The sequence below is a fragment of the Paracoccus sp. NSM genome, assembly GCF_052379855.1.
Lineage (GTDB): Bacteria > Pseudomonadota > Alphaproteobacteria > Rhodobacterales > Rhodobacteraceae > Paracoccus.
The window spans coordinates 227242-283023 of record NZ_JBQTCG010000004.1 but is presented as its reverse complement, the minus strand read 5'-3'; the positions used below and the strand labels follow the sequence as shown (position 1 = coordinate 283023).

Sequence of the window (55782 nt, the reverse complement as noted above, 5' to 3'; positions counted from 1 at the left end):
GGGTTGCGGGCAACATCTCGATCGCCAAGCTGTTTCTGGCGGGGATCGTGCCGGGGCTGATGATGGGCCTGATGCTGATGGCGATCTGGACCCTGCTGATGCGCGGCGAAGAGCTTGAGGTCATGCCCCGCGCCAGCGCCGCCGAACGCTGGAAGGCACTGCGCGAGGGGTTCTGGGCGCTGCTTCTGCCGGTCATCATCATCGGCGGCATCCGCTCGGGCGCCTTCACCCCGACCGAGGCCGCGGTGGTCGCGGCAGTCTATGCGATCCTGATCTCGACCATCGTCTATCGCGAGATGACCTTTGGCGGCTTCGTCGATGTGCTGATCCAGGCGGGCCGGTCCACGGCGATGGTGATGTTCCTCGTGGGCGCGGCGATGGTGGCGGCCTGGCTGATCACGGTCGCGCAGCTGCCCCAGCAACTGGCCGGGATGCTGGCGCCGCTGATCGACAATCCGCGCCTTCTGATGCTGGTCATCATGCTGCTGGTCCTTGCGGTCGGCATGGTCATGGACCTGTCGCCCACCGTGCTGATCCTTGTGCCGCTGCTGATGCCCGTGGTCCGCATGGCCGGCATCGACGAGGTGTATTTTGGGCTGATGTTCATCCTGAACTGCTCGATCGGGCTGATCACGCCACCGGTCGGCACGGTGCTGAACGTCGTCTGCGGCGTGGGCCGGGTGCCGGTCAGCCAAGCGGTGCGGGGCGTGGCGCCCTTCATCCTCGGCTACGTCGTGCTGCTGGGGCTGTTCATCCTGTTTCCGGAACTGATCACCGTGCCTGCCCGCATCATGGGCGGCTGAACGAACCTTGAGGGAGGAGAGACCGACATGAAGACCATTTTCCGCACCACCGCGCTTGTCGCGGCCCTGTCGCTGGCCGGAATGGCGGCCGAGGCGCAGACCGCCTTGCGGCTGGCCCATGCCGCGCCCGAAAGCGATCTGCAACAGAGCCTTGCGCTGTTCTTCAAAGAGCAGCTCGAGGAACGCAGCGGCGGCGAGATCACCGTGACCATCTTCCCGCAGGGCCAGCTTGGCAACGACGCGGCGATGGTGGACGGCACGCGGTCGGGCATCATCGACGTCGTGATGACCGGCCTGAACAACATGACCGGCCTCGTTCCCGAGGCGGGGGCTTTCGAACTGCCCTTCATGTTCCCGTCCCGCGCCGACGCCTATGCGGTTCTGGATGGCGAGATCGGCCAGGGCATCAGCGCCGAATTCACCGCCCACGGCCTGCAGATGCTGGGCTATCCCGAAAACGGCTACCGCAACATGACCAACAATCGCGGGCCGATCACGACGCCTGCGGATGTGGCGGGACTGCGGATGCGGGTCAACAACTCGAAGGCGCTCAGCGACATGTTCCAGCTGCTGGGCGCGACCCCGCAGCAACTGCCCGTGGCCGAGCTTTACACCGCGCTGGAAACCGGCGTCGTGGACGCGCAGGACCACCCGATCGGCATCGTGCAAAGCTTCAAATACGACGAGGTGCAGGATTACCTCTCGCTGACCCAGCACGCCTATTCGGCGCTGGCGCTGGCGATGAACCCCAACAAGTTCAACGGCCTGTCCGAGGAACAGCAGGCGCTGGTCATGGAAGTCGCGGCCGAGGCTGTCGCCATGCAGCGCGAACTGGCGCAAGAACGCGAGGAGGAGATGCTGGCCGATCTGGCCTCGAAGGGGATGCAGATCAACCGCGACGTCGATTCCGCCGCCTTTCAGGAGGTCGTCCGCCCGGTCTGGGACAATTTCATTGCCGAGAACGGCGATGCCATCGTCACCGCGATCACCAGCCGCTGAGCGGTTCGCGCCAATGTCAAAGGGGGCCTTTCGGCCCCCTTCCCCATGCCGCTCGGCCCGGCTCAGAACGTCAGCTGCACCTTGATGGCTTTGCTGCGATCCGAAGCCAGCGCAAAGGCGGCCGGCGCCTCGTCCAAGGGCAGGCTGTGCGTGATCAGCGGCGAGACATCGATCAGCCCCTGCCGCATCAGCGAAACGCCTGTGGCGAATTCCTCGTGAAAGCGGAAGCTGCCGCGCAGGTCCAGTTCCTTGGCGGTCAGCGCCATCATCGGGACCGTCATGTCACCGCCCAGCCCAAGCTGCATGACCACGCCGCGCGGGCGCATCGCGCCGATCCCCGCCGCCAGCGCGGGCGCCGCGCCCGAACATTCGTAGAGCACGTCGAAATGCCCCTTGTCGGCGGTATAGGGCAGCAGGGCCTCGGGGTCGCTGCTCAGGTTCAGCGTCAGGTCCGCACCCACCCGGCGCGCGGTCCGAAGGGTGAAGTCCGACAGGTCAGTCGCCACGATCTGCGCCGCGCCCGCCCGTCGCGCCGCCAGAACGGCCAGCAACCCGATCGGCCCGCAGCCCGTCACCAGAACCCGCGCGCCCAGCAGGTTCCCCGCCCGCCGCGTCGCGTGCAGCACCACTGCCAGCGGCTCGGCCATCGCGGCCTCACCGGCGTCAAGGCCCGTCGCATCGACGCATTGCGCCGCATCCGCGACCAGCAATTCGCGGAAAGCCCCTTGCACATGCGGATAGGGCATGGCCGATCCGTAGAAGCGCATGTTCATGCAATGGTTCGGCAATCCCTCGCGGCAGGGGCGGCAATTCCCGCAGGGCCGCGAGGGCGAGACGGCGACAAGCTGGCCCGGCGCGAAGCCCTCGACCCCCGGCCCAAGCGCCTGCACCCGCGCCGAGACCTCGTGCCCAAGGATCATCGGCTCGCGCAGTCGAACGCTGCCGAAACCACCGTGATTGGCGTAATGCAGGTCCGAACCGCAGATCCCGCCGCGCTCCAGTCGCAGTAAAAGCTGACCCGGCGCCGGAACCGGATCGGGGCGATCCTCGATCCGCAGGTCATGGGCGGCGTGGATGACAAGCGCGCGCATCACGACACCTCGGACAGAAGCGGGCGGCCCGCGAAATGAGCCTCCAGATTGTCGCGCAGAAGCTGGCCCATCGCGCGGCGCGTCTCGTGCGTGCCGCTGGCGTGATGGGGTTGCAGCACGACGTTCTTCAACGCAAGGAAGCGCGGGTTCAGCGCCGGCTCGCCCTCGAAGACGTCAAGAGCGGCCCCGGCGATGCGCCCGGCCTCCAGCGCGTCCAGCAGCGCCTCCTCGTCCAGATTGGCGGCGCGCGAGATGTTGACCAGCATCCCGTCGGGGCCAAGCGCCTCGATCACGCGGGCATCGACGATGTGGCGCGTCTGGAGCGTGGCGGCCAGCGCCATGACCAGCAGATCGCAGCCCTGGGCCAGTGCCACGGGGTCGGCGACGAAATCCCAGCCCTCGGGGGCGTCGGCTTTGGGCGCGCGGCTGGAATAGGCGATGGACATGCCGAACCCCGCCAGCCTGCGCCCCACGGCCATGCCGATCCGGCCAAGGCCCAGGATCCCTGCCCGCTTGCCCCATAGCCGCCGTTGCAGGGGATAGCCGCCGCGCGTCTGCCAGGAACCGTCGCGCACCCAGGCCTCGGCCCCGATCATGCCGCGTGCAAGGGCCAGCGCCATGCCGACGCCCAGATCGGCGACATCCTCGGTCAGCACGTCGGGCGTGTTCGTCACCCGGACGCCGCGCGCCCGCGCCGCGCCCAGATCGACGGCATCCGTGCCAACGCCATAGACGCTGATGATCTCAAGCCGGGGGCAGGCGGCGATCAGCGCCGCATCCGCACCCAGCTCGCCCCGCGTGGCGATGCCGCGCACATTGGGCGCATGGCGCGCCAGAAAGGCCACCCGGTCCTCTGCCTCGAACAACCGGTGCATGGTGAACATCCGGTCCAGCGGCTGTTGGTCCCATTCGGGATAGGGACCGATCTGAAGAATCTCGGGGCGGGTCATCTTTCCTCCGGCATGTCGGGCAGGGTGCTTGACAGTGTCTGGTAACGATAACATATTCACTTGGAGCTTAGCTTGTCCATCACCAAAGAAGCCCGAGGCCGCCATGACCCACCCGCTTTTCGATCTGACCGGGCGCCGGGCGCTGATCACGGGGTCGTCGCAGGGGATCGGGCTGGCCCTTGCGCGCGGTCTGGCCGAAGCAGGGGCCGGGATCGTCCTGAACGGACGCGACCCTGCGCGGCTGGCCGAGGCGACCGCAGGGATCGACGGCGCGCATCCCCTGCCCTTCGACGTGACCGATCACGACGCCGCCCGCCGCGCCATCGACGCATTCGAGGCCGAGCATGGCGCCATTGACATTCTGGTCAACAATGCCGGGATGCAGTTCCGCGCGCCGCTTGAGGATTTCCCCGCCGACGCCTTCCAGCGGCTGCTTCAGACCAATGTGGCCAGCGTGTTCAACGTGGGTCAGGCCGTCGCGCGTCACATGATCGCGCGCGGACGCGGGCGGATCATCAACATTGCCAGCGTCCAGACCGCGCTGGCCCGGCCTTCGATCGCGCCCTACACGGCGACCAAGGGCGCGGTCGGCAACCTGACCAAGGGCATGGCGACCGATTGGGCGCGCCACGGGCTGCAATGCAACGCCATCGCGCCGGGCTATTTCGACACGCCGCTGAACGCCGCGCTGGTGGCCGATGCCGATTTCTGCACCTGGCTGGAAAAGCGCACCCCCGCAGGTCGGTGGGGCCGCGTCGAGGAACTGGTCGGCGCCTGCGTCTTTCTGGCGTCGGACGCGGCCAGTTTCGTCAACGGCCACGTCCTTTATGTCGATGGCGGCATCACGGCCTCGCTATGAGCCTGCGCGTGGTGATCATGGGGGTCTCGGGGACGGGCAAGACCAGCCTGGGGACGGCCCTGTCTGACCGGTTGGGCATTCCCTATCTGGACGGCGACGACCTGCACCCCGAGGCCAATGTCGCCAAGATGGCGGCGGGCATTCCCTTGACCGATGACGACCGCTGGCCGTGGCTGGACCTTGTGGCGCAGACGCTGAACGCGCGCGCGCCGGTGATCCTGGGCTGCTCGGCGCTCAGGCGCGCCTATCGCGACCGTCTGAGGGCCGGGGCCGGGGGGCGGGTGCACTTCCTGCACTTGACCGGCCCGCAAGAGGTGATCGCGGCACGCATGCAGGCCCGGCAAGGGCATTACATGCCCCCCGCCTTGCTGGACAGCCAGTTCGCCACGCTTGAACCGCCCGGCCCGGACGAGGCCGTGGCGCTGGACATCACCCTGCCGCTGGCCGATCTGGTCGGGATCGCGGCGGCCGCACTTCAAGGACCGGACGCATGAGCCAGACCCCAATCGCTTTGATCGGCGCGGGCGCGATGGGCGGCGCGATCGGCGAGCGGCTGGTCGCGACCGGCACCGCACTGCGGGTCTTCGACCTGAACCCCGCCCGGCTGGAACCCTTGACCGAGCTTGGCGCGACAACCTGCGCCAGCGCCGCCGAGGCCGCGACGGGCGCGCGCGCCGTGATCCTGTCGCTCAACGCGCCCGCCATCGTCCGGGCGGCGGTGTTCGGGCCGGGCGGCGTGGCCGAGGGCGCGGCACCCGGCGCGCTGATCATCGACATGTCCTCGATCGACCCGCATGCCACCGAGGCGCTGGCCCGCGACGCGGCAGAGCGCGGGCTGCGTTGGGTGGACAGCCCGCTTTCGGGCGGCGCGCCCAAGGCGGCCATCGGGCAACTGACGCTGATGCAGGGCGGCAGCCCCGAGGACGTGACCGAGGCGCAGCAGGTTCTGGCCCGCGTCGCCTCGAACCAGACCCGGATGGGGGAGGCGGGCGCGGGGCAGACGACCAAGCTGATCAACCAGATCCTCTGCGGGCTGAACTTTCTGGCCGTGGCCGAGGCGACCGCCCTGGCCGAGGCCGCGGGCGTGGACGCCACCCGCATCCCGCAGGCCCTTGCGGGCGGGCGGGCCGACAGCGCGATCCTGCAGGAATACATGCCCCGTTTCGCCGCGCGCGATTATCGGCCCACGGGACGCATCGACAACATGGTCAAGGACCTGAACGGCGCGCAGGATCTGGCCCGCGCCAGCCACACGCCCATGCCCCTGACCGCGCTTTGCGCCGAGGTTCACCGCCTGCTGACCGCGCGCGGTCTGGGGGCCGAGGATCAGGCAGCGCTGATGGAATTCTTCCCCAACCCTCTGGCCAAGGAACCGACACGATGATCACCCGCTACGCCCTGTTCGAGGGCCGCGTCCATGATGGCCAGCAGGACGCCTTTCGTCAGGCCGTCCTGACCGAGGTCCTGCCGGAATGGAAAAGCTTTCCGGGTGCCCTGGCCGTCCGCGTCAGCTTTGCCGAGTTCCGCGACGAGGGCGCGCCTGAAATCCCGATGGTGCTGGCGATCAGCTATCCCGACCTTGCCACGGTCGAGGCCGCGCTGGCCAGCTCCGCCCGCAGCCGTGCCAAGGCCGCGACCGAGGCCGTTCTGGCGCGCTTCTTCACCGGGCGCATCCATCATCACGTCACCACGGCCCATGACCACCCTCTGACCGCTTGAAAAGCCGTTCCCGATCCTGTCCATAATCAGGGACCGACCTCAGGGGGACATCACGAATTGCCGCGCCGCGCGCCCACCATGATCGACATTGCCCGGCTGGCCGGGGTCTCGCCCATGACCGTCAGCCGGACCTTCAAGGCCGACGGCTCGGTCAGCGAGACGGCGCGGGCGGCGGTGCTGCGGGCGGCGGACGAGCTGGGCTATGTGTTCGACAGCACCGCCTCGGCGCTGCGGTCGCAACGCAGCGATTTCGTTGCGGTCACGATCCCCTCGATCAACAACGCGAACTTTGCCGATACCGTGCGGGGCCTTTCCGACGGGCTGCGCGCGCGTGGCTTGCAGATCCTGCTGGGTTACACCGATTACGACATCGCCGCCGAGGAACAGCTGATCGCCCAGCTTCTGCGTCGCCGCCCCGAGGCGATGGTCGTCACCGGCGGCACCCATACCGACCGCGCCCGCAACCTGCTGGAAAAGGCCGCCATCCCCGTGGTCGAGATCTGGGATCTGCCCGCCCGCCCCATCGGGCACGTGGTGGGCTTTTCCAACGCGGCGGCGGTGGGCGGGCTGGTCGATCACCTTGTCGCGCAGGGCCGCCAGCGGATCGCCTTCATCGGCGGCGACACGGCGCGCGACACGCGCGGCCTTGACCGGCGGCGCGGTTTCGTAGCCGCGATGCAGCGCCACGGGCTGGACGCGAGCCGGCTGGTCGATGCGGGCACGCCCCCCATCTCGATGGCCGAGGGCGCGGCGGCGATGGCGGATCTGCTGATGCGGATGCCCGACACGGACGGGGTCGTCTGCGTGTCGGACCTTTCGGCCTTCGGCGCGCTGACCGAATGCCAGCGGCGCGGCATCGCGGTGCCGGATCGCGTGGCCATCGCCGGTTTCGGCGAATACGAGATCGCGCCGATCTGTGTCCCCGCCCTGACCACGGTGAACCCCTTTCCGCTGCGGATCGGGCTGGAGGCCGCCGCGCTGATCCTGTCGGCGCTGGACGGCCGCCTGTCCGAACCAGCCACCGTGGCGATCACGCCGGCCCTTCTGCCGCGCGCCAGCACCGGCGCCTGACCGGCCGGAAAAAACGCCGCCCCCGTCGCGTGGTGTTTCGTGCGTAACACGAGCTTTCTTTCCTTTGGGGCAATCTTGGGTTGCAGGCGGAACAAACCGCCCTGCATGAAGCGCGGCCATCGCGCCGCCCCTGACAGGAGAGAACCCATGCCTCTGCAAAAGATCGGAAAGATGTCGCTGAAGAATTCGGGCGGCTTCGTGACGCGCATCCAGTTCAGCTATCTGGATGACGAGGGCAACAAGCAGCTCAGCCGCCAGGGCCACGACATCACGCTTGGCTTCACCGACACGCGCGACCCCGGCGATCTGGGCGTGCCGGACGGCGCGATGGTCTACATGCATGCCTTCGTCGTCTGGGGCACCGACAACGAGGCCAAGCGCGCCTTTCTCTATGAAAAGGGCAACACCTCGGTCGCCCATTACAACATCAGCGGCACCACGCTCAGCAACGATCTGGGCCTGACCGAGATTTCGTGACGCGCAAGGCCCCGACGGGCCGATGACAGGGAGAGGGCAACCATGACACTGCAATATCTGGAAACCAACGTGATCGGGGCCTACCTGATCGACGCATGGCAGAACCGGCTTCAGACCGAAAGCGACCCGGTGGCGGGGCGCTGGTTCCGGCAGGGCCCGGACAATTCGCCGGGCCTGTTCGGCGGGCTGAGCGACATCCTGATGACCGATCTGGTCTTCGAGCCGGGCCAGGCCAGCGTCAACCGCACCAAGGATCTGGCCTTGTCCACGACGCTGGACAACCGCGCCGGGCTGCTGAACGATTCACCGGCCACCAACACGCTGAGCTGGCAGGTGACGAACACCGTCGCCACGACAAGCAGCCATACCCACTCGGTCAAGTCCAGCCTTTCCGAGAAGATCGTGGCGAAGGGCACGATCAAGCTGATCGAAGTGGCATCCGAGACGACCCTGTCCTTTGAATACGCCTATTCCTGGACCGAGACGCAGGCCGTCACCCGGACCGAGGTCAAGACCTTCACCGCCAGCATTCCGCTGAAGGTGCCGCAGGGTCGGGCCTACAAGCTGCTGGTCCTGGCCGACCGCAGCGCGCTGACCTCGCCCTATTCGGCGAAGATCCGGCTGAAGGGCAAGAGCGAGGCGAATTTCGAGCATCCCGTGAACGGCAAGACACGCCATTCGGCGGATGCGGGCACGATCTGTTCCTGGATCAACGAATATGGCAGCGCCGGCGACGACGCGATGACCTTCGCGGCCGACCCGGACAATCCGGCCGAGGGGATCGCCTCGATCCGTGGGATGCTGCGGGTGGACCAGTCCATCGACTTCAACATCCTGGCCATCGACGTGACCTCGACGCTGGATGCCGACCCGGCCTCGACGCGGATCGTCCAGCGCCTGCTGAACGGAGAGAGCCTGCCCGCCGACCAGCTGGTGACGGCCAAGCCGATGGCGGCCTGATGCGGATGCCGGGCGGGACGGCCCCGCCCGGCACCTTGTCTTGCGGAAAAGGCCGCGGGCCCGCTTTTCATCTTCCGTTCATGTTCAGGTCAGGCAGGTTTCAGACCCGGCGCCCATTTTCCCTTCATTCCCGCAGAGAGGCTGCGGGCCGACAGAGGAGAACCACGATGACCCTTCGCATGATAACCCTTGGCGCCGCGATCCTGACCCTGCCCGGCGCGGCCATGGCCGTGACCGCCACCAAGATCGACGCCGCCATCACACAGGCCGAAGTCGAGGCCGCGCAGCAGGCCTGGGGCGACGCGCTGGTCCAGATTTCGGCCGATTTCGCCGAAGGCGGCATCGACCAGGCCCGCGCCACCGCCGAGGCCGTGCTGGACGCGGCCTACGGCTATGAGCTTGGCCCGGTCCTTTTCAAGCCGACCCTGGCCGAAGCGCCCCAGACCTTCCGCACCACGCGCGAAGGCGCGCTGGCCTATTTCGTGGGCCATGACGACAGCTTTGCCGAGGACACGGGCTTTGCGCTGAAGGGCTGGACCGAGGTCGAAATCGAGAACGCTGCGATCTTCATCAGCGGCGACACCGCGATGACGATGGGCCATGTCCATATCACCGGTCCCGACGGCGCGGTGACGACGGTGGACAAGACCTGGGGCTTCCAGCGTGACGAGGCGGGCGATCTGCGGATCGTGCTGCACCATTCCTCGCTGCCCTACAGCGCCGAGTGATCCTCGGCCGTCCCGCCTTCGGGCAGGGGCAGGCGATAGCCGAGGCCGCGCACCGCAAGGATGCCCAGCCTCGGGTCCAGCCCTGCCAGCTTGCGGCGCAGGCGGCTGACATAGACATCGACCACATTGGTCAGCGGGTCGCGATCGGCCTGCCAGACGCGCGCCAGGATACGCTCGCGGCTGACCGTCGCGCCCCGCGCCGCCAACAGCAATTCGATCAGCGCCAGTTCGCGCGCGGTCAGCGCGACCTCTTGCGCGCCAAGGCGCAGCGCCGGCAGGCGGCGGTCCAGCGTGACCGCCCCGATCCGCGGCAGCGCGCGGTCCAGCGGGCGGCCCGCCCGGCGCATCAGCGCCTCGATCCGGGCCAGCAATTCGTCGAAATCAAAGGGCTTGGGCAGGTAATCATCGGCGCCGCGCCTCAGCCCGTCGGTGCGTTCATGGCTTTCGCCAAGCGCGCTCAGCATCAGGATCGGCACGTCATGGCCGCGCTGCCGCAGCGCCTGGCACAGGGTCAGCCCGTCCATGCCCGGCAGCAGCACGTCCAGCACCACCACGCCCGACGCGCCGCGCGTGCGGCAATCGCGGGCAAAACCCTCGGCGGCGATCAGCCCGGTCTGCCCGCAGGCGCGGTGCTGGACGGCATATCCCTCGGCCTGAAGGCCACGCATCAGAAAGTCGGCAACCCGGGGGTCGTCCTCGATCAGCAGGATGTCCATGGCCTAACCTCCGATCTGCGGCGGGCGGGGCAGCGTCAGCACCGCTTCGACGCCCTGCGGAGCGTTCGCGTGCAGGACCAGCCGCCCGCCTTGCGCCTGCGCAAGATCCTGCGCGATGGCAAGCCCAAGACCAAGGCCGTCAGGCCGGTGCCGCCGCGCGGCGTCGCCCCGCCAGCCGCGCGTGAAAGCCCGCGCCAGGTCACCCGGCGCGATGCCGATGCCCCGGTCGCAGACATGCAGCGTCAGGGCGGCCGGTCCCTGCCGCACGGCCACGGTGACCTCGCCGCCCGGATGCGAGTAGCGCACCGCATTGTCCAGCAGCGCGGCTACGATCTGCTGCAACCGGTCGGGATCGGCCAGGACGGTGCATCCCTCGGGCAGAGGCTTCAGCGCGACCGTCACCTGTCGCGGCAGGCCCTGCCCGCGCGCGCCCTCGACCGCGCGGGACAGAAGCGGCGCGAGCCGCACGGGCTGCGGATCGACCGACAGGGGGCCGCGCGGGTCGCGCACGAAGGTCAACAGATCCTCGATCAGGCGGCCCATCTGGCGCGTCACCGCGACGATGCGCGTCAGCGCGGCGCGTGGGGACTCGGCGTCCGGCGCGCGCAGGGCCACCTGCGCCTCGCCCCGGATCACGGTGACGGGGGTGCGCAATTCATGGCCGATATCCGCGACAAGCTGCTGGCGCGCCTGTTCCGAGGCCGCAAGCTCGTCCAGCGCATGGCGCAGTTCGCCGGTCCGCGCCTCGACCGCCTCTTCCAGTTGGCCGCGAAAGCGCGCCTCGCGCTGGCGGTTCTGGGTGACCTCGGCGGCCATCACGTTCAGCTGGCGGCCAAGGCGGATGAATTCGCGGTCGCGGAAGCCGTCGAAGCGGTGGCTGAAATCGCCCCGCGCATAGGCGCCCAGACCCTCCTCGATGCGCCGCAGGGGACCGCGCAGGCGCGCGACCAGCCACAGGGCCAGCGCAAGGCTGCCGGCCACGCCGCTGCCCGCCGCGATCAGGAACAGCCGCCGCGCGCCCGCCAGGCCCTCATCCGCGCGCAGGCGGTCCATATCCAGCGCCGCGCGCTCGGCGGCCAGGCTCTGCGCCAGAAGTGCGGGCAGGTCCGCGTCGGCCATGTCGCCGAAGCGGCCGTCGAACTGGCGGTCGATGCGCTGGATCGCCACGCCCTTGGCCCTTGGGCGGGCCGGAAGCAGCGCCCCGGTCTCGGCATTCAGCCGGTCCAGTGCCACAGCCAGCAGGGCGCGGGTGCGGTCGCGGGCCGCGGCCTCGGCGGGGGGTTTGCCACGCAGGGCGTCGGCTGCGCGGGCCTCGAGGACCAGCGCGCTGTAATCGCGCAGATGCGCCTCGAGGCGGCCGATCAGCGCCTCGCGCGTCTCGGGCGGGGCGGGCTGGCCCAGGATGCGGCGATAGCTCCAGTTGCGCAGCTCGGTCTTGTCCTCGGCGAACATCAGCAGCGTGGCGTAGATGTCGCTGGCGATGCGCCCGCGCAGGACGCGATGCTCGGCCTCGCGCAGGATGTGCCAGCCCAGCACCGCCATCAGCAGGGCCAGCCCCGCCAGCGCGGCAAAGGCCATCTGCAGCCGAAACCCGTAACTGCCGCGTCGCCGGTTCCGGCCCGCCCTTCGCCCCATCATCGCCGCCTCTTGCACCCGACGCCATGTTCGCCCGAACCCGGCGCGGCGTCCATGCCGGGCGGACGCGGCGGGGGTCACGCCTGCGTCAGGCGGTATTCGGTCACGGACTGCCAGACCTCGCCGGGCCTGAGGATCGCGTCGGGAAAGCCCGGGCGGTTCGGGGCGTCAGGCCAGTGCTGCGCCTCGAGCGCGATGCCCGCATGGGGGCCGTAGCGACGCCCGCCAAGACCCGGGACGCCGTCGAGATGCGCCCCGTCATAGACCTGAAGCCCGCAGCAGGTGGTCCGCACCTCAAGGCTCAGCCCGCTGCGACCGGCCAGCCATGCGACGGGGCGCAGGGGCGTGGGTGCGGGCGACAGGCAGAAATTGTGATCCAGCGCCCCGACCTGTCCGACCGGCCGGTCGGCGCGGAAATCAAAGGGCGTGTCCGCCACAGGCAGGATACGGCCATCGGGGATCAATTCGGCATCGACGGGCAGGTAATGCTGCGCCGCGATCCGCAGCCTGTGGTCGCGGATATCACCCAGCCCGTCGAGGTCGAAATAGCCGTGATGGGTCAGGCTGCAAGGGGTGGCCTTGTCGGTCCGCGCCTCCAGCGTGATACGCAGCGTCCGGTCGGCCAGCGCGATCCGCGCGGTGATGTCCAGCTGACCCGGAAAGCCCATATGCCCATCAGGCAGCGTCAGCGACAGCGTGACCGAGGCTGGCTGCAGCGTCTCGATCCGCCAGACCATCGTGTCGGTGCCTTGGCTGCCGCCATGCAGCGTGTGGCGCCCGAGGAAATTGGCGTCCAGCGCGTGGCTCTGCCCGTCCAGCACCATGCGCGCCCCGCCGATGCGGTTGCCATAGCGGCCCACGATGGCGCCCAGATAGCGGCCGGGACCCAGATAGTCCTCGGGCGTCTCGCAGCCCAGAACCAGCGGATGCGCGACGCTGTCCAGCCGCAGATCCTGCACGATGGCGCCTAGCGTCAGAACCCGCGCGCGCAGGCCGCCCCCGGCCAAGGTGATGGCCTCGACCCTGCGCCCGTCGGGCAGGGTGCCGAAATCCGTGATCCGGTCGGTCGGGGGCGTCTGGGTCATGGGTCAGGGTCCGTTATCGCTTTGCGCGATCTGATGCCGGATGCGGGGCGTCCGCAAGCCCTTCTAGCCCTGCGGCGTGCTGGCCTTGCGCTGGCCCGCGCGTTCAAGCCCCAGACGGCGTTCGCGCCAGATGATCATGATCCCGGCCAGGATCACGATGGCCGCGCCCGCGATCACCGGCAGGCCCGGCACTTCGGCAAAGAACCACCAGCCGATGGCGACGGCCAGCAGCATCGAGACGTAATCGAACGGCGCGACGACCGAGGCATCGGCATGACGATAGGCCGAGGTCAGCAGGATCTGCCCCACCCCGCCCAGCAGCCCCGTCGTCACCAACAGCGCCAGCGTCGGCAGGTCGGGCAGCACCCAGCCGAAGGGCAGCGTCAGCAGGGACAGCCCCGACGCCGTGATCGAGAACCAGAAGACGATGGCCGAGGTGCGCTCGACCTGGACCAGCTTGCGCACGAAGATCATCGCCAGCGCCGTGCAGATCGCGCCGGTCAGCGCGACCATGGCCCCCAGCATTCGCACCGGATCGGCGTCACCCGCGCCCGCGCCCAACTGCGGCGACAACACGATCAGCACCCCGCAAAGCCCAAGCGCGACCATGCCAAGGCGAAAGGCCCGCACGTCCTCGCCCAGAAACATCCCCGCAAAGACCACGACCAGCAGCGGCGAGGCGTAGCCGATCGCCGTCGCCTCGGGCAGCGACAGAAGCGCCAGCGCCCAGAAGCCGAAGCCCATCGCCGCCGTGCCCGCAAGCCCGCGATAGACATGCCCCATGGGCCGCGCGCTGTATAGCCCGCCGCGCCATTCCCGCCGCCAGACCAGCCAGGCCAGGATCACCGGCACCGCAAAGATCGAGCGGAAAAAGACTTGCTGCCCCGGCGGCACGCCGATCTCGGGCGCCGAGGTCGTCTTGACCAGCGCCGCCATCACCGTGAAGACCGTGACAGAAGCGCATTTCAGCAGGATGCCCCGCAGCGGAGATGATGGGCCGGATGTCACGTCGCGCGTCCTTGGTTCGATGACGCGACCTAGCCAGAATTTGCAGATCGTGTAAATCCCTGCCCTGCCGCCCGTCCTGACAGGCCCCGTGCGCTTGCACTTGGCCGCAACATTGCCATATACCCCCATATGCGAACTGTTCGGTTCAGTTTGAAATCACAGCCGGGATTGTGGCAGGCCTTCCGCCGCGTGATCCCGTCTGCCGATTGTCGGGATGATCGCGATGTATTGCACCTGCTGCGGCCACGAGGCCGATCCGGATTGCGCGACCTGTGCCAATTGCGGGGCGCGCTACAGCCGCCAGCCCGCCGGAATGGCGGCGGGGCTGGCAATCATGCTGATCGGCCTGTCGCTGATCCAGTTGGGACAAACCGGCGCGGCGCTGGCCATCATCACGGCGGGGTTTGTGCTGTTCCTGCTGACCGCGCGGCGGCGCTGGCTGCCCTTTGGGCAAGGCTCGGCGATGCGGGGGCTGATGCGGCGCTTGGCCGGCTAGGGGCTTCTTGACCTCGGCCGGGGGCTGACCGATAGCTTCGCGGTGACGCGTGGCGGCAGAGGGCAGAGATAATGCGCGACCGGCCTTATCCCACCCTCTCCGAGGCTGTCCGTGTCTGGGCGCGGATCGGCCTGCTCAGCTTCGGCGGCCCGGCCGGGCAGATCGCGCTGATGCACCGCATCCTGGTCGAGGAAAACCGCTGGCTGGGCGAGAAGCGGTTTCTGCACGCGCTGAATTACTGCATGCTGCTGCCCGGACCCGAGGCGATGCAGCTGGCCGTCTATATCGGCTGGCTGATGCACCGGACCCTTGGCGGCGTGATCGCGGGGCTGCTGTTCGTGCTGCCCGGCCTGGTGTCGATCATGGCCCTGTCATGGGTCTATGCGATCTGGGGCGATGCGGGGCCGGTCGAGGCGTTGTTCTTTGGCCTCAAGGCCGCGGTGCTGGCCATCGTGATGCAGGCGGTGATCCGCATCGGCGGCCGGGCGCTGAAGAACGGCGCGATGATCGGGATTGCGGCTGCCTCTTTCGTGGCGATCTTCGTTCTGGGCATTCCCTTTCCGGCCATCATCCTGACGGCGGGTCTGATCGGCTTTCTGGGCGCAAGGGCCAGGCTGCCGGCCTTTCGGGGCGGCGGGGGGCAGGCCAAGGCCGGTGCGGCGCAGGTCGCGGATGCCGACACCTTGCTGGGCGAGGAAACGCCCGATCATGCCCGCGTCAACCTGCCCTGGGCCTTGCGCCTGTCGGCCGTGATCCTGGCGCTTTGGCTGGTGCCGGTGGGCGCCCTGTTCGTCCTGCTGGGACCGCAGGACGTGTTCTCGCGGATCGCGGGCTTCTTCAGCGTGATGGCGGTGGTGACCTTCGGCGGAGCCTATGCGGTGCTGGCCTATGTCGCGCAGGAGGCGGTCCGAAATTACGGATGGCTGATGCCCGGCGAGATGCTGGACGGGCTGGGCATGGCCGAAACGACGCCCGGCCCGCTGATCATGGTCACGCAATTCGTGGGCTTCATGGCCGCCTTGCGGGATGCGGGCGGGTTGCCTCCGCTGCTGGCAGGCACGCTTGGCGGGCTTCTGACGACCTGGGTGACCTTTGTGCCGTGCTTCCTGTGGATCTTTCTGGGCGCGCCCTTCATCGAAAGACTGCGTGACAACCGCGCCATCGCCTCGGCGCTGTCGGGAATCACGGCGGCGGTCGTGGGGGTGATCCTGAACCTCGCGCTGTGGTTCGGGCTGCATGTGATCTTCACCGAGGTCAGGCCGGCGCTGATCGCGCTGCCCGCGTTGAACGTGCCGGTCTGGTCGTCACTGGACCCTGTCGCTCTGGCGCTGGTCGCGGGCTCGACGGTGGCCGTTTTCGCGCTGCGCCTCGGGCCGGTCGCGGTGCTGGTCATGGCCGCGCTGGCCGGGCTGGCGATGCGCGCGGCGGGGCTGGCCTAGGTCGCGATCGCAAGGACGTCCGGTGACTGCGCGCCCGTCGCCCAGCAACAGCCCGCCGGGCGCGACGAAGTCATCGACAGCGCGGAGAGGCTGCCGGGTCGGGGGCGCTGCCCCCGTCGCCTGCGGCGACCCCCCCGGGATATTTGGCCAAGGCAAAGGCGGGGCTTTTGCTTGGGTGCGCTTGCATGGCATGGTGACGGCATGACGCGTCTTGTATCCCGGTCACTGCCCCGTCTGGCCCTGCTGCTGGTTCTGGTCGCGGGCCTGAGCCTCGTGGCCGGATCGGTCACGCGGCAGGCCGGTCTGGCGCGGCTGGACGAGGAATTGCAGGGCCGCGTCGCGCTGGCCGGGCACGCCATCGTCACCCAGATCGAGCGCTATCGTTACCTGCCCGCCATCATTGCCGAGGATGCCCGTATTCTGGATCTTCTGGCCGCGCCGGACGGGTCGGCAGAGGCGGCCAACGGCTATCTGCAGGTCGCGCGCGATCTATCGGGGGCGGACGAGCTTTATCTGCTGGATGCGCGCGGGGTGACGCTGGCCGCCAGCAACCACGCCGAGCCAAGCAGTTTCGTCGGTCATGATTATTCGTTCCGCCCCTATTTCGTGGATGCGATGCGGCATGGCGAGGGCCGCTATTACGCCGTCGGCGTGACGACGGGCGTGCCGGGCTATTTTCTGGCCTCGCGGGTGGGGGATGCGGATTCGCCGCTTGGCGTGGCCGTGGCCAAGGTGGACATGGCGGGGCTGGCCGCAGCCTGGGAGGGGGCCGGGCAGGATATCGGGCTGGCCGATGATCTGGGGGTCGTCTTCCTGTCGGGTCGCGCGGATTGGGCCTATCGCCCGCTGGACCCGCTGTCCGGGTCCGCGCTGGCCCGGATCGGCGCCGAGCGGCGCTATGACGGAGTGGACATCGCCGCCGCCGCGCCGCTGCGAGAGGCGATGGACGGGGGGCTGCATCTGGCCGAGGGCGTGCTGGAGGCCGATCGCTGGCGCATCATCGCCGGGCTGCCGGTGGCGCCGGTCAACGCTGAGGCGCGGCTGGTCGCGGCGGCGACCGCGCTGGCGGGGTTGCTGGCATCGGCGCTTGGGCTTGGGCTGTGGCAGCGGCGCCAGCTGATCCGGGTGCGGCTGAACCAGAATGCCGAGCTGGAGCGCCGCGTGGCCGAGCGGACCGAGGCCCTGGCCCGCGAGATCGACGAGCGCCGCCGCGCGCAGGAGGATCTGCGCCGCACCCATGAGAGCCTTGTCCATGCCGCGAAGCTGGCCGTGCTGGGGCGGATGTCATCGACCATCGTGCACGAGGTCAGCCAGCCCCTTTCGGCGCTGGACAGCACGCTGGCGGCGGCAGAGCTGCATCTGGCGGCCGGGCGGGGCGACAAGGCGGCGGCGAGCCTTGGCTCGGGGCGGGCGATGCTGGTGCGGATGCAGAAGATGGTTCGCAACCTGAAGCGGTTCGGCGCAAGGCAGCGCCCCGAGCCGCCCGAGGCCGTCGATCTGGCGCAGGTGGTCGTGGGCAGCGCCGAGGTTCTGGCGCCCCGGCTTCGCGAACTGGGCCAGAGCCTTGTGCTGGACCTGCCCGCCGGCCTGCCTGCGGTGCGCGGCCATGCGATCCGGTTCGAGCAGGCGGTGACGAACCTGATCCTGAACGCCGCCGAGGCCAATGCCGTCCAGGGCAGCGCCGAGCCGATCGGTGTCGCGCTGACCCTTGGGCAGGACGGGTTGCGCCTGGTGATCGAGGATCGCGGCCCGGGCATCGCGCCGGGCATGGAAAGCCGCATCCGCGAGCCCTTTTTCACCACGCGACTGTCGGGCGAAGGCCTGGGTCTGGGCCTGTCGATCACGCAGGGCATCCTGGATCAGGCAGAGGGGCGGCTGGGCTTTCGCCCCCGGCCGGGCGGCGGCACCGTGACCCAGGTCGAACTGCCCCTGTTCCGCCCCGAGCGGCTGGCGGGCTGATCTCATGCAGGGCGATCGCGGCAGGATCATCTTCATCGACGACGAGGCGGGCCTGTGCGAGGCCGCACGCGACTGGCTGGGGGCATCGGGCTTTGCCGTGCGGACCTTCACCGACCCGGTGGCCGCGCTGGCGGGCCTCGACCTGCCCGGCTGCGACTGCGTGGTGACCGATCTGCGGATGCCGGGCGTTGACGGGCAGCAGGTTCTGGATGCGCTCAGGCTGCGCGACCCCGATCTGCCGGTCGTGCTGCTGTCGGGCCATGCGGATGTGCCCGTCGCGGTGGCTGCCATGCGAACCGGCGCGCATGATTTCCTTGAGAAACCCTATCGCGCCGAGCATCTTGTCGAGGTTCTGGACAATGCCGTCGCCTTGCGCCGTGCGCGGCGTCAGGCGCGGGCGGGCGGGCCTGCGCTGTTGTCGGAACGGCTGGAAGCGCGGTTGCCGGGCAGCAGCGCGCAGGTCCGCCATCTGCGCCAGCGTGTGCGGGCGCTGGCCGATCTGCCGGTCGATCTGATGCTGTCGGGCGAGCCGGGGACGGGCCGCCTTGCGCTTGCGCGCTGTCTGCACGATCTGGGGCGGCGGGCGCGCAAGCCCTTTGTCGCGCTGGACGCCCATGCGCTGAGCGGTCCGGGGGCCGAGGCCGAGATCTTCGGGCTGGATCGCGGATCGGGCGGCGCCGCGCGGGCGGGGCGGATCGAACAGGCCAGCGGCGGGACGCTCTACATCGCCTCGGTCGAGGCGCTGCCGCTGGCATTTCAGGCGCGGCTGATGGCGGTGCTGCGCGAGGGCGAGGTGATGCGCGGCGGGGCCTTGACGCCGCGCCCGGTCGATCTGCGTCTGATCGCGGGGACCGGCCCGGACCCCGCGCGGGCCATGGCCGAGGGGCGGCTGCGCGCCGACCTGTTCCACCACCTGTCGGCGGCCGCGCTGACGCTGCCGCCCCTGCGGCACCGGCGCGAGGATCTGGCCGAATTGTTGGCCGCCTGCCTGCACGAGGCCGCGCGCAGGCTGGGCCTGCCCGCCCCGGAACTGCGCGCCACCGATCTGGACCGGCTGATGGCGCATGACTGGCCGGGCAACCTGCCGGAACTGCGCGCCGAGGCGCAGCGTCTGCTTCTGGCGCCCGAGCCTGCCCCCCTGCCCGACCCCGCCCCGCCCCTGCCCGAAAGGCTGGCCGCGATCGAGGCCGCGATGATCGCCTCGGCCCTGGCCGAAGCCGGGGGCGTGGCCGCACAGGCCGCCGAACGTCTGGGCCTGCCGCGCCGCACGCTGAACGAGAAGATCGCGCGCTACGGCCTGCGCGCGGAGTGATCGGGCGGTTTTTTGCCATGTGCCTTGCGGATCTGGCGGATAATCGCCCGGCCCTTGTTCAGAAGGACGTTCGTAACACAGAAAAAACAAAGGCTTGCCGAAATCCTGCCCATGTCACGCCGCCGTGACTTGCGCGTGGGTTCGCAGGGCATCGGCTGCTAGCCTTCCTGCCAGAACATCATGGGAGGATCGCATGTTCCATCGCATCGCTGCCGCCGTTCCGGCGGCCGCCCTGACGGGCATTCTGGCCACCGCGCCCCAGGCGCAGGCGCAGGACTTCATCAACGTGCTGACCGGGGGCACCTCGGGGGTCTATTATCCGCTTGGCGTGGCGCTGTCGGAAATCTATGCCGCAGGCATCGACGGGTCGCGCACGCAGGTCCAGGCCACCAAGGCCAGCGTCGAGAACCTGAACCTGCTGGCCCAGGGCCGGGGCGAGATCGCATTTGCCCTTGGCGACAGCGTCAAGATGGCCTGGGAAGGCAACGAGGAAGCGGGCTTCCCCCGCCCCCTGTCCGAACTGCGCGCCATCGCGGCGATCTATCCGAACTACATCCAGATCGTGGCCGACGCGGACTCGGGGGCGGTGACGCTGGACGACCTGCGCGGCAAGACGCTTTCGGTGGGTGCCCCGGCCTCGGGGACCGAACTGAACGCGCGGGCGATCTTTGCCGCAGCCGGGATGAGCTATGACGATCTGGGCCGGGTGGAATACCTGCCCTATGCGGAATCGGCAGAGCTGATCAAGAACCGGCAATTGCAGGCGACGCTGCAATCCTCGGGTCTGGGCGTGGCCTTCATCCAGGACCTGTCGGCCACCCACGACATCACCATCGTCGAGATCCCCGAAGAGGTCGTAACCGCCATCGGCGAGCCCTTCGTCCCCGCGACCATCCCGGCAGGCACCTATGCCGGGATCGATCAGGACATTCCGACCGCGGCGGTGGGCAACATGCTGATCACCCATGAGGGCGTCAGCGAGGAAACCGCCTATCAGATGACGAAGCTGATGTTCGACAACCTCGACCGGATGCGCAGCGCCCACGGCGCGGCGGCGGCGATCACCCCGGAAACCGCGCTGGACGGCCTGCCCATCCCGCTGCATCCGGGCGCCGAGCGGTATTACCGCGAAATCGGCCTCATCCAGTAAGCCGAGCGGCCCGCGCACCCCGCGCGGGCCGTCCCATCATCCGGAGAGCGCCATGAAAGATCCCATCCCCGCCGGCGGGCCCGCGCCCGCCGCCCAGCCCCGCCTTGACCCCCATGCCGAGGCCGAGGTCAGCGAGGGCCTGCCCCCCGGTTTCGGCACCGGCCTGCCCGGCCGCATCGCCTTCTGGCTGGCGGTCGTCTTTTCGCTGTTCCAGCTTTGGGCGGCGGCTTACGGCACCCTGCCCAGCCAGATCGTGCGGGCGATGCATGTGGGCTTTCTCTTGCTGCTGGGCTTCGTGCTGATCGGCAACCTTGTCGCAAAGACGCGGGCAGGGCAGGCGTTCTTCTGGGCGCTTGGCATCCTGGGCTTTCTGACCGGGATCTACCAATGGGTCGAATACGCGCCGCTGATCCGCCGGACCGGGTTCCTGAACCAGATGGATCTGGTGATGGGCACCATCCTGATCGTCCTGGTTTTCGAGGGCGCACGCCGCCTGATGGGCTGGCCTCTGGCCGTCATCGCGGGGATTTTCCTGGCCTATTGCTTCCTGGGCCAGCACCTGCCCGCGCCCTTCATCCATCGCGGCTATGGCTTCGACCAGATCGTCGAGCATTTCGCCTTTGGGACCGAAGGGATCTATGGCAGCCCGATCTATGTCAGCAGCGCCTATATCTTCATCTTCGTGGTCTTTGCGGCCTTTCTCGAACGGGCGGGGATGCTGAACCTGTTCAACGATTTCGCGCTTGGCATGGTCGGCCATGTGCGCGGCGGCCCGGCGCAGGTCGCCACGCTGTCCTCGGCGCTGATGGGGACGATCTCGGGCTCGGGGGTCGCGAATGTCGTGGCCTCGGGGCAGTTCACCATTCCGATGATGAAGAAATCGGGCTTCCGCCCCGCATTCGCCGGAGGCGTCGAGGCGACGGCCTCGATGGGCGGGCAGATCATGCCACCCGTCATGGGCGCCGTGGCCTTCATCATGGCCGAGACGCTGAACGTCCCCTACGCGCAGGTCGTCAAGGCCGCGATCATTCCGGCCATGCTGTATTTCGGCGTCGTCTTCTGGATGGTCTGGTTGCAAGCCGGGCGCGACGACCTGCGTGGCCTGCCGCGCGAGACGCTGCCGAACCCTTGGCACGCGGTACGCGATCAATGGCCGCTGGTCCTGCCGCTGGCGGCGCTGGTCTATCTGCTGTTCGCGGGATACACGCCGATCTTCGCGGGCACGATGGGGCTGGCGCTGGTGACGGTGCTGATCCTCGGCACGCCTCTGGCGGCGATGATCGGGCCTTTCGCCTTTCGGATGGTGTTCTGGGTCGCGCTTGGCCTCGCGGCGGCCAGCTTCATGCGCTACGGCGTGAACCTGCTGGCCATCGTGATCGCGGGCCTGATGGTCGCCTGCCTGCTGCTGAAAGGCGCAAGGCCCACGGTCGGCATCGTCCGCGACGCGCTGGCGCAGGGGGCACGCAATGCGCTGCCGGTGGGCATGGCATGCGCCATCGTCGGCATCGTGATCGGCACGCTGACGCTGACGGGCATCGCCTCGACCTTCATCGGCGCGATCATCGCCATCGGGCAGAACAACCTGTTCCTGTCGCTGCTGCTGACCATGCTGACCTGTCTGGTCCTGGGCATGGGCATCCCGACGATCCCGAACTACATCATCACCTCGTCCCTCGCCGGTCCGGCGCTGCAAGAGCTGGGCGTGCCGCTGCTGGTCAGCCACATGTTCGTCTTCTACTTCGGGATCATGGCCGACCTGACGCCGCCCGTGGCGCTGGCCTGCTTTGCCGCGGCGCCCATCGCGAAATCGACCGGGCTCAAGATCTCGATGCAGGCGATCCGGCTGGCGGCGGCGGGGTTCATCATCCCCTTCATGGCCGTCTATACGCCATCGCTGATGCTGCAGGACGGGGGCGCCATCGCCGAAGCCTATGGCTACCCGGTCGAGGTCGCCTTTGTCCTGTTGAAGACCGTGCTCGGGGTCGGCCTGTGGGGTGTCGCGGTGGTGGGCTACCTGCTGGACCGCACCACCCTGCCCGAACGGCTGCTGGCCCTTGCGGCGGGCGTCTCGCTGATCCTGGCGCTGCCGGGATCGGATGCGGCAGGCTTCGGGCTGGCGCTGGTCTTCGTGGCGGCCCATTGGCTGCGCGTCCGCCGCAAGCGGGTGCCCGCCTGATGCTGTGCCTTGCCGCCGGCGCCACGGTGCTGTCGCTGGCGGCGGGCGAATTCACGCTGGAATGGACGCATTCCGTCAGCCGGACCCTCTGGTGGGAACGCTGGACGGTCAGCGCCGAGGGGCTGGCGCCGGTCGAGGCGCGCGTGACCGGCGCAGGCGCCGGAATGGAGCCGCCCCCGGACGCGATCTGGCGCGACGGCGCCTGGCACTACACCCCCCGCATTGCACCGCAGCGCGAAATCTGGCTGGCCGATTCCGGCGCCACAGCGGGTTGGAGGCTCTGCGCGGCAGGGACATGCCACGTCCTGTCGGGAACGGGCCGGCCCCTGCGCCTGTGGGCAGCCACGGATGGCTGCGCCCCGCAGCGGCCGTCCCAGATCCGCTGACCCGATCAACACACGCATAAGCTGCAAGATCAGTCCCGATTCGCCGGAGGGCGGCGTTTCCGTCGCGTCAAGGCGACGCGCAACGGCTGACCTTCGGATGCTTTAATACCATCGAATTCGCGCTGAATATTCTTAGGTATATTCTTTGCGCATCCTTTAACTCATACATTTACCGATGAATGCATGCCGGCATCCGGATGCAGGAAATTCCTTAACCTTACGCTTTCTGGCGCCCCGCTCGGATCAGGTTATTTTCCTATTGTCGGGAAAATCTGACGGGCAAAGCGTAAAAAGCTGATTTCTGGAACACCGATTTCGGTGAAGGGAAACGCTTTTGCCTTTAACACCGGAGGCAAAAGATGGGCGCCCTCAATTCAAGTCATTTCGGCATGAATATCGTGCTGACCAATGACAGCGCAAAACCGGGCAGCCCCTTCTCCGGGAAGCTGTCCGAGGTGTCATTCTCGCATTTCCGCTATCCGGGCGGAGGCGTGACCGAGGATCAGACCTGGGCGAATGGCGGGTTGCAGCGGATGTTCGGCGATCCGATGCCCGAAGGCTCCGAGAACTACGTCATGACGTTGCGCGAGGCCCTGGCGCTGGCGGAAACGCACGACACAACGCTGACCATCGTCATTCCGACCTTTCAGTTCTACGACACGGACAGCCAGACATTTAAACACGGCGCATTCAACCGCTATCTGACCGAGCTTGAGAATGTGCTGACCGAAGGCGACCAACTGCGCGTCACCTCGCTTGAAATCGGGAATGAATACTGGGCGTCGATTTCGGCATCCGATTATGGAAAGATCGCCAACTTTCAGATCCCGCGCCTTGTTTCATTCAATGACCGGCTTGAATCTCATTTCGGTGCCGATTTCACCCGTCCCGATATCGGAATTCAGGCCGGGGCTGCCTGGCGGGCCAGTGGCTCGCGCGAATCGGAGGAAATCGCGGCCGAGATCTCGATGACGAATCGTGGCCATGTCGACGTGATCTACCAGCACGCCTATCCCAATCCTTACAAGGATCTGGACGGCGAACTGGAAAGCGCGATGGACCCCGCCAAGGTGTTCTCGACGCTGCCGGGCTTCCCGCGCGATCTGGAGATCTCGCTGTCGGAATTCAACATGGGCATCCATGCGGGGCCGCAGCCCTTCTATGGCGTCAACCAGGCGACGCTGTGGATCGAGGAACTGTCGCGCTATGTCGATGACGGCGTGGACCGGATCGACCATTGGGGCGGCACCTACAAGTGGCTGACCTCGAAGATGTACGATGCCAAGTTCCCGCCGGCCGAAAGCGACGGAGGCCTGATCACGGCCAAGGCGACGCCCTTCGGGCAGGTCTTCGACATCGCATCCAGCAGCCTGATCGGCATGCAGACCATGTCGGACAATGCCGCGACAGCCGATATGGGCCTCAGGGGGCGCTTTTCGGTGACGGGCTTCCAGTCCGACACGCAGCGCGTGGTGTTTCTGGGCAACCTGACCGAGGGCAGCAACCGCATCGACCTCGACGCCATCGCGCCGGGCAAGCATGTCAGCATCCGCCACCTGATCCCCGCGGATTCGCCCCATTCGGACTGGTATGACGAAAGCACTGTCCATCTGACCGATGAGACGCGCATCGTGGATGCGCGCGGCGACATGAAGGTCATCAGCGGCACCGATCTGCGCGGCACCTTCACGCTGCGCCCGAACGAGCTGGCCGTGGTGACGATCACCGATCGTGGCGAGGACCTGGTCCTCGAGGGCGCGCACAACGTCACCGACGACCGGACCGGCATGGTGAACGACCTGCTCAAGGGCGGGCTGGGCAACGACCTGCTGATGGGCCATGTCGGCAATGACACGCTGATGGGCGTGGCGGGGCGCAACGTGCTGGTGGCCGGGTCGGGCGATGACCTGCTGATCGGTGGACGCGGCAGCGACGTCTTCATCTCGAACCGCGGCAATGACGCGATCATCACCGGCAGCGGCGAGAGCCTTGTCCTGATCGACGGAAGCGGCCCCGACGTGGTGACGGTCGATGCCTCGAAGGGCAGCGCCGTGATCCTGACCGGCGGCGATCGCGACGTGATCCTCTCGGGCTTCAAGGAGGGCGACCTGCTGGGATTTGGCGGCGCCTTTGACCGCCCCGACGATCTGCGCGCGGCCAGCCTTGTCGAGGACGGCAACCTGATCATCACCGAGCCGGGCGGCCGCACAGTCACCCTGATGGAGGGCGCGGGCCTGATCGACCGCCTGCCCCAGATGAATTTCGACTTTCTGTCCAACGCCCAGGGCAAGGCGCTGGTCGCCTCGTTTGTTGATCCGCTGAACCTCAGCCAGCTGCCCGTCGCCCATCCCGGCCTCGAGGCGCTGCTGCCCGAAGGCGCCGACTGGCTGCCGCGTCTTGAAACGCTGCTGGACGCGCGCGCCCCGGTGATCACGCCCGAGCCCGGCGATCTGGGCGTGCTGCCCCCGCCCGTCGAGCAGGTCGAAGAGCCGACCGACGACGACGAGGAAGACCCCCAGCAAGAGGACGGTTCGGGCGGCGGCTGCTTCGTCGCGACCGCAGCCTTTGGCAACCGTCTGCACCCCGACGTGGTGGCCCTGCGCGCCTTCCGCGACCAGCATCTGTGCCGCTATCGCGCGGGCAGGGTGTTCATCCGGTTCTACTGGTGGATCGGCCCGAAACTGGCGCGCAAGGTTGCCCCCTCGCACTGGAGCGGCCGCGCCAGCCGCCGCGTCCTTTCCGCCCTGGTCCGCCGCCTGAATGCGGTCGGGCTGTGCGGGAACGGGACATGCTGAACAATTGGCGGGGGCGCCTATCCGTCCGGTTAGCCGCCCCGTACTCAAAGGTCAGGCCAACGGCGCAAAGGTCGCGATCACGTTGATATCAGGCCGTGTCTGGTAAACCATACGTTTCAGGCGAAGGGGAACCGGCAGCTCAGAAAGATAACGGAAAAGCCCGCGCCAAAAGGAGAGAAGACCATGCTCATGGACGTTCCGAGCGAAAAACCGATCCGCGTGCTTCTGGCGGATGACCACCGCATGATCCTTGAGGTCTTTGCGTTGTTCCTCACCGAAAGCGGAAATATGGAGGTCACGACCGCCGAAACCTTCGACGAGGCGGCCGACCTGATCCAGTCCGAGGGCGCCTTTGACGTCGTCCTGCTGGACCTGCACATGCCCGGCATGAATGGCGTCGCGGGCCTGCGCCGCGCGATCCGCCTGAACGAGGGCAAGCCTGTCGCGATTATCACCGGCACCCCCACCCCGCGCATGCAGGACGAGATCATGAAGGCGGGCGCCTCGGGGATCGTGCTCAAGACCACCCCGGTCCGCAGCCTGGCAAACGCCATCCGCTTTATGCAGAGCGGCGAGCGTTACCTGCCGATGGAGCTGATGCGTCTGCAATCCCCCGAGGTCCGCATGCCCCGCCAGGGCCATCTGAGCGACAAGGAGATGGAAGTCCTGAACTTCCTGGCCGAGGGCAAGCCCAACAAGGAAATCGCCAAGGAATTGCAGCTGGCCGAGCCGACCGTGAAGATGCACGTCACCTCGATCTATCGCAAGTTCGACGTGCAGAACCGCACGCAGGCCGTCGTCGTCGCGCGCGATATGGGGCTGGTCTGACGGCCCGCCCCTTGGGGGGAAAAGCCGCCCCTCGATTAACAGTTCGGGCCGAGAAGCCGTTGATAATGGCAGAAATCGACAACGATCCGAGGATGTCATGTCGCTTGATCTCGCCCGCCGTTCCTATGGTCGCGCCGCCCAGGCGGGACTGACCGCGCCCGAAGACCCCCATGCGATCATCGGCGTGGCCCTGACCGAGCTGCACGGCGCGCTGGAGGCCCTGTCCCATGCCGTAGCCGCGGGCGACCACCTGCCGCCGGGCCCGATGACGCGGGCCCTGTCGGCGATCTACCTGCTGCAGAACAGTCTCGATTTCGAGCAGGGCGGCGATATCGCACCCGCTCTTTTCCAAGTCTATGAATATTGCCGCGTCCAGGTCGTCGCCGCCTTCCGCCGCGAGATCGAGGACCCCGAGGGCATTGCCAAGGCGCTATCCTTCATCGCCTCGCTGCGCACGGCCTGGTCGCAGATCGGACAGGAACCCGGTCGCGCCGTCGGCTGACCCCTTTCGCCTTCAGACATCCCGGATCAGGCCCGCGCAGACCGTGCGGGCCTTTGTCATGTCACGCGCAGCTGTTCACCGGGTCCTATCCGTCCCGACGCCGGCCCGGCGCATGAAAAGGCCCGCGCCTTTCAAGGGGCGCGGGCAAGGCGACAGGGAAGAGAGGCAGCCGAGGAGCACAGTTCAAGCGGCAGTCAGAGGTCGAGGCGCGGCCCCGAAGGGCCGGGCCTCAATGCGTGCGCAGCAGACGGATGGTGCGGACCGTGTCGCTGGACAGGCCGAGCGTGTCGCCGATCTCGCTATTGGGCAGACCCTCGCGGCACATGGCGATGGCCTGTTCGATCATGCGTTCCGAGGTCAGCCATTCGACATCGGCGCGCAGCGCGTTCAGGTCTTCGCGCAGCGCGACGGCCTCGGCCTGGCGGCGCTGGTCCTGGGCCTGAAGCTGGTCGCCCAGCAACTCGATCCGCAGGGCCAGGGCGCTCATCGGGGCCTCGGCGGCAAAGCTCATCTCGGCCTCGGCCTCCTGGGCGCGGATCGCAGCGGCAGCGGCAGCATTGCGGCGCGCCCGCATGATCCAAGCCGAGACGAGGGCCGCCAGCGAAAGGCCGGCGGCGATCAGCAGGACCGGAACGGGAAGGGTCGGGAACATCGCGCCTCCTTAGCGGGACAGGTCGATGGCATCGCGGAACAGCACGTCCGCGATGCGTTCGGGGTCGATGGGATAGGCTCCGGCGGCGATCGCACCGGCAAGGCGATCGACCAGCGCGCGGTCGATCGGGGGGCCCTGACGCAGGGCCTCGGGCAGGCTGCCCGCCTCGGCCGACAGGCTGAGACTGTCCATGCCCACCTTGCCCGGCGCCGCAGGGGCTGCACCAGTGGCGCCGGGGCGGGCGGTGCCGCGATCCGGCTCCAGCTCGGTGACCGGCCGCAGGCGGGTGATGTTGGGTGTTACTGGGTTGACCATGAATGCCTCCGTATGCCCTGCCTAACGGCAGTTCGGCGCCGCATGTTAGGACGAACCCGCACCACGCCGCGCCCGGTGATCAAAGCCTCGACCTCGCGGCCGGCCGGACCGGGGCGCACGGGGATGCGGTCGCCCGCGACCCCGCCGCCAAGGGCGGTGCCGGTCACGATGATCTCGATTCCGGCGGTGGCCAGCGCGATGGTGACCGCATCGCCCGGCTCGACATCCAGCGCGGGTTCCAGATGCCGTTCCAGCAGGATCTGGCCCGCGCGCAGGTTCTGGCGCAACCGGCGCCCGATCGCATGGCCGGGATCGGCCAGCGCCTGCCCCGCATCGGCGGCGGCAGGCCGGGTCGTGGGGCTCAGATCCTCGGCGGCGATCCGCGCGCCACGCGGCAGGGGGCGCGCCAGGGCGAGCGCGGGCAGCGTCGCCACGGGACGCGCCTCGGCGGGGTCGCGGGGCACGGGGGCGGCGGCGCCGCTGCGCGTACGGAAGACGCGCTGCCACGCCTGCGGGCCGGGGCAATCCAGCGCGACGCGGCCCCAATCGGGGGTCAGCGCAGTCACGACGGGGGCCGTCTCGCAATCGGGCAGCGCCCGCAGGGGCGGGGCCATGTCCGGCAGTGGCGCGCCAGCCTGCCGCATCGCATCCGCGATCAGAGCGGCGGTCTCGGGGCCTGACAGGCCCCGCGCCTCGGCGGCCAGTGGCAACGCCAGCGCGATCAGCAGGGCAAGGCGCCTCATGGCAGCCCCGCGGCGGTGGTGACAAAGCGCACCGGGCGCCCGTCAAAGGCGTTTTTCGGACGCTGCGGGTCCAGCGGCGCCAGTTCAGCGCTGCGGTCGCCCAGGGCCACGACCTCAAGAAGTTCAGTCGAGCGGTCGGGATCGACGGTAAAGCCGATGCTGGTCCGCATCAGCCCCTGCGCCCGCCCGACCGGCAGCGTCAGCCGCCCCGAGGTCAGGCGCAGGCGCTCCAGCACGGGCTGACAGGCGGCGCGGTCCAGAAGGCCCGCGAGGGCCGGACCAGCGCCTTGCGACAGGCGCGCGGCCATCCGGTGACGGTCGGGCTGGGTCAGGACAGCGGCATTGCCCAGCAGCGAGACGCCGGGCAACCGCAGCGCCTGCGCGTCCGAGGCAGCGAAGCTTTCGCCTGCAGGGCCGTCCAGACGCAGTGACAGGCCAAGGCTCAGGTTGCGGTCGATGCGGCGGACCTGGATCAGCATCTGCAAAGCATGACCGCCCGCCTGAACCCGCGTGCTGCCGCGCGTCAGGCGCTGGTAATCGAAGCGGTCGCGCCCGGGGTCCGCAGGCGGCAGGCGGTCGGCGCGAACCATCTGCGCGACCGCCGGATGCCCGGCCGCACGCGCGATCAGGTCGGTGGCCATCTGACCGGCCAGCGCATCGGCCCAGGCCGGCGCGTCGGGGGCCACGTCGATCACCGGCGGATAGGCCGTGACCAGCAGGCGCCGCCTTTCGGGGCATTCGCCCGCGCGCGGCTGACCCACCCGCGCCGCGACCCGCAGGCGCAGAAGCTGGCCGTCAAGCTGTTCGGACAGGACGCGGTGTTCCAGGATCTGCCCGGTCGGGCGCATCACCATCAGGTCCGAGGTCATGCGGGTCATCGACAGCGCCGAATGCCCCCTGAGATCCGCACCCCCGGCCAGCGAGGCCGACAGCAGCGCATCCGCGAGCGCCCGGCGCCGCGCTGCGGGCAGGTCGGCCGCGCCCGAGACATGGGCCGCGCCCACGACCTCGACCCAGCCGCGCCCCTTGGCCTGGGCGCCCGCCGGCGCGATCAGCGCCGCGCCCAGCAATCCGGTGAACAGCCTGCGACCCATCATGGCGGACCTCATCGTGCCGCGCGCGCGATCTGCGCGACAAGGGCCTGGCTCAGCTCCAGCTGCACCGCGTAGCCATCATCGCCGCGCGGCTCGATCGAGACGGTGCGCGCGCCGCGCATCGTGCCCTGCACCTGGGCTGCGACGTAATCGCTCTGCATGGCGGCGTCGCGCAGCAGACTGTTCGAGCTGATGCGGATGCCGTGAACCTGTTCGGTCAGGTCGCGCATCGCGTCCAGCCGCGCCGCCCGGATCGCCAGCAGGCGCTTTTCGTTCAGAGTCTCGCCCGGCTGGCCCGCCACCTGCGCAAAGCCGCGCCCGACCAGCGCACCCGGCTCGGGCAGGGGCGGAGGCGGCGGAGGCGCGCCCCGGTCATCCGACAGGGTCGCGGCCTCGGGCTGGACGGCGGCGGGGGTGGGCTGCACGGCCGCGCCGGGCGCATTGCCCGTGCCGCAGCCCATCGGCAGCAGCGCCGCAAGCATCAGCGCGGCGAAAGCGGGGCGGAGGGGCGCGCCTGCGGCAGTGCGGCGGCTGAACGAGAGAGGGGGCATGGCAGGGCCTCGGATCTGGGTCGGTCTTGGCGCTGACGCTGCAAGCGCCGTGCCAGCCGGACGCTGCCGCTTGATGCGCGACGACGACGCGAAAGTCTGACGCTGGCACGACGCTTGCACCGCATCCTGCGTCTGCCACCGTCCGAGGCCCTGCCATGCCCCTGATCCCGACCCCGACCGAAAGGCCCCGCCGATGAACGCCCCGGCCCGCGCACCCTTCGGCGTGGCCAGCCTGCTGCGCGGCGACGTCGGCGGCCTTGCCCTGCCGCTTGGCATCCTGGTCATCATGGCCATGATGATCCTGCCGCTGCCCGCGACGCTGCTCGACGTGTTCTTCGTGGGCAACATCCTGCTGTCGCTGCTGGTGCTGATGGTGGCGGTGCATTCGGAACGGCCGCTGGATTTCTCCAGCTTCCCCTCGCTGCTGCTGATCGCCACGACGCTGCGACTGGCGCTGAATGTCGCCTCGACCCGGATCGTGCTGGCCGAGGGGCATACCGGCAGCGCCGCCGCAGGTCAGGTGATCGAAGCCTTCGCGGATTTCGTCGTCGGCGGCAATTTCATCGTCGGCCTGATGGTCTTTGCGATCCTTGTGATCATCAACATGGTCGTGATCGCCAAGGGCGCGGGCCGCGTGTCCGAGGTCTCGGCACGGTTCACGCTGGACGCCATGCCCGGCAAGCAGATGGCCATCGATGCCGACCTGAACGCCGGCATCCTGTCGCCCGAGGAAGCCAAGGCCCGCCGCGCCGAAATCGCGGCCGAGGCCGATTTCTACGGCGCGATGGACGGTGCCTCGAAATTCGTCAAGGGCGACGCGATCGCGGGCCTGATCATCCTGGCCATCAACGTCATCGGCGGCATCATCGTCGGCACCGCCCAGCACGGGCTGGCCATCGGTCAGGCCGCCGATACCTATGTCCGCCTGTCGGTCGGTGACGGCCTTGTGGCGCAGGTGCCGGGTCTGCTTCTGTCGCTGGCCGCGGCGATCATCGTGACGCGGTCGTCCTCGTCCTCGGACATGGGCGGGCTGATCGGGCGGCAGGTGAACATCTCGCGCGCATGGGGTCCGGCGGCGGCGGTGCTCTTGATCCTGGGTCTTGTGCCGGGCATGCCGAACATGATCTTCCTGATCGCCGCGACGGGCGCCGGTCTGGCCGCCTTCAACGCCACCCGCGGCGAGGCGCGCCGCCGCGCCGCCGATGCGCCCCCTGTCCCCGGCCCTGCCAGCACGGCAGCGGGCGGCGCGCAGGCCCCCGCCAGCGACGCCCCCGCCGCGATCACCCCCGAAGAAGTCACCGACCTTGCGCCGCTGACCCTTCAGATCGGCTATGGCCTGATCCCGCTGGCAAGCGGGGCCGAGGGCGGCACGCTGGTCTCGCGCATCACGGCGATCCGGCGCGAATTGTCCCGCGCGCTTGGCATCGTGGTGCCGGGGGTGCGCATCCGCGACGACCTGACCCTGCCGCCCAATGCCTACCGGCTGCGGATCGGCCAGACCATCGTGGCCGAGGACATGGCCTATGCCGACCGCAAGCTGGCCATTCCGGGCCATGCCTCGACCCGCAAGCTGGCCGGGATCGAGGTGCGCGACCCGTCCTTTGGCCTCGAGGCCGTGTGGATCCAGACCCATCAGCAGCCCGAGGCCGAGGCCGACGACCACACCGTCGTCGATGCCGAAGCCGTCATCGCCACCCATCTGGGGCAGGTGCTGCAACGCCATGCCGCCGATCTTCTGGGCGCCGATGACGTGCAGGCGCTGCTGGACGCGCTGACCCAGGCCGCGCCGACGCTGGTGCAGACCGTGGTGCCGAAACTGGTGCCGCTGCATGTGCTGACGGCGGTGATGCGCCAGCTTCTGGCCGACCGCGTGCCGGTCTCGGACCTGCGCCGCATTCTTGAAGGGCTCGCCCAGATCGCGGGCAGCAATGCCAGCATCCCCGCTCAGGCCGAGGCGCTGCGCCCCGCCCTGATCCCGCTGCTGTTGCAACAGCTCGCCCCAGTGGGCGCGGTCCTGCCGCTGGTGACGCTGGCGCCCGATCTGGAACAGATCCTGATCCGCGCCCGCCGCCCGGCCGAGGACGGCATCTCGCTGGACCCGAACCTTGCCGCGACGATCCTGTCCGAGATGGGCGCCGCACAAGAGGCCGCGCAGGCCACGGGCGGGCATCTGATGATCGCGGTCTCGCCCGCCCTGCGCCGGTCGCTGGCGGCGTTTCTCAGGCCGCATCTGCCTGACGCGCTGGTCCTGTCCCTGACCGACCTGCCCGAGACGCGCCGCGTCGAGGTCTCGCGCAGCATCGGCATGCCGCCGCAAAGCCTGCCCCAACCCGGAGGACAGGGCGCATGACCCGGCTGACGATCCGAGGCGCCGACACGGCGCAGGCGATGGACGAGGTGCTGCGCGTGCTGGGACCGGACGCGCTGATCCTCTCGACAAGGCAGCATCGCGGTCTGGTCGAAATCGAGGCCGCCTCGGCCGACGAGGCTGACCTGACCCCCGCACCGCGCCCCGAGCCGAGCTTTGCCGCGACCCTTCTGTCGCAGCTGGCCGCCCGCCGTGGCGGGGCGGGTCGCGCCGAGGGCCTGCCCCCCCATCTGCCGCGCCGGGTGGTGCTGGTCGGCCCGCCCGGATCGGGGCGCAGCCTTTTGGCGGCGCGTCTGGCGGCGGCCTCGCTGCGTCTGGCCGATGCGCCACGCCCGCGCCTGATCGCGCCACGCCCCGACAGCCTGACCCCGCCGGGCGTGCTGTCGCGCCATGCCCGCCTGATGGGGCTGGTGCCCGACCGGCCCGTCTGGCGGCCCGGCCAGCTGCCGACCCTGCCCGCGCCCGCCCCTGACGAGGTGCAGATCATCGACCTGTCGGATCTGGACGCCGACGCCCAGCAGCCCGACGCGCTGGCGCCGCTGGCCGAATTGCCGGGAACCGCGCTGTGGCTGGTGATCCCGACCGGCCTGCATCCCGACTGGCACGACCGGCTGTCCGCCACATGGGCCGGGCGCGCGGCGATGATCGTGCTGACCCGCGCAGATCTCTGCCCGCCCACAGCCGACGACATGGCCCTGCCGGAACAGAGCGGCCTGCCCCTGGGGCTGATCGCCGCCGGGACCGGGCTTCTGGACGCGCTGAGCCCGGCCATGACCGCTTCGGCACCGGCACCCGAACCGGAACCTGCCGCAATCGCGGCGCAAGACGAACCCCCCGCCCGGCCCCGTCCGGACGACATGCCCGCCCCGGCCCCGGATCAGGAGGATTGCGATGTTGCCCCGCGGCTATTCTGAACAGGCGTGCAACCCTGAAAAGCTGGTCTCGACGCATATGGGACTGGCCCGGCGGATCGCCTGGCACATCCATGGCCGTGTCAGCGGCCGGGTCGAGATCGACGACCTGCTGCAGGTCGCCTATCTGGGCCTTCTGGACGCCGCGCAGCGTTACGTCGCCCAGCCCGGCACGCCCTTTGCCGCATATGCGGGCATCCGCATTCGGGGCGCGGTGATGGACCATCTGCGCAGCCAGTCGAACCTGGCGCGGGCGACGCTGAAGATGACCGGCCGCATCCGCCAGGCCGAACAGGCGCTGTCCCATGCGCTGATGCGGCAACCCAATGACGAGGAACTGGCCCGTGCGCTGGACATGCCGGTCGCGGAATTGTCGCGCTGGCGGCGCGAGATCGACAGCGTCCAGACCCGGTCTCTGGACGATGTCTATTCCGACCACCTGCCCATGTTCCGCGACTCGACCCCCGGTGCCGAGGACATGATGATGCAGGACACGCTGCGCCTGCAATTGCGCGATGCCATCGCGCGCCTGCCCGAACGCGAGGCGCTGGTCCTGCAGCTCTATTTCGTCGAGGAACTGAACGTCTACGAGGTGGCCGAGGTGCTGGGCGTGACCACGGGCCGCGTGTCGCAGATCAAGAAGGCCGCAATCGAGCGCCTGCGCCGCTTCATCGCCGAAGCCGAGACGGGCGCCCCGCCCGCGCCGGTCCTGCCCGCCTCGCTGCCGCTTGCGCCCGGCATCTGAAACGCACAAAGGCGCCGCGGGATGCGGCGCCTTCAGCTTTGATCGATGGACGGATTATTCCGCGGCGGCAGGCATGAAAGGCGTGACCTGCACCGTCTGCGACATGCGGTTCAGCCAGTCGCGCGCCGGGACGGCCATGCGCCCCGATATGTCGGGGCAGAGCTGCGACAGGGCGGCCAGCGCGCGTTCATGGCGCTCCAGGCCCTCGGGCATCGGGCAAAGCCGCCATTCGCCGCCCTCGAGCCGGGCCTCGATCCCTTCGGCGGTATTGCGGAACCAGAAGATGACGCCGTGCAGTTCGTAGGCCTCGGCGATCTCATCGGCGGGCAGGTCGCGGCGGCGCAGCAGGTGCATTCGCGCGAACTCGACCACGACATCGGTGCTGACCTCGATGATCTCGGCGGCAATGGCCGTCCAGCCATCCGCACCGCCGCGCGAGATCGCGCGCCACAGCCCGTCGCCCTGTTCGTCGCGGAACCACAGCGCGACCCCGTCCGGGTCTTCGGCCACGAGGAAACTGCGCTCGATCAGGCGCAGCCGGGCGAAAGGTTCCAGATCGGCGCGGGCCTGCAATTCGGGATCGGCATCCTCGGGCAACAGGGGCGCGGCCAGATCGTGGCGCAGTTTCAGCAGCGCGCCGTAGCCGATGCTGTCCAGCAGCTCCTGCGCGACGCGACTTAGAACGATCTCACGCGAATTGAAGAAGCCGATCGGCGCATCGGCCAGACCGGCGATCCGCATGGCCGTCGCCTCGACCTGGCTGGCCTGTTGCCCGGCCAGCGCGCGCAGAAAGCCCAGAAGCGCCTGCGAGACGATCCCGTCATCCAGTTCCGCCAGACGGTCCAGAAGCGACAGCATCGGTTCCGCCAGCAGCGCCGGCCCCATGCGCAGCGTAATGATCTGACGTTCCAGCACCCGGGCCAGGACTGCCAAAGTCTCGCGCTGTGCCCGGCTTTGGCTGCCGGCCGGAGCGCCCGAGAGGTAAAGCGCACCAAGCGGCTTTTCGGCGCTATCGGACAGAACCAGCGACAGATCGACCAGATCGGTCGCGCCCGAACCCGCGGCCCGCAGCACGCAGAGCGGATCGCCCGTGACCGCCCATTCGGCCTCGGCCGGGCCGACGGTCAGGCCAGCGCCCTCCAGCTTGAGGCGCAGGTCGTCCAGATCATGAGCCAGCTGCAGGGTTGCGCCCTGCGCCCCTGCCAGAACCCGGGCAGCCTCGACCGTGTCACGCAGGTTCGACGCAACGGTCGCAGGCATGCTGAACATCGTGTGGTGGGTCATGGCATCCTCGGTACTGAAACTTTACGTGCCAGCATCGCAAAGCCCGGAAGGGCGGGCCACGATCCGAAAGCATCGGCAGGACCGCCATCGGGATGTAGCCCTATCCTTCAGAACAGTTTCGGCCGGCATCGCGCTTGCAACGGCCCATGCCATGTGCCGTGTGACCATCCTTGCCGCCCTGCTTCTGTCGCTGGTGCTGCCCCAACCGGGCCGCGCCATGACCGAGCCCCTGCCCGATTGCGAATCGCTGGCCGAGACCGCCGGCGCCGAGGCCGGCATTCCGCCCGGCCTCATGACGGCCATCGCCCATGTCGAATCCGGGCGCAGCCATCAGGGCCGCCTGCGGGCCTGGCCCTGGACGCTGAACCAGGGCGGGCGCGGATCCTATCACGACAGTCGGGCCGAGGCGATGCAGCGCCTGTCCCTGATCCTGGCCAGCGGCGTCACGAATGTCGATATCGGCTGCATGCAGATCAACTGGCGCTGGCACCGGCAGGAATTCGAGAACGAGGCCGCGATGATGGACCCGGTCCGCAACACGCGCTATGCGGCGCGGCATCTGGCCTCGCTTTACGCCACGCATGGCGACTGGAACCTGGCGGTCGCGGCCTATCATGCGGGCGATCCCAGCCGGGGCGCGCGCTATCAGGCCAAGGTCGCCGCCGCGCATCGCGCTCTCGGAGAGCCCGCGCCCTATCGCACGGCCTCGGCCGATCCGATCCCCTCAACCCCCAGCCTGCCCGAAGGTGGCGTCTGGATCGACGGCACCCCCGAGGTCATCGGTGATCCCGCGGTGATCGCGGACGCGGCGATCTATGGCCAGCCGGACCAGCCCGCCCATGACACGCCGCGCATCGCCCGGATGCAGGGCATCCTTGCGGCGCCCTCGGGCCATCTTCTGGTCATCGGCATGGGCGGCGATCTGCGGCAGCACCGAGCGACGGGGCTGGGCATGCCGCCCCTGTCGCGGATCAGCGCAAGTAATTGAACAGCGACTGGCCGGTGATCTTGACGAAGCTCTGCTGCGCGGCCTGTTCGGACAGAAGCAGGCTCTGCAGCCGCGTGATCGCCGCCGCCACATCCAGATCCTGCACGGCCGAGACCGATTGTTCGACCACCAGCTTCTGCTGGGCGACGCTGTCCTTCTGGCGGTCCACCGCGGCCCCCAGACTGCCTGCGGCGGCGCGGGCATCGGCCATGCGCGCGACGGCCTCATCGGCGCGGGCGACGACTTCGTTGATCGACAGATGGGCGGGACGCATCGACAGGATCGGGCGCATCGGGGCGCGGGTGTCGGGATCGATCTGGCCCATCGCCAGGACCGGAACCCGCTGCGGGCCGCCCTGCTGGTCGGTCAGCGCGATCTCGCCCTGCGCAAACATCATCACGGATCGCCCGTCGGGCGCCATTTCGGCCCGGATGCCGGTCAGATGCTCGGCATCAGAAATCGTGCGCAGCGCATCGCCCGGCGCGTCGTGGCGCAGGTCCAGACGCAGCCGCGCGCTGCCCAGGGGGCCGGTCAGCGTGACCTCGACCGCTTGCTCGTCGCGGCCGCGATCCAGCGTCAGCCACGCGCCGTTTTCGGCCCGAAGATCGGGGCGGGCGGACAGCATCGGTTCGGACAGGACCCGGATCAGATCGTCGGCCATCGCGAAAACGCCGCTGGCATCCTCGCCGAAGACCTGGCCGCCGGGCAGGCCGGTCGGCAGGATCAGCCGGTCGCCAAGCGCCGCCTGGCTGGGCGCCGCATCGCCACGATAGCGCACGCCGTCCAGCGTATCGACAAAGGCCGGACCGGGGGCCGAGCCGGAAAACAGCGGCCTGCCCGCGATGTCGGAACTGTTCGCCGCCGCCAGCATCGAGGCGCGCAGCGTGATCGCCTCGATCCGCAGGGCGGCATGGGCCTCGGGGGTCAGCGCGTCATTGGCGGCGCGCAGGGCGATCTGCTTCAGGCCGCGCACGTTCTCGGTCAGGACCGACAGGGTCTGGTCGGTCAAGGCCAGCCGGTCGCTTGCATCGCGCGCCAGATCGGCGCGGGTCTCAAGCCGCGCGCGCACCTCGCGCAGGGCCGACAACTCCACGGCCCGGGCCGGATCGGCCGAGGGGCGCGGGTCGTTCACCCCCGACGAGATGCGCGCCTGAAGCGTCGTCGCCTCGGCGGTGATCTGGTTGAAACCGCGCAGGGCGAGGCGGGCGAACAGGGCGTCTCCGATGGTCATGATGCCTCTCAGAACATGCGCAGAAGGGTATCGAACAGGTCGCGCGCGATGGTCATGGCCTGGGCCGAGGCCTGATAGGCCTGCTGCATCTGCACCAGCCTCGCAGCCTCGGCATCCAGATCGACCGCGCCAAGCGCGGCATCCTCGCGCTGCGCGGCCTCGGATGCGGCCCGGGCGGTTTCCAGACTGCGCGCGGCGGCCTGGGCGCGCAGGCCGGTATCGGCCTGAATGCGCGTCAGCCGGTCGCCAAGGCCCTGCGTGCCGCTGGCCGGATCGCCCACGCGCAGCCCGGCCAGCGCCATCGCGGTCGCGCCATTGCCCGAACCCGCCCCCGCAGCGACGATCTGGAACCGGTCGCCGTCACGCGCGGTGCCGGTGAGTTGCAGCACCATGCCGCCCAGCTCGGCCCGGCCCGCCGCATCGGCGCGGCCCTCGGCCACGACATGCCCGCTGCGCGTATCGCGCAGGATCAGGCGCCCGGTCGTGGCATCAGCCATCTGGACCTCAAGCGGGCCGGGATGGGTCGGCGCGGGACCGGCCTGCATGGCGATCCCCAACCGGGGCGAACCCGTGCCCGTCGCCACCACGATCATGTGCTCGGGGGGCAGGCCGTTCAGCGCGATCTGGCGACCAAGCGGGCCGGTCGCGGCATGCGCGATCTCAAGCGGCGCGTTGCGCGAGGTCATGACCAGCCTGTCGCCGTCGACCCGGATCGCGGCGCCGGGGCCGCCGAAACCGGCCTGCGGGACATGGCCCACGACCAGACCGGTCGCCGGCGCGGCCAGATCCAGCCGCAGCGCGCCCGTCCCCGGATCGCGGCTGGCCAGCCCCGGAAAGCCCGGCGGCACGTCCAGCCCACCGCCCGGCAGCATCCGCAGCGTGTAATCCGCGCCGTTCAGGCGCACCGGCAAATCGGCGGGCAGCGCGCCATTGTCAGGCGGCTGCCCGGTCAGCACCATGCGCCCCTGCCCCGGACCGAACCCGAAAGCCGCGGCCTGCGCGGTCAGCAGGCCCGCCCCGTCGGACACGCCCTCGGCCCGGATCACCAACCGCATCGAGGCGTCCAGACTGGCCGTCACGCGCCCGGGTTCCGGGCCGTCGATCACCGGCTCGCCATTCTGGAACCGCAGCCGATAGGTCGCGCCGTCGACCTGAAGCGGCAGGAACGCCCCCTCGGGCGGCAGCGCGCCAAGCGGCGCCGAGATCGCCTCGGCGACCGGCCCCTCGGCGCGCAGCAGCGTGGCCAGGGTCAGCGCGATCTGGCGGGCGGGGGTGGCGGGGGCAAAGGCCGCCTCGGCGGTGATACCATTCAGCGTGACGGCAAGGGCCTGCCCGCCCTCGGCCAGGGCGGGGATCGCGGGCAGGTCCAGCTGCGCCACGGTACCCGCCGCGCTGAAGCGGACCGGGCCGGGCGCGACGGGGGCCGAGACCGCGCCCCCCTCGATCTGGAAGCCCGCCGCATGGGTCAGCGTGACGCTGCCGCCCTGCCGCCAGGCCTGACCGGGTGCCAGCGCATCAGGCGACCCCAGCCGCTGCCCCTCGGCCGAGGCCGCGGCAAGGTCCAGCGCGCCCTGCCGGTGGATCAGCGTGATGTCGTGGCCCTGATCCTGCACCAGCAGCAGGCGGCTGCCATCGGGGGCCATCTCGGCGCGGATGCCGGTGGCCTGAGAGGCGCGGTTCAGCGCCTCGGCCAAGGGGGCGGGATCGCTGCCGGTCAGGAAAGCCTCGATCCGCACCGGGCTGCCGTTCACGCCGACCAGATCGAAGGCCACCGGCCCGGCCTGAAAGCCCGACAGATCCAGCCCGGTCTGCGCCTCGGCCACCATGCCGGGCAAGGCAGCGTTCAGGCGTCCCGCGATCACGGCGGCGCTGGCGCCTTCGGGCATGTCAATCCGCGCGGTGCGGCCAGACAGGTCGGCCAGCGTCAGCGCAAAGGGCGGCGTGACCGGCAGGCTGCCCGGCATCCCCGTGACCGGCGCGGGCGCGGGAACAGCCGCGCGGTGCAGCGCCTCGGCCCCCGACAGCGCGACCTGCGCGCCGCGATAGCCCGGCCCGTCCAGCACAAGGGGCGACGGATCATAGACCGCGCCCGGCAGAAAACCGTTGGCCGGGGTCAGAAGCGCCGCGGCCTCGGCCGCCGACAGGGGCGTGCCCGCGACATGGCGGCCATTGCGCGTCAGGACCTGCATCGCCCCCGAGACCGGCTGGCCCGGCTCGGCCAGCCCGTCGATCAGCCCCGAGGCACCAAGAAGCTGCGCATCGGGCACCGGCCCGCCAGCGGGGCGGGTCAGCCGCAGCGCGCCGTCCCGCGCCTCGGCCACGAGGCCGAGCGAGGCAAGGCTGCGCCCCTGATCGTCGCGCAGCCCGCCATTCAGCGCGGCGGCCATCGCGGCGGCATCGGCCAGACCCGACAGATCGAAGCTGCCATCAGGCAGGACCAGCGCCTGCGCCCCGTCAGCCGGGGCCAGCGTCAACGCGGGCGCGCGCCCCAGACTGGCCAGCGTCACATTCTGCGTCCCGGCCGGGATCAGGCCCACGACACCGCCCAGCAGGTCCATCGGCTGCGGCTGGCTGCTCAGCGTCGGGATCGGCGCGGCGGGCGGGGCCTGCAGCAGCGCCGTCATCTGCGCCGAGCCTGTATTGCCCGGCTGCGCCGCCGCCGCAAAGGCCGAGGCCGCCGCCAGCGCCGCCGGATCGGTCAGCACCAGCCGCAGATCGGCGGCATGGCCCGTGACCGGGCGCAAGGCGATGCGGTCGCCGTCGCGGGCCGCGCCCGCGATGCGGACCAACACCCCGTCCAGCAGCAATTCGTCGCGGCCCGCGCCCAGCTCGGCGCCCTGCCCGTCCATCGCGCGCCAAAGGCCCGCGGCGCCGTCAAAGACCAGATCGACCGGCGCGCGGGGGCCGCTGGCCGCCATCGTGGTCAAGGCGACCTGCACGCGGCCGGAATTGCCCGCCGCCGGATCGGCGCGCCAGCCGTCATTGGCCAGCAGATCGCCGCCCGGCACGCCGCGCAGATCGACCCCGCCGCGATGGACGCGGTTCATCGAATTCGTCATCTCTCGCGCGAAGGCGTCCAGTTCCGCCGAGGCCATGTCCAGCGCGCCGATCGCCCGCGACATCCCCGCCAGACTGCCCGAGGCCAGCAACCGCGACTGCGCGATCTGCCCGTCCGAGGCCCGCACATGCAGCGTCAGCATGTCCTCACCCGACACCGACAGGGTGGCCGGGCGCACGCCCTCCAGCAAGAGCGGCCCGGCCTCGCTGCCCAGACGCACCGTCGGACGCCCCGCCACGCCAAGCGTGACCGAGATCGGCAGGATCCGCGCCAGTTCGGTCAGCGTCGCGTCGCGGCGGTCGGCCAGGGCATGAGCGCCCTCGCCCGCCTCGGACATGCGGCGCGAGATCACGGCCAGTTCCTCAAGCAGGCCCTGCGCGGCCTGGGCCTGCTCGCCCGCATCGACCAGCATGTCGCGGCGCAGCGTCTGAAAGCCCCGCCCCAGCCCCGAGACCGCGTCGGCCAAGGCGGCCCCCTGTTGCAGGACAAGGCCCCGCGTCGTCAGGTCGGTCGGGTTCGCGGCCAGCCGCGCCAGACCGTCGAAAAAGGCCCGCATCGCGCCATCGACGCCATCGTCGCCGGGGATCATCAGCGTCTCGATCGCGGTCGCGCCGGTCAGATGGGCCTGGGCCGCGGCCTCGCCGCCCTGCGTGTTGCGGGCCCGGTCCGCGACCAGCGCGTCAAAGGCGCGGCGAACCTCGGCCAGGCTGACGCCCTGCGGGCCCGATGGCATGGTCGTCGGCGTGCTTTGCGCGCCATGCTGGGTCACGGTCGCCACGTCGCGGCGGCGAAAGCCCTCGGTGTTCACATTGGCGATGTTCTCGCCGACCGTGGCCAGCGCCGTGCGATAGGCCAGAATGCCGCTGCGGCCGATATCCAGAAGGTTGCTCATGGCGTCTCACCGGAGGCGGGGGGCGCGAATTGGCGCGCGATGGCCTCGGCCAGACCCAGCCCCGCCGCCCCTGCGGACGCCTTGGCAAGCTGGCTGTCCAGCATTTCCTGCGCCGAGGTGACGGCGCTGCTGCCGGTCAGGCTGTCGCCCGGCAGGCCCGCGCGCCCGGCCTTAAGCAGTTCCGACAGGAACAGCGCCTCGAAGCCCTGCGCGGCCTGCATGATCTGGTCGCGGTCGGGGCGGTCGGCGGGCGACACGGGCAATCCGGCAGAGGGGGCGGTGATCTGCATGGCGGAGCCTCAGATGATGACAAGCTCGGCGCGCAGCGCACCCGCCTCGCGCAGGGCATCCAGAATGGCGACCAGATCCGCCGGGCTGACGCCCACCGCATTGATGGCATCGACCAGACTGGACAGGGTCACACCGGCATCAAAGACAAAGGCGCGAGCAGGCGGCTGGTCGACGTCGATCTGCGTGTCGGGCGTGACGACCGGATCGCCCGGCGTCATCACCGTGCCGCCCGGCCCGGTGGCCACGTTGGTGCCCTGGGCCACGTCGAAGTCCTCGGTCACGCGCACGGTCAACGAGCCATGCGTGACCGCCGCGGGCGAGACGCGCACATTGCCGCCGATCACCACCGTCCCGGTCCGGGCATTGATCGCCACGCGTGCGGGCGGAGCATCGGGCGTGACCTCGATATTCTCAAGCGCGCCGGCAAAGGCCACGCGGCGGCCCGGATCGGCAGGGGCGTAAATGCTGATCGAGGCCGCATCGACCGCGATCGCCGTGCCCTCGCCAAAGGTCGCGTCTATCGCGCGGACCACCGCTGCCGCGGTCGAGAAATCGGGCCGGTGCAGGTTCAGGACCAGAAAATCCGACGACTGAAAGGGCGATTGCACCGCCCGTTCGACCGTGGCGCCACCGGGGATGCGGCCTACGGTAGGAATGTTCACCGTCAGGGACGAGCCGTCATTGCCCTCGATCCCCAGCCCCCCGACGGCAAGGTTGCCCTGCGCGATGGCATAGACCTCGCCATCCGCGCCCAGCAGCGGCGTCATCAGCAGCGTCCCGCCCTGAAGCGACTTTGCCTGACCCACGGTCGAGACGGTGACGTCGATGGTCTGGCCCTCTTTCAGAAATGGGCCAAGCTCTGCCGTCACCATGACGGCGGCGGCGTTGCGGGCGTTCAGATCGCGCGCGCTGACCTGAAGGCCAAGCCGCGAGATCAGCGATTCCAGCGATTGCAGCGTCAGGCCGGAATTGCCGTCACCGCTGCCGGCAAGGCCGACGACGACCCCGTAACCGACCAGCTGGTTGCTGCGGACGCCCGCCAATGCGGCCAGATCCTTCAGCCGGTCGGCCTGCGCGAAGGCCGGCATCAGCGCCATCAGCGCCGCAAGGACCAGCCGCGCGATCATAGCGGATTGGCCACGGTGACGGCGCGCGACAGCCAGCCGTGGCGGGCCGTGTCGGCGGTGTCGCCCGCACCGACATAGCGGATATCGGCATGCGCGATCCGGTCCGAGGACACGACGTTGTCCGGGCCGATATCCTCGGGGCGGACGATCCCGGTCAGGCGCACATATTCATTGCCGTTGTTCAGGGTCAGGCGCTTCTGGCCCATGACCTCCAGATGCCCGTTCGGCATCACCCGCACGACCGAGACCGACAGCCGCCCGGTGAAGGAATTGGACTGCGCCGCACCCCCCCGCCCCGAGAAACTCTCGCTGGTCGAACTGGACAATCCGGCGCTGTCGAACCCGCCCGCAAGGACAGAGGGCAGGCTGGCCTCGAAGGACGAATTGCGCCCGGCATTCGCGGATTGCGACTTGCTGGCCTGGAAGCGTTCGACGAATTGCACGGTCAGCACGTCGCCCACCGCAGCAGCGCGGCGGTCGCTGGTGAACAGGCCGCGCGCCCCGTCGAAATAGATCGACCCCGAGGGCGTGGCCGAGGGCGCGGGCGCCGCGACATAGATCGGCTCGTAATTGGCGCTGGCGCGGTCCTCGACATAGGTCGAACAGGCGGCCAAGGGCAGGATCAGGACGAGGATGGCTTTGGTCATGGGGATCACAGCTTATTGGTGAGATAGCGGAGCATCTCGTCGGAGGCCGAGATCGAGCGGGACGAGATTTCATAGGCGCGCTGCGTCTCGATCATATCGACAAGCTCTTGCACCACATTGACGTTGGACGCTTCCAGCGCGCCCTGAACCAGCTTGCCGGCGCCGTCTGCCATCGGCGCGCCCACCGCGGGCGCCCCTGAGGCCGGGGATTCCGCCAGCAGGTTCTCGCCCAGGGGTTCAAGCCCGCGCGGGTTGGGGAAGACGGCCAGCGTGATCTGGCCAAGCTCCTGCGGCTCGACCTCGCCGGGCAGGGTGGCCGAGACGATGCCGTCGGCCGAGACGACCAGCGACAGCGTGCCCTCGGGCACCTGGATTTCGGGTTGCAGGACATAGCCGCTATCGGTGGTCAGCATCCCTTCCGCATTGCGCGACAGGCTGCCGTCGCGGGTATAGCCGATGCGGCCATCGGGCATCAGGATCTGCAGAAAGCCCTGCCCGTCGATCGCCACGTCGAAGGCGTTGCCGGTCATGGTCAGCCCGCCCTGGCTGTGGACCTTTTCGGTCGCCACAACGCGAACACCCGTTCCGACCGCCAGGGGCGAGGTCAGCGCGGTGTTCTCGGAGGTCTGGGCGCCTGCGGGACGGTGCATCTGGTAAAGCAGCGTCTCGAAATTGGCGCGGTCGCGCTTGAACCCGGTGGTGTTCACGTTGGCCAGGTTGTTGGCGATGACCTGCATCCGGGTCTGCTGCGCGTCGAGGCCCGTGCGGGCGACATGCATCGCATTCGTTGACATGGGCGGCCTTTCTGATCTGGTGCGGCGTTCACGCTGATGCTGCAAGCGCCGTGCCAGAGACGCGACCCTTAGCCCGGCATCCGCAGCAGCGAGGCGCCTGCCTCGTCGATTTCGCGCGCCGTCTGGATCATCCGCAGGTTCAGCTCGAAGGTGCGCTGCAATTCGATGCTGTCGATCAGCTCGGCGGTGGCGTTCACGTTGCTGCCCTCGCGCGTGCCCTGCACGATGCGGGCACGCTGGTCGGGGGGCGGCAGCGGGCTGTCATCGGCCATGCGGATGCGCCCGTCCAGCGACTTGCGCAGATCCAGCGCGTCGTCGGGATCGACGGTGGCCAGCACGCCCACGGCCACGGCCTCGCCCCCTTCGAGCGGGGTGATCGAGACCTGCCCCACTTCATCCACCATGATCCGCGAGAAGGGCGGCACGATCATCGGCTGAAGGTCCGCGTTCAGCATCGCCTCGCCCGCGCCGTTGATCAGCGTGCCGTCGGGGCCGGGTTGCAGATCGCCGCGCCGCGTCAGGGCGGGTTCGCCCCCGCCGGGCGGCTGGATGTAGAAGAACCCGCGATCCGCGATGGCCAGGTCCAGCGGATCGCCAGTGCGCTCCAGCGGGCCGGGGGCGCGGGAAAAGCCGTGGGGGCCGCGCTCCAGTTGAAAGGCGCGGCCGGTCTGGGCCTGAAGGGCGGTCAGGAAATGCGCGCCGCCCTCGTTCTGCAGGTCGCGCCGGTAGCCCGGCACGGCCATGTTGGACAGGTTCTGCGCCGACAGCGTGCGGCTGTCGCGCAGATTGGCCAGCGAATTTAGCGCGGTATGGACAAGCCGGTCCATCGCCGCCTCAGGTCCGCAGGTTCATGATGGTCTGCATCATGCTGGACGATGTCTCCATCGCCTTGGCGCTGGCCTGATAATTGCGCTGCGCGGTGATCAGGTTCACCAACTGCTCGGTCAGGTCCACATTCGCCTTTTCCAGCGCGCCCGACCGCAGCGATCCGAAGCCTGCCGAGCCCGGCACGCCCACGACCGGCGCGCCCGAATCCGCCGTGGCCGCGAACGACGCCGAGCCCATGATCCTCAACCCGCCCGCATTGGCGAAGTTCACCAGCGTCAGTTTGCCCTGCGCGACGCGCGTATCGCCGCCATAGCTGGCCCAGATCGTGCCTTCGCGGTCGATATCCAGCGTCGTCAGCGAGGCGCGGGGTCGCCCGTCATGCTGGACATTGCCCACCGCAAAGGGGCCGTCGGCCAGCCGCGCCCGCGACAGATCGACGGTGATCGGACCGTCCGGGCCATCGAACTGGAACGGACCCGACGCCGCCGTCGGCTCGCCATTCTCGTCCAGAACCAGCCCGGCCGCACCGGTCAATTCGGCCCCGCCCAGCATCATGCGAACCTGAAAGGACGTTTCGGCGGCGCCCGGCGTGGGGTCGGACATGCGGATGAAATACAATTCGCCCTCGACCGCGCGGCCCTCGGCATCGGACAGGGGGATGGGGGTGCGATGCGCCCAGCTGGTGCGATCCTCGGGGTCGAACTCGGCGGCGGGCGGCACGTTGACCTGATCCCCCGTCATCGCCGGGTCCGAGGGCAGGCTGACGGCGACGCTGACATTGCCCGTGGACCGCGCCTCTCCGTAGGATAGCGGGATCTGAAGCGGCACCGTCTGGCCAAGCGTCTGCGTCAGCGCCGAGCCGTCCTCTGCCACCGGCCAGCCCAGAAGCTGGTGCCCCGAGGCATTCACGATCCGCCCGTCCGCCGACATCGAGAACGCTCCTGCGCGGGTGAACAGCCGCTCGGGCGGGATGCCCTGCGTGCCGGCCTGAGGCTGGACGGCGAAGAAGCCCGGCCCCTCGATGGCCATGTCCAGCCGGTTGCCGGTGCCGACGATGCTGCCCTGCTTGAAGTCCTGCGCGACGCGGGCGACCTGCACGCCCGAACCGGTCGTGGTGCGCGTCACCGTCTCGGGCGACTGGTTGAAGATGTCGGCGAATTCGGCCCGGCTGCCGCGAAAGCCGGTCGTGCCGACGTTGGCGATGTTGTGCGAGGTGGCGGCGATATCGGTCTGGGCCGCCGAAAGGCCCGACAGGGCGGTGTTGAGGGACATTCTGATCTCCTTGTTGGGCGTTCAGCGGAAGGACTGGATTTCAAGCGTGCTGAGCTGGCCGAAATCCTCGATATCAAGCGTGACATCCTCGCCCCCGGCAGAGGCGCGGGCCGACAGGACGCGCGCATAGACCTGCGGGTCCAGATTGCGCATCTGCCCGCCCTGGATTGCATCGATCGACACCAGGACCGGCCTGCGGGCGGCCACGATATCGGCGGGGATGGCGGTCCATTCGAAGCCGACCAGCCCACCGCTGCGCGGCCCCATCTGCTGGCTGTTCAGGACCTGCCCGCTTTCGGCATCCAGCCAGGTGATGTTCAGCGCCTCGACCGGGCCGTCCAGCTCGACCGCGCCGCGTATCGCGCCCGAGGCGTCGGGCCGCGCGACCGCGCCCGGCACCAGGACCGAATGGCCCAGCATGGTGGCGGCCATGGAAATCCGCATGTCGCGCGCCCCGCCGCCCCCCTGCGAGGCCAGCGTGTCGTTGATCCGGTCGATACCCGCCACTGTCGAGAATTGCGCCATCTGGCCCAGAAACTCGGTGTTCTCGAGCGGTTTCAGCGGGTCCTGATTGCGCAGCTGCGCCGTCAGAAGGGTCAGGAAATCCTGCTGGCCCAGGGTCTGGGGCCGCGCGGGCGGCGGGGTCTGGCCGCTGGCGGTCGTGCTGCCCGTGCCCAGGCCCGGATTGATCTGGATGGTCATCGCGCGCTCCTTACTGACCCATCTGCAGCGTGCGCGTCATCATGGTGCGCAGCGTGGACAGGGTTTCCAGTGTGTTCTGGTAATGGCGGCTGGCCTCCAGCATCTCGACCATCTCCTCTTCGACCTCGACGGGGGATTCATAGACGAAGCCCTCGGGATCGGCCTGCGGGTGGTCGGGGCGGAACATGCGCGCGGGCTCTCGTTCCAACGCCACGATGCGTTCGGCGCGGGGCGCGGTCAGGCCGCTGCCGGGCATGGCCTCGTCCACGGTAAAGACCGGGCGCAGCGGGCGGAACGCCTTGTCAGCGCTGCCCGCCACCGTCCCGGCATTCGCAAGGTTCGAGGCCGTGGTGTTCAGCCGCTGCATCTGCGCCGACAGGGCGCGGGTTCCAAGGTCGAAGACGTTGTTCAATTGGCTCATCATTCACCTTTGATTGCCGACATCAGCCCCGAGATGCGGCGGTTGAGAAAGGTCAGGCTGGCCTGCTGGCGAAGCGCGTTTTCGGCGAATTTAACCTGCTCGACGGCGGGCTCGACGGTGTTGCCGTCAAGCGCCGCGCTGACCGGGACGCGCCAGCCGGGGCCGTGATCGGGCGTCGCGGCCGAAGTGATGTGGCCGGCATGGGTGGCGGCGGGCACGCCCGTGCCGCCCATCTGGCGCGCCATCTCGCTGGCAAAGTCGATATCGCGCGCCTTGTAGCCCGGCGTCGCCGCCTGCGCGATGTTCGAGGCCAGGATGGCCGCGCGTCTTTCGCCCAGCTTCAAGGCGCTGGCGTGAAGTCCAAGCTGATCCCTCAGAACGGTGCTCATCGGTTTTTTCCTCGCGACTTGCGGCGTCATGGCCCGCTGCTTGCAAGAGCGGTGCCAGAATCCCCGCCTGCCTTGCGAAGGAACCGAAATGAGTCTGGTCAGCCGCATCGACGCCGCCATCGGCGAGATCCCGACAGCGCAGATGGCCGCCATGCTGGCCGCACTGGAGCAACAACAGCGCGATCCCGGGAACCCGGTCACAGGCCGCGTCGCCCTGGCCTTGCGGATCGTCCTCATCCGCAGAATGGCCGAGGCCGCACCCGAAGTGCTGCCCCTGCCCGAACCCGCCCCCGAGCCCGAGCCCGAGCCCGAGCCGCTGCCCGAACCCGAGGCGCCGCCGCCTCCGCCGCCCGCGCCGCGCAAGGCGCCCAAGAACCTGCTGACATCGATCCGGCTGGAGGATGCGGCGCAATTGCTGATGGCCAGCCCCGAGCCGGAACCGGGGCCAGAAGCCGCGCCAGAGGCCGAACCAGAGCAGGAACCCGAAATCGCGGCAGCCCCGGAACCGCAGCCCGAAATTCAGCCCCAGCCGGACTTTCAGCCTCTGCCTGATCCGGTGGTGATCGAGGTCGATCCCGCGGCCATCGTCGAGCCCGCCCCCGATCTGGAACCCGTGCCCGAACCCGCGCCCCGCCGCAAGAAGGCGCGCGCCTCGGCGGACCCTCTGGCCGCGATGTCGGCGCTGATGGCGGCCGATCAACCGGAAGAGCCGACGCCGTCTGCCGAACCCGCTGCCGATCCGATGGCGGCCCTGGCCGACCTGCCGGACCAGCAGCCGCAGGCCGATCCGGTCGAACCCGCCCCGGTCGAGGTCGCGGCCGCACCCCGGCCCAAGAAACGCAAACAGGCCGCCGCGGACCCGCTGGCGGCCATGTCGGCCCTGTTGGCGATGGATGACGATGCGCCCTCGGACGATCCGTCGGGGGGCTAGTGGCGCCCCGACAGGATCGCCTGCCGCCGCCGGACCGAGGCCGTGGGGATGTGCAGTTGCTCGCGATATTTGGCGACGGTGCGACGGGCGACGTTGATGCCGTCGGCGGCCATCATCTGCGCCAGCTGATCGTCGCTCAGGGGACGGGCGGCATTTTCCTCGCGGATCAGGCGGCCGATGCGGTGGCGCACGGCCCCGGCGGAACCGGCAGCCTCGTCCCGCGACGGCAAGGCCGCGGTGAAAAATTGTTTCAGCGGCATAACCCCATGCGGCGTCTGAACCATGATCCCGGTGGTCACGCGGCTGACGGTGCTTTCATGCACATCGGCGGCCAGCGCGATTTCCTTCAGCGTCATCGGCGCCAGATGCTCGGGGCCGTTCTCCAGAAAACCGGGCTGGCGGCGCATGATCTCTTCGCCGACGCGCAGCACGGTGCGGTTGCGATGCTCGACCGCGCGGGCCAGCCAGCGCGCCACCGACAGCCTTTCGCTGACATAGCCCTTGGACGCGCCTGCCGCCTGCGACAGGCGGTCGGCCTTGGCCTCGCGGATGGTCACGCGCGGCAGGGTCGAGCGGTTCAGTTCGATCTGCCAATCGCCGGTCGCGGCGCGCGTGACGATCAGGTCGGGGGCGCGGATCGGCTCGGGCGATTGCTCGAACCGGGCGCCGGGCTTGGGGTCCAGCCCGCGCAGCAGGCGCAGGACCGGGTGCAGATCGGCGAGGGCCACGCCGCAGACCCGCGCCAGCCCCGCCAGATCGGCCGAGGCCAGACGCGGCAGGTTGTTCAGAACGGAGGCGAAAAGCGGGGTCAGGATGCCCTGATCTGCGGCCTGAAGACGCAGGCATTCGGCCAGGTTGCGGGCGAACAGGCCCGCCGGTTCCAGCCCTTGCAGGATCGTCAGCATCGCCTGGGCCTCGGGCAGATCGACGCCGCCCTGGGCTGCGATCTGGTCCAGCGGCTGACCCAGCCAGCCCGAGGGTTCCAGCGCATCGACAAAGACCGAGGCCAGCGTGATCTGCGCCTCGGTCAGGCCAAGGGCGCCGATCTGGCGGGCGACATGGGTGTAAAGCGACAGCGATCCCGTATCCGCGATGGCGCCGACGCGGTCCCAATCCTCGCGCGGGCCGCCGGCGACGCCCTGGGGCACCGGACGCAGGGCACGCTGCGGGGCGAATTCGACGAAGGGGTTTTCCTCGGCCTGCTTGTCGATGAAGTGCTGCAATTCCGGATTGCTCATCTGAAGCAGCACGATGGCCTGACGCAGCTGTTGGCTGACGACCAGCGACTGGCGATGTCCAAGCACTTGGGAATGGCTGAAATTCATGGCGAGGCTCCTTCTGGTGCCAGTTTCGCCGGGTAGGCCAAGGAATCCAAAATTTTCGTTTGACAGGCCTAAAATGTCGGAACCCCGACCATATGCTTTCGAGAAAACCCTGCAATAGCAAAACCCTGGCGCCCAAGGGCGCCAGGGCTGGCCGTGAGAGGCGTCGGAAAACCGTCAGCCGCGCAGCAGGCTCATGACGTTCTGCTTGGAGGCGTTGGCCTGTGCCAGCATCGCCGTGGCGGCCTGGCTGAGGATCTGGCCGCGGGCGAGGTTGGTCGATTCGGCCGCGAAATCCGCATCCATGATCTGCGACCGGGCGGCCTGAACCGAGGTCGAGATGTTCGTCAGGTTCGAGATGGTCGAGTCGAGGCGGTTCGAGATGGCACCCAGATCGGACCGGGCCTGGCTGACCCGCGACAGGGCGGTGTCGATCACGTTGATCGCCTTCGAGGCGCCCTCGTGGGTGGACAGGTCGATCTCGGCCAGTTTCTCCAGGCTGGCGCCCGAGTTCGAGTTCTCGAAGAAGGCCTCGTCGGTGGTGTTGTCCGAGGTATGGACCGAGAAGCTCTTGGTCGAGGACATCGTCACCTGGCCCGTCACCGTGGCGGAGTCGCCGTCGGTCACGGTCGTGGTCGTGGTAAAGCCGCTGGTGGCGGCGGTGCCGTCCGAGTTCAGGACATCGACGTTCATCGTCAGCGTGCCGCCGGCACCGTCATCCGAAGCAAAATTCGAGATGTCGATATTCGCGCCGGTGCTGTCGGTCAGCACGATTTCGGCATTGCTGCTGCCCATGCGGGCGGTCACGCCGGTTTCGGTCGTCTTGGCGTTGATCGCGTCGCGCAGGCTGCGCAGGTCGCCGCCATCCGAGATCGCGACCGGGCCGACATCCACATTGTTGACCTTGAAGGAGACCTGCCCCTCATCGGCCGTGTTCGCCAGCGAGATCTTGGCGCTGGTCTGGGCTGCGGCCGAGACGCCCGTCTGGGCGGTCGTCGCGTTGATGGCACGCGCCATTTCCTGGGCGGACATCTCGGCGGTCTGATCAACCTCGGCCGAACCCGCATGACCCGAAATGATCAGCGTGGTGCCGCCCGCGATGGCCGAGGGGCCAGCAGCGACGTTCACGTCAGAACGCAGCGTGAAGGCGCCGATCTCGGTCGCGCGGGTGCTTTCGACGTTGATCGAGACGGTCGTGTTGGCGTCCGCGCCGATCTGGAACTGCTTGCCCGAGAAGCTGCCATCCATGACCTTCATGCCGTTGAAGGTGGTGGTTTCCGAGACACGGTTGATCTCGGCGATCAGCTGGCGGCTCTCCGCCACGATGCTGCCGCGATCCGACGAGGTGTTGGTGTCGTTGGCCGACTGCACGGCCAGTTCGCGCAGGCGCTGCATCATGTTCGACACCTCGACATGCGCCGATTCCGTCGTGTCGATCAGGTTCTTGCCGTCGGTGGCGTTGCGGACGGCCTGGTTCAGACCCATGATCTGCGAGGTCATCTTCTCGCCGATGGCCATGCCGGCGGCGTCATCCTTGGCGGCGTTGATCCGCAGGCCGGTCGACAGGCGCGTCATGGCGTTGTTGAACTGGTCGTTGACGCGCGTCATGTTCGCCTGAGCGGCCAACGCGCCGATATTCGTGTTGATGCTGGTCATCTTCCATCTCCTGGGATCAAACGACGCGCCTTGCAGCGCCTGATGAAGGGAACGGCGCTTTTCAGGAATGTTTAGCGACAAGTTTCGGGGGCGCTGGCACGAACCTTGCTTCCCTGCCCCTGCATGGCGGCGGATTGACGGAGTTGCAGCATGGATCTGGCAGGCTTGATCGGGCTGATCGGAGCGATCGGAATGATCATCGGTGCGATGATCTATGGCGGCGGCCTGGCCCCCTTCGTGGATATTCCGTCGGTCCTGATCGTCTTCGGCGGAACGGCCTTCGCGGTGCTGGCAACGACCTCAATCCCCGCTTTCACCGGCAGCTTCAAGGCGATGGCGCGCATGTTCAAGCCGACCAACCTGCGCACCGACGATCTGGTCAAGCGCATGATCGAATTGTCGGGCGTGGCCCGCAAGGACGGCATGATGGCGCTCGAGGGCCAGTCGGTCCCTGACAAGTTCTTTGAAAAGGGACTTCAGATGCTGGTCGACGGCGCCGACGAGGCCAAGCTGACCCGCCAGCTGAAGCAGGAGATCAAGGCGATGAAATCGCGCCACGAGGGCCATCAGGGCATCGTGAAGGCCTGGATCGACATCGGCCCCGCCATGGGCATGATCGGTACGCTGATCGGGCTGGTTCTGATGCTGGGCAACATGTCCGACGTCAAGGCCATCGGCCCGGCCATGGCGGTCGCCCTGCTGACCACCATGTATGGCGCCATCGTCGCCAACGTCCTGTTCGGACCGATCTATACCAAGATGCAGTCGCGCACGACCGAGGAACTGGAATACCGCGCCATCGTCCTTGAGGGGTTGCGCGGCATCGCCCGCGGCGAAAGCCCGCGCCTGATCGAGGATCAGCTTCTGGCCGCGCTGGAGCCTCCGGTGCAGGAAAAACTGCGCGCGGCGGCGTAAGGGGGCTGTGCAATGGCCAAGCTCAAGGCGCTGCCCAAGCCCGCGACCGGACCCGATGACGACGATGATGACGATCACGAATGCCCGCGCTGCCCTCCGGTCGGTGCGCCCGCCTGGATGGCGACCTTCGCGGATATCGCCACCCTGCTGATGGCGTTCTTCGTGCTGATCCTGTCCTTCGCGAATTTCGACGAGGTGTCCTTCAAGAAGATGACCGGCGCGCTGCGCGAGCATTTCGGCACAAGCGCGGTCGAGATCTTTCCGAACCCGCAAAGCACGACGGTCATCGAAATGGACTTCCGCCCGGCCAGCACGCCGCCCTCGCCCACCGATTCCCCCGACCCGCGCGAAGAAGAGGCGATGCAGCAACTGACCGAGGCGCTGCAACAGGCGATGGCGGATGGCGAGATCACCGTGGCGGGCGAGAACGGCGCCGTGACGCTGCGCCTGCCCGAAGGTGCCGGCGCCGCCGAAATGGCCGAGGCCTTGGCCCAGGCCGCGCAGGACATCGTCAGCCCGCCGGGCCAGCCGCAAAGCGAGCCCGCCCCCCAGCCCGGCCCCGAGGGTCAGGACAGCCAGCAATCGGGCGGACAGAACGCCGAGGCCCGCGCCGCAATCGCCGATGCCCGGCTGAAGGTCGCTCTGCAAGAGATGCGCGATCAGGGGCTGGTCGATGTGCAGCAGGAAAACGACAAGGTCATCGTCACCGTGGGCGCGGGCGGGGCCTTCGGGTCGGGCTCGGCCGAGCTGACCGCCGAGGCCCGCGAGATCATGGCCCGCATTGCCCTGTCGGCCGCGGGCGAACAGACGCGCATCACCGTGACCGGGCATACCGACAGCGTGCCGCTGACCGGGGGCGCCTTTACCGACAACTGGGGGCTTGCCGCCGCACGGGCTTCGTCCGTGGTGCGCGAGCTGGGCGCGCAGGGGGGGCTTGACCCGTCGCAGTTGACCGCCGTCAGCCGGGGCGAATCCATGCCCGTGGCCGACAACGCGACCGAGGAAGGCCGCAGCGCCAACCGCCGGATCGAGATCGAGTTCGACTTTGCCGATCCCTGATCGACGGCACCATGACGGCCGCGTTCCGGGATTTGCCCTAAAACGGCGCGGCGGCAGTCCGTTCGTCAGGACAGAAGGAGGATGACATGAGCAGCGATCTTCTGTCGGCACTCAGCCGGAATGGCAGCGGGTTGAACCTGCGCGATCTGGCACGCACCCTCACGCAGGCCGAGACCGCGCCCAAGATGGACGCGATCCGCAGCCGCATAACCCGCGACGAACAGCGCATGACCGCGCTCGGAGAGGTGCGCGCGCAATTCGACGCACTTGGCCAGGCGATGGCGCAGGCGGCGTCGAACCCGATCATGACAGTCTCGACCACCTCGGCGGGGGTGATGCCCCGCGTGACCGACCGCCAACGCATGTCCCCCGAAGCGCTGCCCATCGACGTGCAGCGGCTTGCCTCGCGGCAGGTGCTGGAATTCGGCGGCCTGTCCTCTTTGACGGCGCCGGTAGAGGCGGGCAGCCTGCGGGTGGAATTCGGCCAATGGGGCGAGGGCGCGGCCTTCGACGCCGACCCCGCCCGGCAATCCGTCACGCTGGAGATCCAGCCGGGCACCACGCTGGCCGATCTGGCACGCAGCCTGTCCAGCCTGCCCGGCATCACCGCCCGCGCGCTGGACAAGGGCGACGGCACCGTCTCGCTTGGCATCGTCAGCGAAACGGGCGCGGCCAATGCGATCCGCCTGAGCGTCGATCAGGCCTCGGGCGGTGAAGGAATGCCGCTGGCCTCGTTCGACATGAGCGCCGGGCCGGGGGCGCGGCAGGTTCAGGCGGCGACGGACGCGCTGGTTCTGGTGGACGGGATCGCCGTGACGCGGCCCGACAACCTGATCCAGGACGTGATGCCCGGCGTCGATGTGACGCTGTCGGCCACCGGCCCCGCCATGCTGTCCATCGAACGCGAGGAAGGCGCCGCCCGCGCGAATGTGCAGACGCTGATCGACGGGCTGAACGGTGTCCTGTCGCTGATGCAATCGCTGACGCAGCGCGGCATCGGCGGTGCCGTGGCGGGCGAACTGGCGGGCGACCGGGCGATGGAATCGCTGCAATCGCAATTGCGCGGGCTGCTGGCCGGACCGCTGAACGGTTTCGGGGACCGGCCGATCTTTCTGGCCGATCTGGGCATCGCAACCGAACGCAATGGCCAGCTGCGCTTTGACCCGCCCGCCTTTGACCGGACCTTCCGGCTGAACGCGTCGCACTTCGACGCGCTGTTCGGCGACGCCCTCACCAGCCTGACACCGGGCCTGTCGGTGCGCGGCAACCCCTCGCCGTCGCTGCAATCGGGCGATCTGGACTTCCGCACCGACGCGGCCGGCAATGCCACGCTGGCCGGAAACCGGATGCTGGGCCTTGATCTGGGACAGGGCAGGACGGTGCAGATCGCGCTGACCGGCCCGGTCGAGGGGCTGAGCGTCATGGCCGAGCCGGGCGTGACCTCGGGAACGC

At 69.0% G+C, this 55782-nt stretch carries 53 protein-coding genes (2 of these 53 cut by a window edge); 28 read left to right on the top strand and 25 right to left on the bottom strand.

All coding sequences use genetic code 11. The features are described 5' to 3' along the window. Positions 1 to 803, top strand: partial view of a TRAP transporter large permease subunit gene (locus ACTZWU_RS09565; RefSeq protein WP_444737127.1) — the 3' portion only. It extends 478 nt beyond the left edge of the window; only the last 803 of its 1281 coding nucleotides appear in the window; the start codon falls outside the window, past its left edge; its stop codon occupies positions 801 to 803. Positions 804 to 830: 27 nt separating this feature from the next. Further along, a complete protein-coding gene (locus ACTZWU_RS09560) occupies positions 831 to 1802 on the top strand; it encodes a DctP family TRAP transporter solute-binding subunit (protein WP_444737126.1) in 972 nt (323 codons plus the stop codon). Positions 1803 to 1864: 62 nt separating this feature from the next. Here the strand turns inward: ACTZWU_RS09560 and ACTZWU_RS09555 are convergent, their stop codons facing one another. Together ACTZWU_RS09555 and ACTZWU_RS09550 are read right to left on the bottom strand one after the other, a co-directional pair. Then, positions 1865 to 2893: an L-idonate 5-dehydrogenase gene (locus tag ACTZWU_RS09555; RefSeq protein WP_444737125.1), complete on the bottom strand. Its 1029-nt coding sequence runs from the start codon at positions 2891 to 2893 to the stop codon at positions 1865 to 1867. Beyond that, positions 2893 to 3843, bottom strand: coding sequence for a 2-hydroxyacid dehydrogenase (locus ACTZWU_RS09550; protein ID WP_444737124.1), 951 nt, complete (start codon positions 3841 to 3843; stop codon positions 2893 to 2895). Before ACTZWU_RS09550 ends, ACTZWU_RS09555 begins: the two co-directional genes overlap by 1 nt. A gap of 103 nt (positions 3844 to 3946) precedes the next feature. Here ACTZWU_RS09550 and ACTZWU_RS09545 point away from each other — a divergent pair, with 103 nt between their 5' ends. From ACTZWU_RS09545 to ACTZWU_RS09510, 8 genes are all read left to right on the top strand, one after another. After that, a complete protein-coding gene (locus ACTZWU_RS09545) occupies positions 3947 to 4702 on the top strand; it encodes an SDR family oxidoreductase (RefSeq protein WP_444737123.1) in 756 nt (251 codons plus the stop codon). Further along, the gene (locus tag ACTZWU_RS09540; protein ID WP_444737122.1) at positions 4699 to 5196 is read left to right on the top strand and encodes a gluconokinase; all 498 of its coding nucleotides are present in this window, start codon (positions 4699 to 4701) and stop codon (positions 5194 to 5196) included. The genes ACTZWU_RS09545 and ACTZWU_RS09540 overlap by 4 nt, the downstream gene beginning before the upstream one ends. Beyond that, entirely contained in the window at positions 5193 to 6086 is an 894-nt protein-coding gene (locus ACTZWU_RS09535) for an NAD(P)-dependent oxidoreductase (protein WP_444737121.1), read from the top strand. The genes ACTZWU_RS09540 and ACTZWU_RS09535 overlap by 4 nt, the downstream gene beginning before the upstream one ends. Then, a complete protein-coding gene (locus tag ACTZWU_RS09530; RefSeq protein WP_444737120.1) occupies positions 6083 to 6421 on the top strand; it encodes a hypothetical protein in 339 nt (112 codons plus the stop codon). Before ACTZWU_RS09535 ends, ACTZWU_RS09530 begins: the two co-directional genes overlap by 4 nt. Before the next feature lie 78 nt (positions 6422 to 6499). Beyond that, positions 6500 to 7492 (top strand): LacI family DNA-binding transcriptional regulator, encoded by a 993-nt coding sequence (locus ACTZWU_RS09525; RefSeq protein WP_444737119.1) that lies wholly within the window; start codon positions 6500 to 6502, stop codon positions 7490 to 7492. Between the two features lie 171 nt (positions 7493 to 7663). Continuing rightward, positions 7664 to 7969 carry a hypothetical protein gene (locus ACTZWU_RS09520; protein WP_444737118.1) on the top strand — a complete coding sequence of 102 codons (306 nt, stop codon included), beginning with the start codon at positions 7664 to 7666 and terminating at the stop codon, positions 7967 to 7969. A gap of 42 nt (positions 7970 to 8011) precedes the next feature. Further along, entirely contained in the window at positions 8012 to 8929 is a 918-nt protein-coding gene (locus ACTZWU_RS09515; protein ID WP_444737117.1) for an ETX/MTX2 family pore-forming toxin, read from the top strand. A 167-nt stretch (positions 8930 to 9096) separates the two neighbouring features. After that, positions 9097 to 9657, top strand: a complete 561-nt coding sequence (locus ACTZWU_RS09510) for a phosphoribosyl-AMP cyclohydrolase (protein ID WP_444737116.1) — start codon at positions 9097 to 9099, stop codon at positions 9655 to 9657. On the opposite strand, the gene ACTZWU_RS09505 is transcribed toward ACTZWU_RS09510, so the two are convergent. The 4 genes from ACTZWU_RS09505 to ACTZWU_RS09490 form a co-directional block, all read right to left on the bottom strand. After that, positions 9642 to 10373, bottom strand: coding sequence for a response regulator transcription factor (locus tag ACTZWU_RS09505; RefSeq protein ID WP_444737115.1), 732 nt, complete (start codon positions 10371 to 10373; stop codon positions 9642 to 9644). The two genes, ACTZWU_RS09510 and ACTZWU_RS09505, sit on opposite strands and share 16 nt — an antisense overlap. 3 nt (positions 10374 to 10376) lie before the next feature. After that, positions 10377 to 12011 (bottom strand): sensor histidine kinase, encoded by a 1635-nt coding sequence (locus tag ACTZWU_RS09500; RefSeq protein ID WP_444737114.1) that lies wholly within the window; start codon positions 12009 to 12011, stop codon positions 10377 to 10379. A 74-nt stretch (positions 12012 to 12085) separates the two neighbouring features. Continuing rightward, positions 12086 to 13093: an aldose epimerase family protein gene (locus ACTZWU_RS09495; RefSeq protein ID WP_444737113.1), complete on the bottom strand. Its 1008-nt coding sequence runs from the start codon at positions 13091 to 13093 to the stop codon at positions 12086 to 12088. 63 nt (positions 13094 to 13156) lie between these two features. Beyond that, the gene (locus ACTZWU_RS09490) at positions 13157 to 14101 is read right to left on the bottom strand and encodes a DMT family transporter (RefSeq protein ID WP_444737112.1); all 945 of its coding nucleotides are present in this window, start codon (positions 14099 to 14101) and stop codon (positions 13157 to 13159) included. Between the two features lie 223 nt (positions 14102 to 14324). Between ACTZWU_RS09490 and ACTZWU_RS09485 the strand changes: the two genes are divergently transcribed. From ACTZWU_RS09485 to ACTZWU_RS09440, 10 genes are all read left to right on the top strand, one after another. Next, positions 14325 to 14597 (top strand): hypothetical protein, encoded by a 273-nt coding sequence (locus ACTZWU_RS09485; protein WP_444737111.1) that lies wholly within the window; start codon positions 14325 to 14327, stop codon positions 14595 to 14597. 71 nt (positions 14598 to 14668) lie between these two features. Continuing rightward, on the top strand, positions 14669 to 16036 hold the full coding sequence (chrA, locus tag ACTZWU_RS09480) for a chromate efflux transporter (RefSeq protein WP_444737110.1): 1368 nt from the start codon (positions 14669 to 14671) through the stop codon (positions 16034 to 16036). A 201-nt stretch (positions 16037 to 16237) separates the two neighbouring features. Further along, positions 16238 to 17995, top strand: a complete 1758-nt coding sequence (locus tag ACTZWU_RS09475; protein ID WP_444737109.1) for a sensor histidine kinase — start codon at positions 16238 to 16240, stop codon at positions 17993 to 17995. A 4-nt stretch (positions 17996 to 17999) separates the two neighbouring features. Further along, a complete protein-coding gene (locus ACTZWU_RS09470) occupies positions 18000 to 19307 on the top strand; it encodes a sigma-54-dependent transcriptional regulator (RefSeq protein ID WP_444737108.1) in 1308 nt (435 codons plus the stop codon). 193 nt (positions 19308 to 19500) lie between these two features. Further along, positions 19501 to 20457, top strand: coding sequence for a TAXI family TRAP transporter solute-binding subunit (locus tag ACTZWU_RS09465; RefSeq protein ID WP_444737107.1), 957 nt, complete (start codon positions 19501 to 19503; stop codon positions 20455 to 20457). 52 nt (positions 20458 to 20509) lie between these two features. Further along, complete coding sequence (locus ACTZWU_RS09460) at positions 20510 to 22633, top strand: TRAP transporter permease (protein WP_444737106.1); 2124 nt, start codon at positions 20510 to 20512, stop codon at positions 22631 to 22633. Beyond that, positions 22633 to 23019, top strand: a complete 387-nt coding sequence (locus tag ACTZWU_RS09455; protein WP_444737105.1) for a DUF1850 domain-containing protein — start codon at positions 22633 to 22635, stop codon at positions 23017 to 23019. Before ACTZWU_RS09460 ends, ACTZWU_RS09455 begins: the two co-directional genes overlap by 1 nt. 359 nt (positions 23020 to 23378) lie before the next feature. Beyond that, positions 23379 to 25814, top strand: coding sequence for a calcium-binding protein (locus tag ACTZWU_RS09450; RefSeq protein ID WP_444737104.1), 2436 nt, complete (start codon positions 23379 to 23381; stop codon positions 25812 to 25814). Positions 25815 to 25997: 183 nt separating this feature from the next. After that, the gene (locus tag ACTZWU_RS09445; protein ID WP_444737103.1) at positions 25998 to 26642 is read left to right on the top strand and encodes a response regulator; all 645 of its coding nucleotides are present in this window, start codon (positions 25998 to 26000) and stop codon (positions 26640 to 26642) included. A 97-nt stretch (positions 26643 to 26739) separates the two neighbouring features. Next, positions 26740 to 27144 carry a flagellar export chaperone FliS gene (locus ACTZWU_RS09440; protein WP_444737102.1) on the top strand — a complete coding sequence of 135 codons (405 nt, stop codon included), beginning with the start codon at positions 26740 to 26742 and terminating at the stop codon, positions 27142 to 27144. A 229-nt stretch (positions 27145 to 27373) separates the two neighbouring features. On the opposite strand, the gene ACTZWU_RS09435 is transcribed toward ACTZWU_RS09440, so the two are convergent. From ACTZWU_RS09435 to ACTZWU_RS09415, 5 genes are read right to left on the bottom strand one after another with little or no spacing between them, the layout of a single operon-like run. Continuing rightward, positions 27374 to 27796 carry a hypothetical protein gene (locus ACTZWU_RS09435; RefSeq protein ID WP_444737101.1) on the bottom strand — a complete coding sequence of 141 codons (423 nt, stop codon included), beginning with the start codon at positions 27794 to 27796 and terminating at the stop codon, positions 27374 to 27376. A 9-nt stretch (positions 27797 to 27805) separates the two neighbouring features. Continuing rightward, positions 27806 to 28111 (bottom strand): flagellar biosynthesis anti-sigma factor FlgM, encoded by a 306-nt coding sequence (gene flgM, locus ACTZWU_RS09430; protein WP_444737100.1) that lies wholly within the window; start codon positions 28109 to 28111, stop codon positions 27806 to 27808. After that, positions 28096 to 28854 (bottom strand): flagellar basal body P-ring formation chaperone FlgA, encoded by a 759-nt coding sequence (gene flgA / locus ACTZWU_RS09425; RefSeq protein WP_444737099.1) that lies wholly within the window; start codon positions 28852 to 28854, stop codon positions 28096 to 28098. Before flgA ends, flgM begins: the two co-directional genes overlap by 16 nt. Next, positions 28851 to 29951, bottom strand: coding sequence for a flagellar assembly protein T N-terminal domain-containing protein (locus tag ACTZWU_RS09420; protein ID WP_444737098.1), 1101 nt, complete (start codon positions 29949 to 29951; stop codon positions 28851 to 28853). The genes flgA and ACTZWU_RS09420 overlap by 4 nt, the downstream gene beginning before the upstream one ends. 8 nt (positions 29952 to 29959) lie before the next feature. Further along, the gene (locus tag ACTZWU_RS09415; protein ID WP_444737097.1) at positions 29960 to 30499 is read right to left on the bottom strand and encodes an LPP20 family lipoprotein; all 540 of its coding nucleotides are present in this window, start codon (positions 30497 to 30499) and stop codon (positions 29960 to 29962) included. 193 nt (positions 30500 to 30692) lie between these two features. On the opposite strand from ACTZWU_RS09415, the gene ACTZWU_RS09410 reads away from it, so the two are divergent. The 3 genes from ACTZWU_RS09410 to ACTZWU_RS09400 are packed head-to-tail and all read left to right on the top strand — an operon-like array spanning position 30693 to position 34523. Then, on the top strand, positions 30693 to 32849 hold the full coding sequence (locus ACTZWU_RS09410; protein WP_444737096.1) for a flagellar biosynthesis protein FlhA: 2157 nt from the start codon (positions 30693 to 30695) through the stop codon (positions 32847 to 32849). Continuing rightward, entirely contained in the window at positions 32846 to 33781 is a 936-nt protein-coding gene (locus ACTZWU_RS09405) for a hypothetical protein (RefSeq protein ID WP_444737095.1), read from the top strand. Before ACTZWU_RS09410 ends, ACTZWU_RS09405 begins: the two co-directional genes overlap by 4 nt. Further along, entirely contained in the window at positions 33762 to 34523 is a 762-nt protein-coding gene (locus ACTZWU_RS09400; RefSeq protein WP_444737094.1) for a sigma-70 family RNA polymerase sigma factor, read from the top strand. Before ACTZWU_RS09405 ends, ACTZWU_RS09400 begins: the two co-directional genes overlap by 20 nt. Before the next feature lie 54 nt (positions 34524 to 34577). On the opposite strand, the gene ACTZWU_RS09395 is transcribed toward ACTZWU_RS09400, so the two are convergent. Then, positions 34578 to 35807 (bottom strand): hypothetical protein, encoded by a 1230-nt coding sequence (locus ACTZWU_RS09395; RefSeq protein ID WP_444737093.1) that lies wholly within the window; start codon positions 35805 to 35807, stop codon positions 34578 to 34580. 151 nt (positions 35808 to 35958) lie between these two features. Here ACTZWU_RS09395 and ACTZWU_RS09390 point away from each other — a divergent pair, with 151 nt between their 5' ends. Further along, entirely contained in the window at positions 35959 to 36795 is an 837-nt protein-coding gene (locus ACTZWU_RS09390; protein WP_444737092.1) for a lytic transglycosylase domain-containing protein, read from the top strand. On the opposite strand, the gene ACTZWU_RS09385 is transcribed toward ACTZWU_RS09390, so the two are convergent. The 11 genes from ACTZWU_RS09385 to flgB form a co-directional block, all read right to left on the bottom strand. Then, positions 36779 to 38026 (bottom strand): flagellin N-terminal helical domain-containing protein, encoded by a 1248-nt coding sequence (locus ACTZWU_RS09385; protein ID WP_444737091.1) that lies wholly within the window; start codon positions 38024 to 38026, stop codon positions 36779 to 36781. The two genes, ACTZWU_RS09390 and ACTZWU_RS09385, sit on opposite strands and share 17 nt — an antisense overlap. 8 nt (positions 38027 to 38034) lie before the next feature. Next, positions 38035 to 41976, bottom strand: coding sequence for a FlgK family flagellar hook-associated protein (locus ACTZWU_RS09380; protein WP_444737090.1), 3942 nt, complete (start codon positions 41974 to 41976; stop codon positions 38035 to 38037). Then, on the bottom strand, positions 41973 to 42266 hold the full coding sequence (locus ACTZWU_RS09375; RefSeq protein WP_444737089.1) for a rod-binding protein: 294 nt from the start codon (positions 42264 to 42266) through the stop codon (positions 41973 to 41975). Before ACTZWU_RS09375 ends, ACTZWU_RS09380 begins: the two co-directional genes overlap by 4 nt. A gap of 9 nt (positions 42267 to 42275) precedes the next feature. Further along, entirely contained in the window at positions 42276 to 43394 is a 1119-nt protein-coding gene (locus tag ACTZWU_RS09370) for a flagellar basal body P-ring protein FlgI (RefSeq protein ID WP_444737088.1), read from the bottom strand. Next, the gene (locus tag ACTZWU_RS09365; RefSeq protein ID WP_444737087.1) at positions 43391 to 44041 is read right to left on the bottom strand and encodes a flagellar basal body L-ring protein FlgH; all 651 of its coding nucleotides are present in this window, start codon (positions 44039 to 44041) and stop codon (positions 43391 to 43393) included. Before ACTZWU_RS09365 ends, ACTZWU_RS09370 begins: the two co-directional genes overlap by 4 nt. A 5-nt stretch (positions 44042 to 44046) precedes the next feature. Further along, positions 44047 to 44835, bottom strand: coding sequence for a flagellar basal-body rod protein FlgG (gene flgG, locus ACTZWU_RS09360; protein ID WP_444737086.1), 789 nt, complete (start codon positions 44833 to 44835; stop codon positions 44047 to 44049). Between the two features lie 68 nt (positions 44836 to 44903). Beyond that, complete coding sequence (locus ACTZWU_RS09355; RefSeq protein ID WP_444737085.1) at positions 44904 to 45662, bottom strand: flagellar basal body rod C-terminal domain-containing protein; 759 nt, start codon at positions 45660 to 45662, stop codon at positions 44904 to 44906. 7 nt (positions 45663 to 45669) lie between these two features. Continuing rightward, a complete protein-coding gene (locus ACTZWU_RS09350) occupies positions 45670 to 46935 on the bottom strand; it encodes a flagellar hook protein FlgE (protein ID WP_444737084.1) in 1266 nt (421 codons plus the stop codon). A gap of 21 nt (positions 46936 to 46956) precedes the next feature. Next, on the bottom strand, positions 46957 to 47637 hold the full coding sequence (locus ACTZWU_RS09345) for a flagellar hook assembly protein FlgD (RefSeq protein WP_444737083.1): 681 nt from the start codon (positions 47635 to 47637) through the stop codon (positions 46957 to 46959). 10 nt (positions 47638 to 47647) lie between these two features. Further along, positions 47648 to 48058, bottom strand: a complete 411-nt coding sequence (flgC, locus tag ACTZWU_RS09340) for a flagellar basal body rod protein FlgC (protein ID WP_444737082.1) — start codon at positions 48056 to 48058, stop codon at positions 47648 to 47650. Further along, positions 48058 to 48447, bottom strand: coding sequence for a flagellar basal body rod protein FlgB (gene flgB / locus ACTZWU_RS09335; protein WP_444737081.1), 390 nt, complete (start codon positions 48445 to 48447; stop codon positions 48058 to 48060). The genes flgC and flgB overlap by 1 nt, the downstream gene beginning before the upstream one ends. Before the next feature lie 88 nt (positions 48448 to 48535). Between flgB and ACTZWU_RS09330 the strand changes: the two genes are divergently transcribed. Next, positions 48536 to 49378, top strand: a complete 843-nt coding sequence (locus tag ACTZWU_RS09330) for a hypothetical protein (RefSeq protein WP_444737080.1) — start codon at positions 48536 to 48538, stop codon at positions 49376 to 49378. Here the strand turns inward: ACTZWU_RS09330 and rpoN are convergent. Together rpoN and ACTZWU_RS09320 are read right to left on the bottom strand one after the other, a co-directional pair. Next, positions 49375 to 50703, bottom strand: coding sequence for an RNA polymerase factor sigma-54 (rpoN, locus tag ACTZWU_RS09325; RefSeq protein WP_444737079.1), 1329 nt, complete (start codon positions 50701 to 50703; stop codon positions 49375 to 49377). The genes ACTZWU_RS09330 and rpoN overlap by 4 nt on opposite strands. A gap of 174 nt (positions 50704 to 50877) precedes the next feature. Then, positions 50878 to 52356, bottom strand: coding sequence for a flagellin N-terminal helical domain-containing protein (locus ACTZWU_RS09320; RefSeq protein WP_444737078.1), 1479 nt, complete (start codon positions 52354 to 52356; stop codon positions 50878 to 50880). Positions 52357 to 52506: 150 nt separating this feature from the next. On the opposite strand from ACTZWU_RS09320, the gene ACTZWU_RS09315 reads away from it, so the two are divergent. The 3 genes from ACTZWU_RS09315 to fliD form a co-directional block, all read left to right on the top strand. Further along, on the top strand, positions 52507 to 53271 hold the full coding sequence (locus ACTZWU_RS09315) for a motility protein A (protein WP_444737077.1): 765 nt from the start codon (positions 52507 to 52509) through the stop codon (positions 53269 to 53271). Between the two features lie 12 nt (positions 53272 to 53283). After that, positions 53284 to 54330 (top strand): OmpA family protein, encoded by a 1047-nt coding sequence (locus ACTZWU_RS09310; protein ID WP_444737076.1) that lies wholly within the window; start codon positions 53284 to 53286, stop codon positions 54328 to 54330. Between the two features lie 86 nt (positions 54331 to 54416). Further along, positions 54417 to 55782 carry the 5' portion of a flagellar filament capping protein FliD gene (fliD, locus tag ACTZWU_RS09305; RefSeq protein WP_444737075.1) on the top strand. Its footprint extends 269 nt past the window's final position, so the window shows 1366 of its 1635 coding nt (coding positions 1-1366); its start codon is at positions 54417 to 54419; the stop codon falls past the right edge of the window.

Bases quoted from the DNA above. Each gene is read 5' to 3' on its own strand.
- ACTZWU_RS09560 (WP_444737126.1), top strand. From the start codon at position 831: ATGAAGACCATTTTCCGCACCACCGCGCTTGTCGCGGCCCTGTCGCTG.
- ACTZWU_RS09555 (WP_444737125.1), bottom strand. From the start codon at position 2,893: ATGCGCGCGCTTGTCATCCACGCCGCCCATGACCTGCGGATCGAGGAT.
- ACTZWU_RS09550 (WP_444737124.1), bottom strand. From the start codon at position 3,843: ATGACCCGCCCCGAGATTCTTCAGATCGGTCCCTATCCCGAATGGGAC.
- ACTZWU_RS09545 (WP_444737123.1), top strand. From the start codon at position 3,947: ATGACCCACCCGCTTTTCGATCTGACCGGGCGCCGGGCGCTGATCACG.
- ACTZWU_RS09540 (WP_444737122.1), top strand. From the start codon at position 4,699: ATGAGCCTGCGCGTGGTGATCATGGGGGTCTCGGGGACGGGCAAGACC.
- ACTZWU_RS09535 (WP_444737121.1), top strand. From the start codon at position 5,193: ATGAGCCAGACCCCAATCGCTTTGATCGGCGCGGGCGCGATGGGCGGC.
- ACTZWU_RS09530 (WP_444737120.1), top strand. From the start codon at position 6,083: ATGATCACCCGCTACGCCCTGTTCGAGGGCCGCGTCCATGATGGCCAG.
- ACTZWU_RS09525 (WP_444737119.1), top strand. From the start codon at position 6,500: ATGATCGACATTGCCCGGCTGGCCGGGGTCTCGCCCATGACCGTCAGC.
- ACTZWU_RS09520 (WP_444737118.1), top strand. From the start codon at position 7,664: ATGTCGCTGAAGAATTCGGGCGGCTTCGTGACGCGCATCCAGTTCAGC.
- ACTZWU_RS09515 (WP_444737117.1), top strand. From the start codon at position 8,012: ATGACACTGCAATATCTGGAAACCAACGTGATCGGGGCCTACCTGATC.
- ACTZWU_RS09510 (WP_444737116.1), top strand. From the start codon at position 9,097: ATGACCCTTCGCATGATAACCCTTGGCGCCGCGATCCTGACCCTGCCC.
- ACTZWU_RS09505 (WP_444737115.1), bottom strand. From the start codon at position 10,373: ATGGACATCCTGCTGATCGAGGACGACCCCCGGGTTGCCGACTTTCTG.
- ACTZWU_RS09500 (WP_444737114.1), bottom strand. From the start codon at position 12,011: ATGATGGGGCGAAGGGCGGGCCGGAACCGGCGACGCGGCAGTTACGGG.
- ACTZWU_RS09495 (WP_444737113.1), bottom strand. From the start codon at position 13,093: ATGACCCAGACGCCCCCGACCGACCGGATCACGGATTTCGGCACCCTG.
- ACTZWU_RS09485 (WP_444737111.1), top strand. From the start codon at position 14,325: ATGTATTGCACCTGCTGCGGCCACGAGGCCGATCCGGATTGCGCGACC.
- chrA (WP_444737110.1), top strand. From the start codon at position 14,669: ATGCGCGACCGGCCTTATCCCACCCTCTCCGAGGCTGTCCGTGTCTGG.
- ACTZWU_RS09475 (WP_444737109.1), top strand. From the start codon at position 16,238: ATGACGCGTCTTGTATCCCGGTCACTGCCCCGTCTGGCCCTGCTGCTG.
- ACTZWU_RS09470 (WP_444737108.1), top strand. From the start codon at position 18,000: ATGCAGGGCGATCGCGGCAGGATCATCTTCATCGACGACGAGGCGGGC.
- ACTZWU_RS09465 (WP_444737107.1), top strand. From the start codon at position 19,501: ATGTTCCATCGCATCGCTGCCGCCGTTCCGGCGGCCGCCCTGACGGGC.
- ACTZWU_RS09460 (WP_444737106.1), top strand. From the start codon at position 20,510: ATGAAAGATCCCATCCCCGCCGGCGGGCCCGCGCCCGCCGCCCAGCCC.
- ACTZWU_RS09455 (WP_444737105.1), top strand. From the start codon at position 22,633: ATGCTGTGCCTTGCCGCCGGCGCCACGGTGCTGTCGCTGGCGGCGGGC.
- ACTZWU_RS09450 (WP_444737104.1), top strand. From the start codon at position 23,379: ATGGGCGCCCTCAATTCAAGTCATTTCGGCATGAATATCGTGCTGACC.
- ACTZWU_RS09445 (WP_444737103.1), top strand. From the start codon at position 25,998: ATGCTCATGGACGTTCCGAGCGAAAAACCGATCCGCGTGCTTCTGGCG.
- ACTZWU_RS09440 (WP_444737102.1), top strand. From the start codon at position 26,740: ATGTCGCTTGATCTCGCCCGCCGTTCCTATGGTCGCGCCGCCCAGGCG.
- ACTZWU_RS09435 (WP_444737101.1), bottom strand. From the start codon at position 27,796: ATGTTCCCGACCCTTCCCGTTCCGGTCCTGCTGATCGCCGCCGGCCTT.
- flgM (WP_444737100.1), bottom strand. From the start codon at position 28,111: ATGGTCAACCCAGTAACACCCAACATCACCCGCCTGCGGCCGGTCACC.
- flgA (WP_444737099.1), bottom strand. From the start codon at position 28,854: ATGAGGCGCCTTGCCCTGCTGATCGCGCTGGCGTTGCCACTGGCCGCC.
- ACTZWU_RS09420 (WP_444737098.1), bottom strand. From the start codon at position 29,951: ATGATGGGTCGCAGGCTGTTCACCGGATTGCTGGGCGCGGCGCTGATC.
- ACTZWU_RS09415 (WP_444737097.1), bottom strand. From the start codon at position 30,499: ATGCCCCCTCTCTCGTTCAGCCGCCGCACTGCCGCAGGCGCGCCCCTC.
- ACTZWU_RS09410 (WP_444737096.1), top strand. From the start codon at position 30,693: ATGAACGCCCCGGCCCGCGCACCCTTCGGCGTGGCCAGCCTGCTGCGC.
- ACTZWU_RS09405 (WP_444737095.1), top strand. From the start codon at position 32,846: ATGACCCGGCTGACGATCCGAGGCGCCGACACGGCGCAGGCGATGGAC.
- ACTZWU_RS09395 (WP_444737093.1), bottom strand. From the start codon at position 35,807: ATGACCCACCACACGATGTTCAGCATGCCTGCGACCGTTGCGTCGAAC.
- ACTZWU_RS09390 (WP_444737092.1), top strand. From the start codon at position 35,959: ATGTGCCGTGTGACCATCCTTGCCGCCCTGCTTCTGTCGCTGGTGCTG.
- ACTZWU_RS09385 (WP_444737091.1), bottom strand. From the start codon at position 38,026: ATGACCATCGGAGACGCCCTGTTCGCCCGCCTCGCCCTGCGCGGTTTC.
- ACTZWU_RS09380 (WP_444737090.1), bottom strand. From the start codon at position 41,976: ATGAGCAACCTTCTGGATATCGGCCGCAGCGGCATTCTGGCCTATCGC.
- ACTZWU_RS09375 (WP_444737089.1), bottom strand. From the start codon at position 42,266: ATGCAGATCACCGCCCCCTCTGCCGGATTGCCCGTGTCGCCCGCCGAC.
- ACTZWU_RS09370 (WP_444737088.1), bottom strand. From the start codon at position 43,394: ATGATCGCGCGGCTGGTCCTTGCGGCGCTGATGGCGCTGATGCCGGCC.
- ACTZWU_RS09365 (WP_444737087.1), bottom strand. From the start codon at position 44,041: ATGACCAAAGCCATCCTCGTCCTGATCCTGCCCTTGGCCGCCTGTTCG.
- flgG (WP_444737086.1), bottom strand. From the start codon at position 44,835: ATGTCAACGAATGCGATGCATGTCGCCCGCACGGGCCTCGACGCGCAG.
- ACTZWU_RS09355 (WP_444737085.1), bottom strand. From the start codon at position 45,662: ATGGACCGGCTTGTCCATACCGCGCTAAATTCGCTGGCCAATCTGCGC.
- ACTZWU_RS09350 (WP_444737084.1), bottom strand. From the start codon at position 46,935: ATGTCCCTCAACACCGCCCTGTCGGGCCTTTCGGCGGCCCAGACCGAT.
- ACTZWU_RS09345 (WP_444737083.1), bottom strand. From the start codon at position 47,637: ATGACCATCCAGATCAATCCGGGCCTGGGCACGGGCAGCACGACCGCC.
- flgC (WP_444737082.1), bottom strand. From the start codon at position 48,058: ATGAGCCAATTGAACAACGTCTTCGACCTTGGAACCCGCGCCCTGTCG.
- flgB (WP_444737081.1), bottom strand. From the start codon at position 48,447: ATGAGCACCGTTCTGAGGGATCAGCTTGGACTTCACGCCAGCGCCTTG.
- ACTZWU_RS09330 (WP_444737080.1), top strand. From the start codon at position 48,536: ATGAGTCTGGTCAGCCGCATCGACGCCGCCATCGGCGAGATCCCGACA.
- rpoN (WP_444737079.1), bottom strand. From the start codon at position 50,703: ATGAATTTCAGCCATTCCCAAGTGCTTGGACATCGCCAGTCGCTGGTC.
- ACTZWU_RS09320 (WP_444737078.1), bottom strand. From the start codon at position 52,356: ATGACCAGCATCAACACGAATATCGGCGCGTTGGCCGCTCAGGCGAAC.
- ACTZWU_RS09315 (WP_444737077.1), top strand. From the start codon at position 52,507: ATGGATCTGGCAGGCTTGATCGGGCTGATCGGAGCGATCGGAATGATC.
- ACTZWU_RS09310 (WP_444737076.1), top strand. From the start codon at position 53,284: ATGGCCAAGCTCAAGGCGCTGCCCAAGCCCGCGACCGGACCCGATGAC.